This is a genomic window from Porphyromonas somerae (assembly GCF_022845615.1).
GTDB lineage: Bacteria > Bacteroidota > Bacteroidia > Bacteroidales > Porphyromonadaceae > Porphyromonas_A > Porphyromonas_A somerae.
Window position 1 is genome coordinate 806,534 of record NZ_AP025559.1, and the last position, 57,671, is coordinate 864,204.

The following is a 57,671-nucleotide window of genomic DNA, read 5'->3' on the forward strand; positions in this document are numbered from 1 at the left end:
TGCATTAGCTCGTTGGCACCTCGCCTCGTACTCCCGATATATTTTGGGCAATGCGGGTACGCTTTTTCGGAGGTCATGCCTATGGGTTACCATCTCATCTGCTAGGTCTCTAGGCGAAAGCCCACTATTTTTAGCATTAGAGATCTCCGCCTGAATGTAGCTGGGCTTGTACATCTTTTCATCTAGTTGGAGCTCTTTCACGATCATCTTCACCAAAGACTTAGAGTCGGTGGTATCATAGATTGTATACGAATGATTGTACCCTAAGCGATCGGCATAGCTCCTCAAAAAACGAGCAAATACCGAGTGAAACGTCCCCATAGTGATCAATCCCGCTATCGGGCCTCCCACCAGTGTACCGATACGCTCTCGCATCTCCCGAGCTGCTTTATTGGTAAAGGTAAGTGCTAATATCTGGAACGGAGCCACCCCTTCGGTAAGGAGGTAGGCGATCTTTGTGGTGAGCACCCTCGTTTTGCCTGACCCAGCACCTGCCAGTATCAAGCTATCAGAGCCGCTATGGACTACCGCCTCCTTTTGCTCAGGATTGAGCTCCTTAAGTAGTTCTTCTCTATTCATTTTGCTTTAATTCATCCCTTAAGAAAGGAGTGGTATACCCCTTATCTTGTGCGATCATCTCTTCTGGAGTTCCTTCAAAAACAATGCGACCTCCCTTTTCGCCTCCCTCAGGACCTATCTCAATGATATGATCCGCCACTTTGATGACATCTAGATTGTGCTCAATGATCACTACCGTATTGCCTTTGTCTACCAATTTCTGAAGAATATTCATCAGTACCCGGATATCCTCAAAATGAAGTCCTGTAGTGGGTTCATCGAGGAAGTAAACCGTCTTCCCCGTATCCCGCTTCATCAATTCTGTGGCGAGCTTTACCCGCTGTGCCTCCCCACCAGATAGCGTATTGCTCGACTGTCCTAGCTTGATATAGCCCAGCCCCACATCTTGCAGAGCCTTTATCTTCCGTAGGATATTTGGCTGGGTGTCGAAAAACTCTACCGCCATATTCACTGTCATATCCAGTACATCGGCGATTGATTTTCCTTTGTACCTCACCTCCAACGTCTCCCGATTATAGCGACGCCCTTTACACGTCTCGCACGGCACATAGACATCGGGTAGGAAGTTCATCTCAATCTTTTTATAACCATTGCCTTTGCAGGTCTCACATCGTCCACCCTTCACATTAAACGAGAAACGCCCTGGCTTATAGGCACGAATCTTGCTCTCCGGCATCTCCACAAAGAGATTGCGGATATCTGTAAACACCCCCGTATAGGTCGCAGGATTGCTTCGTGGCATCTTTCCAATGGGTGATTGATCTACCTGCACCACCTTATCCACCTCTTCAATCCCCTCAATTGTTTTATAGGGTAGGGGTTCCTCCAAAGAGCGATAAAAGTGCTTGGAGAGGGCTGGGTAAAGGGTGTCATTGATGTAGGTTGACTTCCCGCTCCCCGATACCCCCGTCACCAGTACTAGCTTTCCTAATGGAATCTCTAGCGTATCCCCTTTGAGATTATTCCCAGTGGCGCCAATCAATCGGAGCGAACTTCCTTTCCCCTTTCTCCGACTAGTGGGTACCTCAATAGCTTTGGTGCCATTAAGATACTGTGCTGTTAACGTATCCGCCGAGAGCATCTCCTTTGGCGTGCCACTATAGATTACCTTTCCACCCTTGCGTCCAGCTCCAGGACCCATATCTACGATGTAGTCCGCTGCCAGCATCATATCCTTATCGTGCTCTACCACGATCAGCGAATTGCCTTGATCCCGAAGTCGTTTTAGTGATTCTATCAGCCTTGTATTATCTCTCTGGTGCAGACCGATGCTCGGCTCATCTAGAATATAAAGCACATTCACCAGCTTACTTCCTAGCTGTGTAGCCAGCCTAATTCTCTGCATCTCTCCGCCCGAAAGCGAACCAGTAGTGCGATTAAGCGTGAGATAGTCCAACCCCATCTCCAGTAAAAACTCCAGACGGTTCACAATCTCCTTGATAATCTCCTTCGCCACCACCTTCTTCCGCTTCTCAATCTTGTCGGAGACCCCCGTGATCCACTCTAGCAGCTTAGGAAGCGACCAATTACAAACCTCAGAAATATCGTGCCCATCAATCTTAAAAGAGAGTGCTACCTTATTAAGTCGCTTACCTCCGCAAGATGGACAACACTTGTAAGTACTAAACTGATTGGCCCACTTACGTATTTTGCTCGATTCCTCCTCGTCTGCTAAAGCCCTGAGATAGGCAATCAGCCCATCATACGAAAAGAGACGCTCCACCTTACCTGTTGCCTCCACTTTGTGCTTGAGAGGATAGTCTACACCATTCATAATATCATCCATCAGCTCCTCTGGAAACTCCTTAATCGGGTCATTGATGGTGAAACCGTGGTGCTCAGTGATCGCCTCTAGTTGCTTAAATATCATATTGGGCTTAAAGTTGCCCAATGGAGCCAGTCCTCCCTGACGAATGGTTCGAGAGGGGTCGGGGATGATCTTGCTCATATCAGGAGCCGGAACCTCCCCAATGCCCTTACACTTGGGGCAAGCTCCCTGGGGTGAGTTAAAGGAAAAGGTATGTGGTGCTGGCTCTTCAAAGCTTTCGCCCGTCTCGGCATCCATCAATTGCTTACTGTAAAATAGGGGCTCCTCTGTAGATTGATACTTCTGAACCATCACGACGCCTTTTCCAAGATGAAGTGCCACTCGAAGTGCCTCCTTTAACCGAGAAAGCGACTCTTCATTCTCTTGTAGAGCCAACTTATCAATAAGCACCTCTACCCTATGGTTTTGGTATCGTGCTAATGCCAGTCCAGGTTTCAGCTCCAGCATCTCTCCATCGGCACGAACATAGAGATAGCCCTTTCGTCGCATACTCTCTAGAAGCTCCCGGTAGTGCCCTTTTCGATCCCGCACTATCGGGGCAAATATTTGGATGCGTTGGTTGTTGAAGTCCCTACATACCATAGCGAAGATTTGCTCCTCATTGTGGCTGACCATCGCCTTGCCCCCTTTGCTATAAGCGGTAGCGGTGCGTGCATAGAGCAGTCGCAAAAAGTCATAGATTTCTGTCGTGGTGCCTATGGTACTCCTTGGGTTCTTGACAGTGGTCTTTTGCTCGATGGAGATAACAGGCGAGAGCCCAATGATTTGGTCTACGTCTGGACGTTCGAGATTACCGAGGAAGCCTCTTGCGTATGCCGAAAAGGTCTCAATATAACGTCTATTCCCCTCCGCATATATGGTGTCAAAAGCAAGCGACGACTTTCCACTACCACTCAAGCCTGTGACTACGGCAAGTGAATGGCGAGGAATCTCTACATCTATATCTTTGAGATTGTGTTCGCGAGCCCCCAGCACCACCAATTGTTGCTCTTGTGACTGGCTATTTATATTATTATTCTTGTCCATTTTTACTACCCTATATGACTTGCAAACTTAACCATTTTATTTGAGGTGTTCATCTAAAATAATAGATGGGGTCAGCAGATTCTCCTTGCGGGTTAGCCCCCTTGTCAAGAACAAGACAATTACATGGGTAGATCGCCATCTCTATGTGCCTCCATAAAACCTCCATGCTGGTAGGGAAAAGTTGAGATGCAACTAAGCAATCGGCGAGTTGCAACTAAGCATTTGCCGAGTTGCATCTCGCCGATTGCTTAGTTGCATCTCGGTTGACGCTAATATATAGTGTTGAATTTCAATTGATTGTAAAAGGAGTCTCAAAGACCCTTTTTTAGCCTGATTCTTCATCTTATTTTGCAGCTTGAAATTCTGAAAAGTAGGGTGCCTCGTGTGGGGGTAAAGTATATGATTACAATGCCACAGTTGCTGAAATGCGAAGAGGCATATTACCTTCCTTGAGACTGTTGCACGAAGGCGATCTGCGGCATTGCTATCGGAATTCGGGTTCGGTCACGTACGTGAGTACGCTCCCTTCACCCTCATCCTCAGCGCCTTTTTGAGTACCTTGGCAGCCTAGCGGCTGCCTTGCATCTCATCCTTCGTGCAAAGTCTCGGCACATTTGAAGCAAATGTGCGAGAATGGCACTTCGTGCAACATTCTCTTCCTTCATTTTGACCCGATCATAAAAATAGAGGAGCAAAGGGAGTTCATTATCTCCCTTTGCTCCTCTAAATATGCTTGTTAAGTCTTACTCTTGCTCTAGGCGAAGAGTCTCAGTTGTCTGGTCACAAACCTCGCTAGGTCCAAAATATTGGATCGGTCCTGGATAAACAAAGCAGGTCTCGTGAGCCCACTTATCACGATACTGTTCAAAGGTCTTGAAAGGCTTGCCCTCAAGTTCTACCAGTGCCTTGCGAATAACAGGTTTCATAGAACCGTGGCGGCGCTCCATATTCATCATCATAGTGATAGGAATACCACCAGCTTTCCACTCTGCTGCAGGGCGAGTAGTATTGCGGATAGAGCTCATATAGCCCGTCTTGCCTGCTGCAATCAATTGAGCTGCATTGTAGCCAAGGCTATAGCAGTAGTCGGCATCAAAGTTGGATGGAGCAGCACAACGACCTTCGTACCCGAAGAAGTGACGCTGGATGCTAAATTTACCTACATACTTACCCTCTGCCTTCCACTCTTTGAGCTTCTCCTTAACCATTTCGGCAAGGAGCTTCTCAGTCTCGATCAGCGATACCTGCACATTGCCGTGAGGGTCACGGTCTAGAGTGAGCTGGCGTGCCACATCCTCTGGCAGTGACTTGAAGACCTTGCTATTCTCTGCAGAAAGACGGTCTATCACAAACTCTCTCTGAGCCTCCTTATTTAGCTTGGCAAATGCATCGCCCTCATGGGCTAATAGATCATTGAGCTCGGCAATGAGGGCATTCATTGCTGGGATAAACTCGATCAAACCCTCAGGAATCAATACGGTACCGAAGTTAAGGCCTTCTTTCGCTCTATCAGCCACGATCTGAGCAATGTATGTGACGATATCATCAAGACTTTGTTCCTTTGCCAGTACCTCCTCAGAGACGATGCAGATATTAGGCTGGGTTTGAAGAGCACACTCCAAAGCAATATGCGAAGCGGAGCGACCCATCAACTTGATGAAGTGCCAATACTTACGTGCAGAGTTGCAGTCTCTCTGGATATTGCCAATCAATTCAGAGTAGACCTTAGTGGCGGTATCAAAACCAAAGGAGCTCTCAATCTGCTCATTCTTAAGGTCGCCATCAATAGTCTTTGGGCAACCCAATACCTGAACACCAGCATTGATCTTCTTGTAGTACTCTGCCAAAACGCATGCATTGGTGTTGGAGTCGTCACCACCGATAATGACGAGTGCCTGGATATCTAGCTTACGAAGGATGATTAGACCCTTATCAAACTGCTCCTCAGTCTCAAGCTTGGTACGACCAGAGCCGATGATATCAAAACCACCAGTATTGCGGTACTCATCCATAATTTCGCTGGTGATCTCCATATACTTATGGTCGATAAGTCCGGCAGGACCCATTAAGAATCCATAGAGCCGGCTATCCTTATTTATCTTCTTGATGCCGTCAAAGATACCTGCAATCACATTGTGTCCGCCAGGAGCTTGACCCCCTGATAGGATCACGCCGACGTTGATTGGCTTGGTATGCAATGGTGCATCTCCCTTTTCAAATGCAATCGTAGGAAGTCCGTAGGTGTTTGGGAAGAGTTGCTTAATCTCTTCTTGGTCATCTACTGAGTGGGTAGGATTACCCTCTACTACCTTTACATTGCCCTTTAGTGCATTGGGAAGTTTAGGCTCATATTTTGAGCGAGCCTTTTGAAGTGGACTAATTGTTCTCATCTTTCTTATCTAAATTATATAGTTGAATAACCTATCTATCTCTATGAAAGTCGAAGCGCTTTGGCTCTCTATCTCTGCTTCGACTGCCTGGGCGTTTTTGGTCATTGGTACGGACAAATATCAGCATCAATGCTAGATTAACCACCAAAATCAAGGTGCAACCCCCAAAGAGTAGCCCCTTGGCGCCTGGTAGTAGTACAAAGAAGAGTATACTACCTATCAGACACAATACAATCAGCACAAGAAGTGTCCGCTTAAAACCTTTCCAAAATCCAGCAGATGGTGCCATAACCTTACTTATAAACTATTTTAATTATCGGCTTACTTTACAAAGATACTCATTTATCGCCAATAAACCGCTATTTAATAGGTAATTTAGGGCCTTTATAAAGAGACGTTTTTGTGGTGGTTGCTACTTTTTTGTATCTTTGAAGAAGAGGTATGGGAGTGATGAAATATACTATAATATAGGAGTGCGAGAAGAAGATGGAACGGATTTTGGTAACAGGTGGTGAGGAGCTATTGGCTCGACACTTTGAGAGGATGTATCGTGGGGTTTATGATGTACGACTACTTTGTCGGCGTCCTTCAAGAGCTGGTGAGTTTTATTGGAATCCTCTACGTGACGAGCTAGACCCGGCCGCTTTAGAGGGGGTGAATCATATAGTACATACGGCTGGTATAGCTGGCGTGGGAAGTCGCCTAGACCTTAGAGGTAGGGATCGCTTGTGGCGTGAGCGTGTGGGAGGTGCCGCTTTGATCGGGCGTCATCTATTGGCTAGTGGTGCTCAGCTTGAGAGCTTCGTAAACGTTTCTTCTACAGCTATATATGGAAGTGGACTAGACCCATACATTCACACTGAAGCATCACCTGTCGGGAGTGGTTTCCTTGCCGGTCTCTATGTAGGTGGTGAGGAGGAAGCGTATCTACTTGAGGCCGAAGCATTGGCTAAGAGGTGGGTATCGCTTAGAATGGGGGAGGTGCTTTGTGGTTATGGCGGAGTTCTACCATATATGGCCGTTGGTGGTAATTATGGACTTGCCCTACTGTGTGGCATAGGTCAACAGCTAGTGCCTTGGGTGCATGTGAGTGATGCCATGAGGTCTATTTGGCTAGCTATTGAAAACCGTGAGATGCGTGGGGTGTACAATGTCGTTGCTCCAGAATGGGTTAGTTATCGGGAGATAGCTACACTATCGGCTCAGATGAAGAGTGGACGCTCACTCCCTCTACCTATCCCTCGTGGTGTGTGGCGTGCTGCTGTCGGGGCTTGGGGCGGTCCACTGATGCATAGCCAGAGGGTCGCTTCTGAGCGGATTGAGGAGCTGGGTTTTGACTACTTATATCCAGATATTTCTAGAGCATTGCAACATATTTATGGGGAATAATGAAGGATTGGGAAAGCTTTACCTAATCCCCATAGAGCTGGGTAATGTGGAGGTAGAGCAGTATCAACCACAGCGGATATTGGAACTCCTTGGGCGACTTCGCTATTATGTGGTGGAAAATGCTCGGACCGCTCGGAGATATTTGTCCCGGTCGGTGCCAGGGCTGGATATTTCCTCTTTGACAATCTATGAGCTAGATAAGCATCAAGGGTATTCCTATCCTCGGGAGGAGGTTATGGAACTACTTCGTCAAGGTGAAGATGTGGGAGTGATGAGTGAGGCAGGTTGCCCTGGGGTAGCCGACCCTGGTCACCGTGTCGTGATTGATTGCCACCGTGCTGGTATGCGAGTGGTTCCCTTGGTAGGGCCTTCGTCTATCTTACTTTCTCTAATGGCTTCTGGATTTAATGGTCAATATTTTACCTTTTATGGTTATCTCCCACATGACCGTGCCTCACGGCGTCAGCAGCTACTAGAGTGCCAACGTCGTGTGCTGGATAAGGGAGAAACACAGATATTTATTGAAGCACCTTATCGTAATGACCAATTGATAAGAGAGCTGTGTGACCTTCTCTCCCCAGCGCTGTACCTTTCTGTAGCAGTGGACTTGACTACAAGTGAGGAGGAAATCACCACTCTGCCTCTTTCTCTTTGGTCAAAGCATCTAAAGGGAGGTCTTTCGTACCACAAGCGCCCTGCAATCTTTTTGCTTGGTAGAGGAGACGACTAGTCAACTCATCTTATTAGCAGCTTTTATTTATGGGATTATATTGTAAGAAGAGATGATGATTAAGGTGTATGATGATTCTGCAACACCAGAGAGGGTGCTTGCAACGCTATCTGAGGCTTTGGGGCGTGGAGAGCTTTTGATTCTTCCTACCGACACTCGATACAGCTTGTGTGGTGACGCACTCAATCAGGTGTGTGTGAAGGAATTAGCCAGAATAAAGGGAGTTGAAGTAGAGCGTACTACCTTTTCACTCCTCTTGAGCAACCTCTCACAGGTTAGTGAATATGCTCGTATGGATGACTCAGCTTTTCGACTCATGCGTCGCAATTGTCCAGGTCCCTTTACCTTTGTTTTACCAGCGGGTCACAACCTTCCACGGCTATATCGTGGGCGTAAGGAGGTAGGGATTCGTATACCTAGACATTGTTTTGTGAGAGAGCTTGTCGACTATTTTGGTCATCCCTTAACTGGTTTTTCACTGCCTTTAGATCGAGATAGTACTGATGATGAAGCTTATGGCTATGACCCAAGTCTGATGGAAGAGCAGTGGGGAAATGAGGTGGCTTATGTAGTAGATGGAGGAATAGGGCAACTTGTAGATAGCACTGTAGTCTCTTGCCTTCAAGAACCATTTGAAGTGATAAGAGAGGGAGTAGAAGTGCTTAAATAATATAGAATATGACTTAATTAAGGCATAAAATAGATTAAAACGGCGCCCTTCCTAAAAATATTCATCTAAATACTTGCATAAGTAAGAAATATCTCTTATCTTTGCACCGTGTTTTTCATAGTATTAGATTTTAGGTTAATATTAAGATTGAAGGTTGTCGTGAGACAGCCTTTTTCTTTTTTATAGTAGTGGTATGATAAGTGAGGGGATTTTTAATGACTATGGAAGCTATCTAAGAAGTGTTTTTCCTGATTTTAAGGTGCAGAAGCTCTCGGTGAATGTAGGCTTGACTTGCCCCAATCGTGATGGCTCTAAGGGGAGGGGCGGGTGTACCTACTGCATCAATAGTTCTTTTAGTCCTAGCTATGTAGGTAAAGGTGGAGTAGCTGAGCAGTTGGAGGCTGGAAAACGTTTTTTCGGACGTAAGTACCCCAATATGAAATACCTAGCTTACTTCCAATCATATACCAATACCTATTCTTCTTTGGACCACCTTGTGGCTCTATATGAGGAGGCCTTGGCTACCCCTAATGTGGTAGGTCTTGTAGTGGCAACGCGACCCGACTGCGTTGATGAGGAGGTGTTAGATTATCTTGCTGAAGTAAATCAGCGGACGTTTGTGGCAATTGAATATGGGGTGGAGAGTACACTCGATAAGACGCTTGAAAGCGTTCATCGTGGTCATACATTTGCGGAGGCTGAAAAGGCGATTCATGATACTGCTACACGGGGTATTACAGTAGGGGCACACCTTATTATAGGATTACCTGGTGAGGCTTATTCCGACTTTGAGTTGCACATTGATCGCCTCGCATCTCTCCCCATCACTACGCTTAAGATGCACCAATTACAGATCCTCAAGGGAACGATTATGGCTCATCAATATAGGAGCAATCCTGAGACATTCAGCCTTTTCACACCCGAGGAGTATGTAGATGTGATTTGTAGACTTCTACGGAGGTTGCCAAGAAGGATATATCTTGATCGCTTCGTTTCCCAATCCCCTCCTGAGCTATTGATGGCTCCTAAGTGGGGGTGGAAAAACTACCAATTTGTACACCTTATAGAACGAAGAATGCGTGAAAATGGGTGGCAACAAGGCGACCTTTTCCTTTAGTGGTTGGAGGCGAGCATCTCATCGGCGAGGACGAGGCTGGTCATCGCCTCGATAATGGGGAGGACGCGGGGGAATACGGAGGCGTCGTGGCGCCCTTTAATCGTGATTTCTGTCGGTACGCCCGAGGCAGTGACGGTCTGCTGTGGTAGTGCGATGGAGGGGATCGGTTTGAAGGCGGCTCGGAAATAGATCTTGCTTCCTGTGGAGATACCGCCCAAGACGCCACCAGAGTGGTTGGAGGTCATCTTGATCACTCCCTTCTCCGAGGTGAAGGCGTCATTGGCTTGTGACCCTTTCATTGATGCTAACTCAAATCCATCTCCCATCTCAAAACCTTTGCAGGCATTGATGCCGAGCATTGCCTCTGCTAGTCGGGCATCGAGTTTGCTGTAGAGTGGGCTACCCCAACCGGCGGGTACCCCCTCCACCACGACGGTAGCGACGCCCCCAAGGGTATCGCCTTCCTGCCTCACCTTTGTGAGGAGTTGGTGCATCTCTTGATCTACTTGAGGGTCTGGACAGCCCACCTCTCCTAGTTCCTTCCACTGGTATTGGTAGTGGCTTGGGAGTTTTATTTCGCCTATCTGCGAGGTGAAGGCTCTGAGCCTTATTCCCTGCTCTCGGAGCAATTGGTAGGCGATTGCCCCTGCCACCACGCGTACCACCGACTCTCTGGCACTTGCCCTTCCGCCCCCTCTATGGTCGCGGATACCGTATTTCATCTGATAGGTAAAGTCGGCATGAGAAGGGCGATAGACCTCTTTGAGGGCATCGTAGTCGCCACTTCTTTTCTGCTGGTTTGGCAGAAGAAATGCGAGGGGTGTGCCGGTTGTTTTTCCCTCCATTAGGCCTGAGATAAACTCTGGCTGATCGGCTTCGGTGCGTGGGGTACTGACCCCTGCCAATCCTTTACGACGTTGTAGTGCCTCTTGAATCAACGTGAGATCTAGCTCCACTCCGGCGGGACAACCATCGATCACTCCACCTACATAAGGACCATGCGACTCGCCAAATGTGGTGAGCCTAAAATATCTACCAAATGTATTCATCACCCATAAAATGCATAAGCCAATAAAATTGCTGTCATCGCTCCCACTGCATCGGCAATGAGCGAGACGCCAAGTGTGTAGCGGGTTTTGGTGATGGCTACACTACCATAGTAGAGTGCCAGCACGTAGAAAGTGGTATCGGTGGTGCCCTGAACAACACAGACTAGGCGACCGACAAAGGAATCGGCTCCAAAGGTGGACATGGCATCAATCATCAATCCTCTCGCCCCACTTCCGCTGAGAGGTTTCATCAGAATCGTTGGCAGTGCATCTACCCACGTGGTATCTACTCCTATGGCTCCAAATAGCGAGGCGACTCCTATGGTGAGCCAATCCATGGCTCCACTGGCTCTAAATAGTGCTACTGCTACTAGGATGGCGACGATGTAGGGAATGATGGTCACCGCCGTCTGGAATCCCCCTTTTGCCCCCTCTATAAAATCTTCGTACACATTTCGCTTGGCAAGGAGGCCACTGCCTATAAATAATGCCACGGCACCCAGCAATACCACATGGCTGATGGCGGTAGAGTAGGTGGTGAGGAGCTCTTTATCGGCCCCTTTCACTATAAACGAAAGGGACACGACCAACGCCACAAATAGACCTGCTGGAAGTAGAAAGGGCCACTTGAGGAGGTTGATCCTCTGCTTCCACGATACCAGCAATACCGCCGTAAGGGTGCTTGCACCCGTTGCTATGAGAATGGGTAGAAAGATATCGGCCGGTGACGCACTCCCCAGTTGATGGCGGAACATGATGATGGTGATGGGGATGAGGGTGAGCCCACTCGCATTGATGGTGAGGAACATGATCATCGCATCTGAAGCGGTATCCTTTTTGGGGTTGAGGGACTGAAGCTCTTTCATTGTCTGCAGACCCAATGGGGTAGCTGCATTGTCGAGCCCCAGGAGGTTGGCACTGAAGTTCATCAGCATCGTGCCTAGCACGGGTGCCCCTTTCGGTAGGGTAGGGAAGATGACTTGAAAGAAAGGGGCGGTCCATCTTGCGAAGCGAGCGATGAGGCCGCTCTTCTCTGCCACACGAAGTAGCCCTTGCCAGAGTGTAAGGATCCCTGCTAACCCTAATGATATATTAAAAGCGGTGGTGGCAGTATCAAAGAGTGCCTGCACCATCTCACTAAATAGGGTGGCATCACCTGAGGTGATTACCCGTACTACCCCTACGAGTATCCCTACCAGGAAGAATGCCACCCATATATAGTTGAGGAGCATAAGCCGCTACACCATCTTCACGAGGAAAAAGTTCTTCTTGCCCCTCTGTATCAGCATATACTTGTCGTTCAGAAGGTCGGCAGAGGTGGGTTGGTACTGGAAGTCCGTCACCTTCTCTCCATTGAGGCTTACCCCGCCACTTTGAATCAGTTTGCGTAGCTCGCTATTGCTATTGAAAAACTTGCACTCGCCCACTAAGAGGTCCATGAGGCCTATAGAGGCTGATAGCTTATCCTTGGAAACCTCTGCCATTGGCACGCCTTCAAACACGCTGAGGAAGGTCTCTTCGTTGAGCTTATGGAGTGTCTCTACACTGGAGCGACCAAATAGGATTTCTGAGGCCTGCACAGCTAGGTCGTACTCCTCACGAGAGTGTACCATCACTGTGATCTCCTCTGCTAGCTTTGACTGTAGGATTCGCTTGTGAGGAGCCTCACGATGCTCTGCCTCTAGTGCCTCAATCTCTTCACGGCTGAGACTGGTAAAGATGCGGATGAAGCGGCCAGCATCTTCGTCGGAGACATTCATCCAGAACTGGTAGAACTTGTAAGGCGAAGTATATCGTGGATCGAGCCACACATTGCCACTCTCAGTCTTGCCAAACTTGGTGCCATCGGCCTTTGTGATAAGTGGGCAGGTGACGGCGTAGGCTTGACCTCCTAGGCGACGCCTGATCAATTCTACTCCTGTGGTGATATTGCCCCACTGGTCGGAACCACCCAACTGTACACGGCACCCTAGGTGCTCGTAGAGATATTGGTAGTCGTAGGCTTGAAGCAACTGGTATGAAAACTCGGTGAAGGAAAGGCCTGAACCACCTTCGCCTGCTACCCGCTTCTTCACGGAGTCTTTTGCCATCATATAATTGACGGTGATGTGCTTGCCGACGTCGCGGATGAAGCTGAGGAAGGAGTAGTCTTTCATCCAATCGTAGTTGTTCACCAATACTGCCGCATTGGGGGCATCGCTTTCAAAGTCCAAAAACTTGGAGAGCTGTTTCTTAATGCACTCCTGATTGTGGCGAAGGGTCTCCTCGTCCAAAAGCTGGCGCTCGGCCGACTTGAGGGAGGGGTCGCCAATCATACCGGTAGCTCCACCCACTAGGGCAATGGGTCGGTGACCGGCCTGCTGAAAGTGGCGTAGCATCATCACTCCTACCAAGTGACCAATGTGAAGCGAATCTGCGGTGGGGTCGATGCCTACATAACCCGAGGCCGGCCCCTTCAGAAGCTCTTCTTCGGTCCCTGGCATCATGTTGTGAATCATCCCTCTCCACTCTAATTCCTTAATAAAGTTCATCGCTAATACCTTTATATAATGTATGGAAAAATCAATCGGTTACAAAGCTACCAAATTAATGGCAGATAAGTGAGTGACAACGTGAAGTAAAATGAAAAAAGAGGTGCTTTTGGGGTGTCTTATCGGACAAGTCGGACAAGTCGGAGCACCCTCCTGGATGCTCTCTTCTATGAGAATGGCACTTCGTGCAATTTTCTTCATTTGTAATAAACTGATATTCAATACTATATAAAAGCAAAAACTGAGTTGCAACTAAGCGATCGGCGAGTTGCAACTAAGCAAATGCCGAGATGCAACAAAGCAATTGCTTAGTTGCAACTAAACTTTTGACCACTTGAGACTGTGGCTTTTTTAGGCTCCTTTTTGGTGGGGGGGGGCTTATCGGACAAGTTGGACAAGTCGGACGGATCGGACGAGTCGGACTGTGGTTTCCTGAAAAAGGTTGTTAGGCCCTGGCTCCGCTCGACAGGGGGTTCTGTAGAGAGTGATATTTTTGGTAGCTTTGCAGTAAGGGAGGGAGTGAGGAATATTGACTATTTAGAGAATAAGTTTTGGGTGTTGGCATGAAGGTAGCACTAATTACAGGAATTACGGGTCAGGATGGTTCGTATCTTGCTGAGTTTTTACTCGGAAAGGGGTATGAGGTGCATGGTGTGATGCGTCGGAGTAGTTCGTTCAATACAGGTCGTATTGAGCATCTTTACCTAGATGAATGGATCAGGGATATGCACGAGGGGCGGTCACTGCACCTTCACTATGGTGATATGACCGACTCTAGTTCGCTTCTACGTATTTTGCAGGAGGTGAAGCCAGATGAAGTGTACAACTTAGCGGCACAGAGCCATGTGAAGGTCTCCTTTGAGGTGCCTGAGTACACCGCTGAGACGGTGGCTCTTGGGACGCTGAGACTTTTGGAAGCGGTTAGGATTCTTGGGATGGGAGAGAAAGTGCGGATTTACCAAGCCAGCACCTCGGAGCTTTTTGGAAAAGTGGTGGAAAGCCCGCAGAATGAGCAGACCCCCTTTCGACCTTCTTCCCCCTATGCGGTGGCGAAGCAGTATGCCTATTGGATTTGCCATAACTATCGAGAGAGCTATGGAATGTACGTGGCGAATGGGATCCTCTTTAATCACGAGAGTGAGCGGAGGGGAGAGACCTTTGTGACGCGTAAGATCACCTTGGCGGCGGCGAGGATTGCCGCTGGGGTACAGGATAAGCTCTATTTGGGCAACCTTAGTGCCCTTCGAGACTGGGGCTATGCCAAGGATTATGTGGAGTGTATGTGGCTGATGCTACAGCAGGAGTCTCCTCGGGACTTTGTGATTGCAACTGGAGAGCAGCACTCAGTGCGGGAGTTTGCAACGCTTGCCTTTGCCTTTGCCGGTATTGAGCTTGAGTGGAAGGGGAGTGGCTTGGAGGAGAAGGGTATTGATCGTAAGAGTGGTCGAGTATTGGTGGAGGTAGACCCTCGTTTCTTTAGGCCATCGGAGGTGGAGACGCTTTTGGGTGACCCTTCAAAAGCACGTAAGGAGCTGGGCTGGAATCCGAGGGCAACCTCTTTTGAGGAGTTGGTGCAGAAGATGGAGGAGCATGATATGGCTCTGGTACAGAGTAGTGGTGGTGCGGTGTGCTCACCTGGGGTGTGAAGGGTGATGAATAAGGATAGTAAGATATATGTGGCTGGGCATCGGGGGTTGGTGGGCTCGGCAATTTGGAACAATCTAAAAGCACGTGGGTACCATAACCTTGTGGGACGGACGCATCGGGAATTGGACCTTTTGGATCCCGTGGCTACTCGTCGGTTTATGGAGCAAGAGCAACCGGAAGGGGTTATCCTAGCGGCTGCTAAGGTGGGCGGTATTGTGGCTAATCAGCGGTATCGGGCCGACTTCATCTATGAGAATCTGCAGATTCAGCAGAATGTGATTGGGGAGAGTTGGCGGTGTGGGGTGCAGCGGTTGCTCTTTTTGGGCAGTAGCTGTATCTATCCTCGTGATGCGACTCAGCCTATTCGGGAGGAGGCCTTGCTGACAGGGCCTTTGGAGTACACCAACGAACCGTATGCTTTGGCTAAGATTGCGGGGCTTAGACTTTGTGAGAGCCTCAATCTACAGTATGGCACCAATTATATTGCGGTGATGCCGACCAATCTTTATGGTCCGAATGATAACTTTGACTTGGTGAATAGCCATGTGCTTCCTGCGATGATTCGGAAGATTCACTTGGCAAAGCTCTTGGGTATTGGTGACTTGGGCGGCGTGAAGAGGGACTTGGTACGACGCCCTGTGGAGGGGGTTGTGGAGCCTGAGGAGTTGGCGAAGATGGGGATTTACCCTAATGAGGTAAGACTCTGGGGAAGTGGGAAGCCACTGAGGGAGTTCCTCTGGAGTGAGGATATGGCGGATGCATCGGTGCACCTATTTCTGAATACTGACGTTGCCGACCTCTACCCTAAGGGAACGGAAGAAGTACGTAATTGCCATATCAATATCGGGACAGGCAAGGAGATTAGTATCAAGGAGCTGGCTCAATTGATTGCTCGGGTGGAGGGGTTTGATGGGGTGATCTCGTGGGATAGCACGAAACCAGATGGCACTCCACGGAAGCTCTGTGATGTATCGCGACTGCATGCCCTTGGATGGAGGCATCGCGTGGAGCAAGAGGAGGGAGTGGAGCGATTGTATCAATGGTATTTGGAGAATTAGAGAGTGATTAAGAATATATTATTTGACTTTGGAGGGGTATTTGTACGACTGAATAGAGAGGAGTCGGTAAGGCGTTTTGAGACTTTAGGAGTACATGATGCAGATGGTCTACTAGATCCCTACCAGCAACAAGGTCTTTTCTTGAAGCTGGAGGAGGGACAATATGATAAGGCGGAATTTACTGAAGCATTGAACGGAGCTTATTCTCTTGCCCTCAGTGAAGAGCAGGTGGGATGGGCTTTGATGGGTTTCCTTGCCGAAGTGCAACAGTATAAGTTTCGCTACATACGCGAAGAGCTACCGAAGGAGTTGCGGTTGCTAGGCATCAGTAATATCAATCCTTTTATCTGGGAGTATGCTCGGTCGGGTGAGATGATTGATGGTGGCTACTCGGTGGATGACTTTTTTGAGAAGGTTTATCCCTCCTATGAGTATGGGGTGTGTAAGCCAGATAGAAGGTTTTTTGACCTGATTGTGAAGGAGTCGGATATCCGCCCTGAGGAGACACTTTTTATTGATGATGGTCCTGCTAATACGGAGGTGGCGAGGAAGCTGGGCTTTGTCACCTTCTGCCCTGAGAATGGTGAGGATTGGCGACCTGTTTTGGATAAAATGCTGGGGTGATGGAGGAGCTGTTCTCTAGTTATCGAACTCTTAAAAGCCATTCGGAGGCTATTTACACGGAGCAGAGGAGTAAGTTTATTGCCTTTGCAATACCAGTGGAGTCGGAAGAGGCGGCTATGGAAGAGATTCAGGAGTTGCGGAAGCGATATTATGATGCTCGGCATGTCTGCTGGGCGTACCGCATCGGGAAGGGGGAGCCTATAGAGCGACAAAATGATGATGGTGAGCCGAGTAGTACCGCAGGGAAGCCGATATTGGGTCAGATGCTTAGCTATCAGCTTACCGACCTATTGATTGTAGTAGTGCGGTATTTTGGCGGAGTGAAACTGGGTACTGGTGGATTGATTGTGGCCTATCGCACTGCAGCGGAGGAGGCGATCAAGAATAGTGAAATTGTGGAGGTGACCCTTTATAGTCACTATCGGCTTACTTTCCCTTTTGACCTTATCAATCCTGTGATGATGGTCTTGAGGCAATATGAGGCGGAAACGGTGCTGAGTGATGCGGATACGGAGGGGCATATATGGGAAATAAAGGTGCCTAATAGTAGGGCGAGGGAATTTGAAGAGGGCGCGAGTGCCATTTATCAGCTACAAATAAAGGAGGTAGCGAACTAATGGGGGTGCACCTTTGTTGTATGTGTGGGGAGGGGTGGTGATGATTGTAATGTAAAACTATAGAATAACATTGATTAACTAACTTATGAAGACAGACATCGAAATCGCAAGAGAAGCGAAACTGAAGAAGATTGACCTAATTGCTGAGGAAGCCGGTATCCCAGAGGATCGACTATCCCCCTATGGAAAGTATATGGCTAAGGTGGATAGCACTCTCCTTGAGGAAAAGCACAATGAGGGTAACCTGATTCTTGTAACAGCTATTACTCCAACCAAAGCGGGTATAGGTAAGACTACAGTATCTATTGGACTAGCACTTGGACTTAACAAGATAGGAAAGAAGGCTTTTGTAGCATTGAGAGAGCCTTCACTCGGACCAGTATTTGGTATGAAGGGTGGTGCTGCTGGAGGTGGATATGCACAGGTATTACCTATGGATCAGATCAATCTCCACTTTACTGGTGACTTCCATGCTATTACTTCGGCGAATAATACGCTTGCCGCACTTGTGGATAACTATGCTTATCAGAATAGAAATAAGCCTGAGGGCCTCAGCAGCATCGTTTGGAAGCGTGTGCTTGATGTGAACGATCGTAATCTACGTAATGTGATTACTGGTCTTGGTGGGGTAGGTAATGGTGTGCCTCGTGAAACTGGATTTGATATTACTCCAGCTTCGGAGATTATGGCAATCCTTTGTCTGGCTACAGATATCAAGGACCTCCGCAGAAGACTTGATAATATCCTTGTGGGTTATCTAAAGGATGGTTCGCCATTTAGAGTAAAGGACCTTGGTTGCGGTGGTGCACTTACTATCCTTCTGCAGGATGCTATTAACCCTAACTTGGTGCAAACAACGGAGAATACTCCTGCCTTTATCCATGGTGGTCCATTTGCTAATATTGCACACGGCTGTAACTCGGTAATGGCTACTAAGATGGCCTTGAAGTATGGCGAATATGCTATCACGGAGGCTGGCTTCGGTGCCGACCTAGGTGGTGAGAAGTTCTTTGATATTAAGTGTCGTCACGCTAAGCTACAACCAAAGGCAAGTGTGCTGGTAGCTACTGCTCAGGCATTGAAGCTACATGGTGGTGCCGATGAGAAGAACCTTAAGGCTGAAGACCTTGAGTCGCTGAAGAAGGGCTTTGGCAATATGGATCGCCATGTGGAGAACCTCCGTAAGTTTGGGCAGAGTGTAGTGGTTTGTATCAACCGCTTCCCCACTGATACGGATAACGAGATTGCCCTGATTAGAGAGCACTGTGAGCAGAACAACCTACCATTTGCAGTGAATACTGCGTTTGGCGAAGGTGGTGAGGGTGCCGTAGAGCTTGCAAAGGTGGTGGTAGATACCATTGACAATAACCCTTCTAAGCCTCTACAATTCTTGTACGACAATGAGATGTCTATCAAGGAGAAGGTAGATGCGATCACCAAGAATATCTACAGAGCATCGCACGTCAATTATGAGACGAAGGCGATGAAGGCGATTAAGAAGCTCGAGGAGCAGGGATTTGATAAGTTCCCAGTATGTATTGCCAAGACTCAGTACTCATTTACCGATGATGCTAAGCGCTTCGGTGCTCCTGATAACTTTGAGCTTAACGTACAGGACGTGGTGGTGAATACTGGTGCTGAGCTGGTAGTGGTGATTATGGGTAGCATCATGCGTATGCCTGGTCTGCCTAAGGAGCCAGCTGCTATGAAGATGGATTTGGTGGATGGTGTGATCCACGGCCTTAGCTAATGCCTTGTACTGACCAAGAAATGAGGTCGGCAGTAGAGCAACTCCTCGAAGAGTTTCGCTCTTCTGCCGACCTATCTTATAAGTCTTTCAATACCAAGCTAAAGGTTTCTTGCTATCCAGATAGCATACTGGGAATACGGATGCCAGTGGTACGACGAATAGCCCATAAACTTTCCAAGTATCTAACTTCCGATGGTGCTATTACACTTCTATACCCTCTTGCAGAAAGATGGTATGAGTACAAACTGTTATTAGGACTGGTATTAAAGGAGGTGACGCAAGAGGATGAAGTCGGAAAAACTATCCCAGTGCTTTATTCGCTATGCGACGGATGGGCTGTATCAGACCTATACCAAGAGGTGCTTGGACATTTTGCCAAATTATGGAGCCTTGAAGAGGTGCTTTTGTCCACTAAGAAGTTTGCAACTAGTCCAAATGAGTTCGCTCGTAGGCTCTCCATCGTTGCTTACTTTCCACTGCTGCGACAAGAGCTGGTCAGTGTCGAGCAAGTGCTACAGCATATTGCCCTACTAGAAAATGATTCTGCTTACTATGTGGAGATGGCTAATGCGTGGTTGCTTGCCGAAATCAAGCTGACCCACCCAGAGGTCTCGCCTGTGATTTCTAACCCTTCACTCAAAAAGCGATATCTCCAGAAGCTACGTGAGTCGCTTCGCCACCACTAATAAACTCTAAAAAGAATGCAGTACCGATCTTGTAACAGTCTTTCATAGTGGATGGCGACTTATTTCGTGCTCATTTGGGTGGGTGGATATTAAAGGAGGGGAGTAGAGCTGTGGAATTAGCTCTACTCCCCTATTATATGAAGTGTTTTAGTTAAATCTCTTCAAAGCGTGCGGTGAAGAACCGAAGCTGATGAGGCTCGTAGGTGAATCGTAGCCCCTTGATCGTCTTGGCGTGGCGATAAAGCTTGATCACCGACTCTGCTACCACCTGCATATGTGCATAGGTGTAAACTCGTCTTGGAATGGTGAGCCGTACTGTCTCGAGCTTTGGCCTATGGTTTTCCCCGGTCTTAGGATCTCTACCTGCGCTTACAATTCCCCTCTCCATAGAGCGTACGCCGCCCTCTACATATAGATTTGCAGCGAGTGCCTGTGCTGGGAATTGGTCTTGTGTTAGGTGCGGACAGAAACGACGTGCATCAATAAATACAGCATGCCCTCCAGTGGGTTCTACGATAGGTACTCCTCCCTCCCGGAGTAGGTCACCAAGATAACGTACTTGGCGAATGCGGTGCTCAATGTACTCAAATTGAAGTGATTCCTTGAGCCCTATTGCCATAGCTTCCATATCCCTACCAGCCATACCTCCGTAGCTTGGCATTCCCTCGAATACTACCACTAGTTCCTTGGCTTTTTGGAATAGCTCCTCATCATTCATACAGAGGAATCCACCGATATTCACGATACAATCCTTCTTGCCACTCATGGTGCAGCCATCGGCATAGCCAAACATCTCACGCACAATCTCCTTGATGGTCTTATCGGCATAGCCCTCCTCTTGCTCTTTGATAAAGTAGGCATTCTCTACGCAACGCGTTGCATCGAAAAAGACCTTTACCCCATACTTATTGCAGATATTCCGCACCTCTCGCATATTCTTCATTGAGACTGGCTGTCCACCAGCGAGGTTTACCGTTACTGCAAGGCAAACATAGGCGATGTTTTCCGCTCCCTTTTCCTTGATGATCTGCTCTAACTTCTCCAGATTGATATCCCCCTTGAAAGGAATAGAGCAAGAGGCGTCGTGTGCCTCATCACGGATAATATCCAAGAAGATAGCCCCATTGGCTTCTTGATGGTAGCGAGTAGTGGTAAAGTACATATTACCCAGTACATATTGTCCTGGCTTAATGGCAATACGACTTAAGATGTTCTCTGCACCACGACCTTGGTGCGTAGGCACTAAGTGCTTAAAACCAAAAATGTCTTGAACGGTCTCCTCAAGGTGATGGAAATTGCGACTTCCTGCATAGGCTTCGTCACCAATCATCAGTCCACTCCACTGCTTGTCGCTCATCGCATTGGTTCCAGAGTCGGTCAGCAGGTCAATATAGACATCTTCCGAATTGAGTAGAAAGGTGTTGTAACCTGCTTCCTTGATAAGTCTTTTACGCTCCTCGAGCGAATTCATCTTCACAGTTTCTACAGCCTTAATTCTAAAAGGCTCGGCTGGATACTTGTTTAGGTCTAGCATATTTGTTTTAGGTTTAAGAGTTAATAAAATAACTATCTCCAGTCTGCCTCAAATATACTATTATTCTTCTAACCACCCAACTATTTAGACTGTAAAAACTACTCCTTTTCCGTTGCCTCAGTAGGGGTTTCTATTGTAGGCTCCTGCTCTTTTGACTTATTTTCCGCATCAAGCAATTGATCTGCCCTCGACTTCCACGGTCTTTTACCAAGGATTTGTTCCACATCTTCGGTGAAAATCACCTCTCTACTAAATAGCAAGTCAGCAATCTTTTGGTGCCCGTCTCTATGCTCCATAAGTATCTGCTTAGCACGCTCATACTGAGTATTGATGATCTGTAGCACCTCCTCATCAATCATCTTAGCCGTTGCTTCACTATAAGGCTTTGTAAATCCATATTCATTTTGGTTATCCTCATAGTTGATATTTGGAAGCTTCTCACTCATACCGAAGTAGGTGACCATAGCTTGTGCCATCCTTGTTACCTTCATCAGGTCATTGGCAGCCCCAGTAGAGATCTTCCCGTAAGTGACAAATTCAGCTGCTCTACCTCCTAGTGTAGCACACATCTCATCCAGTAGTTGCTCCGTAGTTGTGATCTGTCGCTCTTCAGGAAGATACCACGCTGCACCAAGTGAGCGTCCACGTGGCACAATCGTGACTTTGATCAATGGATTGGCATGCTCTAGAAGCCAACTAACTGTAGCGTGACCCGACTCGTGGATTGCGATAGCTCGCTTCTCCTCCTCTGTGGTGATTTTGGTTTTCTTCTCCAGACCGCCCACGATTCGATCAATAGCACTCATAAAGTCCGACCCTTGGATCACCGACTTATTGGCCCTTGCGGCGTGTAGGGCTGCTTCATTACAAACATTGGCAATGTCGGCACCCGAAAAACCTGGCGTCTGACGAGAAAGTAGGTCAATATCCACCGTATCATCCATCTTAAGCGGACGCATATGCACTTGGAAAATCTCCTTCCGCTCATGCACATCTGGTAGCTCCACACTAATCTGGCGGTCAAAACGACCTGCTCTAAGGAGTGCTTTATCTAGAATATCTACACGGTTGGTCGCAGCGAGGATAATCACCCCGCTATTAGTGCCAAAACCATCCATTTCAGTAAGCAGTTGGTTGAGCGTATTCTCACGCTCATCATTGCCACTAAAGCCTGCGTTCTTGCTTCTTGCTCTACCGATGGCATCAATCTCATCAATAAAGATGATGCTTGGCGACTTCTCCTTGGCTGTTTTGAATAGGTCCCTAACTCTTGAGGCACCCACACCCACAAACATCTCCACGAAGTCTGAGCCCGAGAGCGAGAAGAATGGCACCCCCGCTTCTCCTGCTACTGCCTTAGCAAGGAGTGTTTTACCAGTTCCTGGAGGTCCTACAAGCAGAGCTCCCTTAGGTATCTTACCTCCCAATTCAGTGTACTTCTGAGGCTCCTTAAGGAAGTGAACAATCTCCTCCACCTCCTGCTTTGCGCCACTTAGACCTGCCACATCTTTGAAAGTGACCTTCACTCTATTCTCGGCATCAAATAGCTGTGCTTTAGACTTGCCTACATTAAATATGCCACCTCCAGAGCCACCTGAGCCTCCACCCATGTTGCCCATCATGCGTCGGCTCATCCAGACCCAAAAGAATATAATAATCAATAAGGGCAAGAAGCTAATAATGATATTGAGCAAATTAGCGGTGTTATTGACATAAGAGACCTTGGCCGAGATAGGCTTCTTCCCCGCCATGATCTCCTGATAGAGGTCATTGAAAGCACCGGCTCCAGGAATCTCCGACGTCACCTCAATCTTAGAGAGTAGGGAAGGACGCTTCTGATCCTTTTCCTTACTAGCAATTTGGTACTTCTTTGCTTTTGACTCAGCCTCCTTTTTGACTACAGCATGCACAGTACCTTTAGAGCTATATACCGTCACCTCCTCAAAGAGGTCATCCTGGAGCATCGCTTGAAAACGGCTCCACTCCACCTCTTCTCCACTAGAACCATTTGAGAAAAGCAAAATCCCCAAAATTGAGAGTAGCATCAGGGTATAAACCCATCCCAGTCCAAATCCCTTTTTCTTCTTTTTTCGATTTGGAGAGTTTTTTGGATTATTTTGTTGTAGTGCCATGACCTTGTTATTTCTTTTTTTACTTACTCCTCATCGGGGATGATCGTCTGCTTTGCATCTGCCCACATCTGCTCCAGCCCGTAGTAGTTTCTAAGCTCAGGCACCATGATATGAACCACTACATCTACGTAGTCCATAGCTATCCACTCACCTGATCCTGTATGGGTGTGTATTGGTTTTTCGCCCGTCAGCTGGAGCACCTTATCCCATACCGCCCCTTCGAGGGCACCTACCTGCGTTGCCGTATTGCCCTCTGCCACTATCATATAGTCACAAAAAGCCTCCTCCACACTCCTCATATCTATGAGAGTGATGTGCTTACCTTTCTTCTCCTTGATTCCCTCCACGATAGCTTCTGTAAGAGCTATTGTTGTCTTATTTGATGTTTTCAATGGGTGATTACGTTCTGTCACTGATACTTAAATTTTACATTCCACAAATGTACCAAAAAATAACCGTCGCAGTGCCAATTGCCACTTCTTTTTACTTTATTAGTAGTAGAGATAGGATTACCCCTCTGGAGACTGTTGCACGAAGGCGATCTGCTACGTTGCTTTCGGGATTCGGGCTCGGTCACGTACGTGAGTACGCTCCCAGCACCCTCACCCTCAGCGCCTATTTAGGTACCTTGGCACCCTATCGGTTGCCTAGCATCTCATCCTTCGTGCAAAGTCTCTGCACATTTAAATCAAATGTGCGAGAATGGCACTTCGTGCAACATTCTCCTCTGCCCTCCTCTGGAGTAGCAAGATATTCTCAACCCCTATGGTTATGGGGAACATATCCACGCTCGTAGATGGAAACATATCAAAGATTGGCTCTCGTTTGTAGGAATATATCGACTGTAATTATTTCATTTTCAAGCCTTTATCGATAGCTTCCTGAATAATCTTATGACAACAAACTCCCAACGGATTGTTTTCTTTACAATTAGAATTTTTCATTGCCCCAGTGATGGCATTTACTTCTTTTACGGATTTCGCGCCATGCTTTACAACTGCTTCAATTACCTGATTTTCTGTGACTTCGCTACAATAACAAGCATACTTAGGATCTGCATCTTTCTTAAACCAGATAGGAACTCTAACTTGGTCTTTCAAGAATTTTATTTCATTATCTAAGTTATAGTAAACAACGTCGCAGTCCTCGTTCATGCAAATCTTATATTGATCTCCGTTAACAGCATTACGATAATTATCTACCACTAGATGTTCAACAGTTACTTTACTAACGGAAATCCCTTCATTATTACATACAGGACAATTGTCTTTAATTTGATCCGGCTTTTCTGTTTTGCATCCACAACAACATTCATTATTAATCTTCATATTCTTAGCCTCCATATTTTCATTATAATTTCTTTTTTAAACTAGGTAAAACCAATTTCATATACTTGTCATTTATTAATAGCGTCAAACTCTATATCTAAATGATGTTCTGTATTTTGGACAACAGAGCTACCGTCTCCACGTGACTGGTATGAGGAAACATATCTACAGGCTGTGCTACCACTACCTTATATGCCTCCTTCATCATCTCCACATCCCTTGCTTGTGTGGCCGGATTACAGCTTACATATACAATCCTTTGCGGTGCTGCCCTAAGGATTGTCTGCACCACATCGGGGTGCATACCAGCCCGAGGCGGGTCGGTAATCAGTACGTCAGGCTTACCGTGCTCAGCAATAAAGCTATCTGTGAGCACCTCCTTCATATCTCCAGCATAGAAGTCCAGGTTTTCCAGTCCATTTACACTTCTATTAATACAAGCATCCTCAATCGCCTCTTCCACATATTCAATACCTATCACGCGCTTAGCATTTCGGCAGATAAATGAAGCGATGGTACCGGTGCCAGTGTAGAGGTCGTAGACAAGTTCATCTCCTTGGAGATTGGCTAGTTTTCGTACCTCTTGGTACAGCCTAAGTGCCTGTTTGCTATTGGTTTGATAAAAGCTTTTTGGCCCAATCTTGTAGCGAAGACCCTCCATCTCCTCCCATATATGATCCTCACCTGCGTAGCAGAAAACCTCTTGATCTCCCCAAGCGTCATTCAATTTATTGTTGATCACATAGATCAGTGAGGTGATCTCAGGAAAAGCCTTGGCAAGAGCATCGAGGAGGGCTTCCCGTTTTTGCTTATCTTCATAAGCAAAGACTACCACTACCATTACTTCGCCCGTGCTACTAGTTCGGATCATCAACGTCCGCATATACCCTTCATGCTTTCGAAGGTCGTAATAGTCGTAGCCGGAATGCTGAGTGGTGAACGCCTTGATAAACAACCTAATTTTATTGCTGAGCTCCCCCTGCAAATGGCACTGCTCAATATCCAGCACCTTGTCAAACATTCGAGGTACATGAAAGCCCAGCCCCGCAAGATCTAAAGCCTCCTCTTTAGGTGTTTCTGAGAGCTCCTCTCGAGAAAGCCAGCGACGATTGGAGAAGGTAAACTCCAGCTTATTGCGATAGTCATAAGTCTCTTCGCTCCCTATGATTTCACGCATTTCATCAATCTCAAGATGTCCCACACGCTCCAGTTGGTCGATTACCTGCTGTTGTTTCCCCTCTAGCTGTGCTCTATAGCTCAGGTGCTGCCATTTGCAGCCACCGCATAGACCATAGTGGGTACACCGTGGCTCCACTCTATTAGGAGAGGACTCCAATAGCCTAGCAATCCGCCCCTCTGCATAGGACTTCCGACGTCTGCCGAGTGTAATATCTGCTATGTCACCAGGCGCAGAGTAAGGGACGAAGAGCACACGACCATCCTCCAGATGTCCCACACAGCGACCCTCTGCCGCCATTCGCTCTATCCTTATCCCCTCCACTATTTCTGGAGCTTTGCTTTTTCTTGCCATATTATATATATACTTTTGGGGTGACCGTCTCAGATACCTCAAGAGGAGGGAGGTGGTCTGCTATTAGAGCCACCCCCCTTCTTCCTTAAAGTATTAAGTGAATGTTATCTAACAAAGACTATTATACACCGATTGAACTCTCATTCTGCTCAAAGTCCATAAAGCAGAGCCCGACGAGTGCAGTCCCATATCGCTTTTCGATAGTGATTCCCTCGGTCACGAAGTTCAATTCACCTAGGTAATATTGGCTATAAGTCTTCTCATGTAGGTCTATGATCACCCTGGTAAGCCTAGCCTCTAGCTCCTCAATACGGTATCGACCATTCACCTCGCATACCAGTCCGCCAATCTTCTCATCGAAGTTTTCATCGGCATACATCCATGCGTAAACGATTCCAGCTGATACAAACTCATCCTGCGTCCCGTGCGAAACCGACATAATCGTCTTCATCTCCGAACCAAATGGGGGCAAATCAATCTCATCCATCGTTACTAGATGAGCTGTCTTGGGCAAGATCGAGGAGTAGACCATAATATTATAGTCATTGATTCCTGCATCATAAAGCGCCATGTGATAAGAACCAGCGTGTAGCTCTAGGTCCGACTCACCACTTCCCTTCGTTACAAAAAACGCACTTGGCGTTAGATTGGATATCATCTTACTCATAAAATAGCTATATAATATATGTGTACTTAATCTATTGGATAAATTAAAAAACCTCACTTTCACTTACAAAGATACTGAAAATAGCTCGGATCACATAAGGTTCCAACTTCTGAAGCAAAGTTGACGCACAAGAAAGGCTGATTAATGACTGCTACACATTAGCCTAATTACCTTCTGTATACATTGATTGTAGCCCTCAGTAATTCAATAGGTTAGGAGAGTGAAAGTTTAGTTGCAACTAAGCAATCGCCGAGTTGCAACTAAGCAATTGACGAGATGCAACTAAGCGATTGCTTTGTTCCTAGCTAAAAGATTGGTGAGTTGTAATCAACCATTTTACGTGGTGACTAAGGCGGGTTGACTTCGCACAATTGCTCCTCGATTTACTTCTTTTGGCTTAAAAAGTGGTTTCGGTGGCAAAAAGCGCTCTTAATTATATGTTAAATATGAGTGTTTGTAAGCCCCCTAAGGTTAAACTATGTTATATTTTCGTGAAAATGATAATGTAAAGGGCGATTTTTAAGGGCAAATTGAAGTGTATCATACGAGCAATCAAGAAGTTTGCACGGTGCAAACCTAAGGTGAATACCTTTCAAAGGTGAACTACTTACGTATGAAAACCGCTGTTTTCTTGCTTCAAAGCTGTTTTGTTAAATATGTAATCTATGGATTAAATATGATATTCATTTATATTAAAATCGGTTGCTTTTAGGTGGATTGATTAATCCAATTCGTCTGATTATTAATTTTGCGATTTGTATTTTTCAACCCTTAACAGACCTTAATATACAAAAGTCATTGATCCACATGGGTTTTATTGATCCACTTGTAACCCATTGATATTCATACTGCTTAGCTATTATTGGATTAATTGGATTAATACTCTATAATAGACCCCTAAAATAGGTATATATTAGGTACTAAATATAGGTATTTATTATACTCTATAGGGAATATTGATCCATTAAACCACCCGCGAAATTTGCTTTGCCTTGTCTTTTTATTTTTCTCCAACTGATTTTTTGCCCGCAATTTATTCGGCTTTTTCCAGAGGTTGTTTTGCACTCCAGTACGTGGCAAAATGTTTGGGCTCAGGTCGCAAATTTTGGGTACATTTGCGGAAGGTTATAGGGAGAGGAGAATTGTAACTTTTGAGAAGTTTTTTGACATGATGAATAATCGTTTCTGCATATTTTTTCTGGCAATGTTTGGACTTTCTTCGGTAGTCCATGGTCAGGAGCTAGGCGGCATAAGTGGCTATAAGTCCCCGGTGGAGTTGGCTCGAGAGGCAACAGCTACGGGAAGTGATGTGGGTGTCTTGGGCGCTCTTGGTGGTGCTTGGGATAGCCCTTGGTCGCTTGGCGCAGAGGATGTGGAGAGTCGTTACCTGCTTGCATTGTCTCGTGGTACGCTGCAGTGTGGTGATAGCGAGTTAGAGCTATTGCACTTTGTGGAGCAGCATCCGCACTCCAGCTACACCGATCGGGCGATGGCAGCTCTGGGTGGGCTCTACTACGCCTCGGAGGCGTATGGCAGTGCCGTTTACTGGCTCCGAAAGGTTAATCGGGCACTTCTTCCCGAGGATCTCTGTGCGGAGGTGGAGTATCGTCTTGGATACGCCTTGATGCGAGAAGGGCAAGATCGTGAGGCTTTGGCACTTTTTGAGCCTCTTACCTACTACCAGAAACGAAAGTCAGATGCCCTTTTTTACGCCGGTTATCTCTCGATGAAGGGGGGTGCCCTGAGCAAGGGAAGTCGCTATCTTGGTGAGTTGGTAAATCACCCACAATATGGCAGCTATGCCTTGGCGTATCTGGGTGAGGCCCGCCTTTCCGAAGGGCGTTATGGCGAGGCACTTCAGTTGGCTGAGCGTGGACTATCTAGTGGTCGCGATGCCGACCGATCTGTGCAAGCGTCGCTCTCTCGTACTGCTGGACTTGCTACTAGCTTGCTAGGGCAGAGTGAGGCATCGGTGCGCTATTTGAAGCAATATTTGGCCGCTGGCGGTGATGCTGGTGGTGTAGAGCTCCTTACGCTCGGTAAGGAGCTATTGGCTCTAGGCCGTTATGGAGAGGCGGAGCCCTACTTGCTACAGGTTGGGGAAGAAGGTACGAACTTTATGAGCCAATTGGCACTCTATTACGCTGGTCTCTGTAGGCTTTCTGAGCGCAAACTAGGGGGAGCAATAGATCTATTCGACAGAGCTTCAGCGATGGGGGTATATGCACCTATCACCGAAGTCTCGGCCTACAATGCAGCACTCGCTAGCTATGCTGGGACACCAGGGCGATTGGGCGATGGGAGCCGTCGCTTGGCTCGCTTCTTGGAAAGATACCCTCAGAGTAGTTACCGAGGAGAGGTGCTGAGTTACCTAGAGGAAGCTTATCTTCATGAGCCCAATAGTGGGGCGGTACTGAAGGCGCTTGAGGAGTTTTCACCACTACCCACCGAATTGGTGCGAGTGCGAGATCGTGTGAAGCTTCGCCGTGCTGGCACCTCCCTTGCTAGTGGCGATGTGAGTGTAGCCACTCAGCAATACGACGAATTGATCAAGAGCGGACGTGATGCTGAGAGCGTGGCAGAGGCCTATCTCTGGAAAGGCGAAGCAGCCTACCGTTCCAAGGATTATCGCGAGGCCATTCGCAGTACTGAGCAATACCTCAAGGTTCGCCCTAGTAGTTTGCCTCTGAATCCCAATGCCTACTACACACTTGGCTATGCCTGCTACAACTTGGGTCGCTATGGCGATGCTGAGGGGTGGCTAAAGCGCTTTGAGAGTGAGTTGACTGAGCCTACTCCCGACCAGAAAAGTGCGGTTAATTGTAGACTTGGCGATATTGCTATGCAACGCCGAGCTTATGAGGAGGCGGTGAGGTACTACCAAAAGGCAGAGCAGGCAGGAGGTCGTGAAGCAGATCATGCACTTTTCAATCGGGCGATGATCCTTGGATTGCAGAAAAAGTATCAAGAGAAAGCAACCCTTCTAGCACTTCTTCCACAGAGATATCCAGCATCTTCCTTGATTGATCAGGCACTCTACGAGCAGGGAAGGTCCAGACAATCGGTGGGTGATGTGTCGGGGGCTGAGCAGCTCTTCACTCGCTTTTTGAGAGAGCGTGCCCATAGCCCATTTGCACCAAAAGTAGCTCTACAATTGGCTCTTACCTACTATGGGGAGAGCCGTTTGGACGATGCGGTAAAGGCTTATGAGCGTGTAGTACGAAATTATCCGCAGAGTGGCGAGGCAAAGAGTGCCCTTCAGGACTTAAAAAGCATCAGTATCCAGCTCAATAGGGTGGATAGTTATAGCCGACTAGTGCAAGAGACTGGGGTGTCGGAGCAGCTCTCTTTGACGGAGCTCGATTCCCTCGCTTACCTTGCTGCCGAAGGTGTGGTGGCTCGTGGTGCCAATGCAGAGGGCATTGAGGCGCTAGAGTCTTACATAAAGAGCTATCCACGAGGGGCTTTTGTGGATAAAGCCACTTACAGCCAGGCACTTCTGAAGTATCAAGCCCGTCAGTATAGCGATGTGGTAACGTTGCTGAGCGGTCGTGTGAAGACGTTCCAAGGCAAGTTGGCAGAGGATAGCTATCGCCTTTTGGCCTCTAGCTACGATAAACTCAATGAGCCGGGTAGGGCAGCAGAAGCCTATCTGTCGTTGGCACTTAGCGTGAGCGACAAAGCTGGTCGGAGTACGTGGGTCATCTCTTCTGCCGAGCGTGCCGAAACGAGTGGTAGTATCGACTTCGCAGTGAGCTTAGCAAATCAGGTGGCTAATGGCACTCTATCGGTAAGCGATGAAGCAGCGGCAAAGGTTTACCTCTCTGCAGCAAAATTGACGGCTCTCGACAATCAAAAGTCGCAAGCCCTCCGCTATGCAAAGCTGGTAATGAAGCATAAGGATTTTGGTGGCCATGCCATCGCTCGTACCATTTTGGCACTAGATCTCTACGATCAAGGTAATTATCAAGCTGCTAAGGAAGAGATGGAGCGAGTGACCAATAGAGGCACTACGGATGCTTACTGGCTAGCTAGGGCCTTTATCCTCCTATCGGACTGCTACGATAAGCTGGGCGATAAGGAGAGTGCAAAACTCTATCTTGAGAGTGTGAAGGGGAGCTATTCCAATCGCAATGATGGAATACTTAAGATGATTGATACCCGCTTGGGAAGATTAAAATAGAATCAATAGATGATGATGAAATATATCCGTCCGTGGCTCCTAACTGGAGCTCTACTACTTGCTGGAGGTGAGGCACTCGCCAACCCTTTTGCTGCTGATACGCTGAAGAGAGAGATGGTATTACAGAGAGAGTACCAACCTGTGGGGCAGGAGGCTGAGAAGGTCTTTTTTAATCCTCTGGAGGGAAGTGTCCCTAAGAAGCTGAAACCGATTCGCTTTGCCCGCAATACCTATGCGATTGCTATGAATGTGACGCCCAAGCTATTTGAGCCCTTGGATAATCCTCTGGCTCCTGAAGCGGTGAAGCAAAAGTTCCACGCGCGACTATTTGGAGGTTATCCAGGCATCGGTGGTGCCGAGTTGGCCTTCCTCACCAAGACAAGTGAGGCTGGTACGCTGATGCTATCGGCAGATCATCTATCTAGGTATGTGAGAGGGGAGTATTCATCTATCGGTATAAAAAAGATTGATGAGACACACGACACCCGCATAGGGATCAACTACAATCACGCACTTGAAGAGCGTACTGTAGGGGGTGGAGTGGAGCTATTTCATCATGCCAATACGTTTTATGGACTATTTTCTCCACGTAAGGAGCCCTTTGCATCGCTATTAGATGCTACCTATCCGATGTATCAGATGGGTGGGGCGGAAATTAATTTCTCTCTTAGCCCTTCGCCTATTGCCTTGGCTAGCCGGTGGCAGTATGCTGTTCGTGGAAAGGTGAGCTATACGGGCAAGGATAATGCCTCGATGCTCTATGAGCAAAATAGGCTAGTGCTCCCACTAGGTGAAGAGAGGACAAAGCCTGAGAAGGTGTCGGAGCTAGGACTGGATTTAGTGGCAAACCTTGACTATAAATTTGCCGGAAGCGACTGGGGCTTTGGTGTGGATGGTAGATATCAATTAATTGCTATCTCAGCGCTACATACGCTCTTGGACGTTCATTCACCGATGCAACAGATCTCATTGGCGCCTCATGTGGGGTACAGTGCTCCTAACCTACACCTATCGGCGGGTGCCAAGGTGCAATTTGTCAATCGTGGTAGCCGCAAGCTATTGGTGGTGCCCGATGTGGAGTTCCGCTATAGAGCACACGAGCTATTTTCGCTCTATCTTCTTGCCGATGGTGGGGCTAGATTCCATGGGCTTAGAGAACTCTACAAGGAGAATAGGTGGCTCTCTGCAGAGGCTGTGTACAATGGCTTTGACATAGCTCAGTACAGAGCATTGGTGGGGGTTCAGTTGGGGAATATCAATGGCTTCTCACTTGATGTTAATGGAGGATATACGCACTTTAGTGACTTCTCTGATTGGGACTACTCACTCTATAATACCACATTTATGGCGTCAAATAGTAGCCAGCAAGAGGGGCTGTTTACCCCATTATTTACCAAGGTCAATCGTGGTGGTGTAGGGCAAGTATTCGTTAAGGCAGAGGCACGCTATCTCTCACCGATTGGTTTGGATCTTGGAGCCAAGGTGAAGGTGAATAGGTATCAGAGCACACTAGAGGAGAAGCCAACGGTAGGCTTTGGGTTGCCTACGATGGAACTAGGAATCGATGCCAACTACCTGCTGATGGATAAGCTGACGCTACATGTAGACTTCCAAGCCTTGACTGGTATTAAGTACCTTGTGCCTCAGATCGATGATGTAGAGGGGGTGGTTACGAAAAGTAAGGTGGAGGATCATTACAATTGTCTGAATCTCGGAGCTAGAGTTACTTATGACGCACACCGCAATGTAGGGGTTTCTATCATTGGTCAGAATCTTTTGCATCAAAAGCAAAGCCGATGGTTGGGCTATGAGCGTCAGGGAATTACTGGGATGCTTGCTTTAACGCTTAAATTTTAATCGTAGAGTATGAAAAATAGATTGACTTCGTTTGGAATTGTTGCTCTGACTCCTTTGCTGCTACTCTTATGTGGGTGTGGCACTCAGAAGCGTGTGGTGGAGAGTGAGCTCCCTTTTGCCAAAATATACACCGCTGCTTGGATGCAACGGTCGGCAGAGTATGAAGCACTCTGCTATCAAGCTTTTAATGGAGCTAGACTCTATCTGGATCAGGCACTTGCTATGTCGCAAGAGGGGGATAAGCCATTGGCGATCATTACGGATATTGATGAGACCATCTTGGACAACTCTCCCAATGCGGTTCACCAGGGGCTAAAAGGGGAGCTTTTTGATCCTGCAGAGTGGACTGAGTGGTGTGCAATGGCTGTGGCTGACACAGTGCCAGGTGCTCCTGCTTTCCTTAAGTATGCAGCGGGTGAAGGGGTAGAGATATTTTATATCACTAACCGCAACTTTAATGAGCGAGAGGGGACTCTGCTCAACCTACAGAAGTACGATTTCCCTTTTGCAGATAATGATCACTTGCTACTTAAAGGCGATACTAGCAATAAAGATTTGCGTAGGGAGCAGGTGCTTAGGGACTTTGATGTGGTGATCTATATGGGCGACCAACTGACCGACTTCCCTGGTTACAACGCTTTGAATGAGAAGCAGAGAAGTAAGGTGGCTTGTGACGATATGAGCAATTTTGGAACTATCTATATTGTGCTTCCTAACCCCAATTACGGTGAATGGGAGACGGCATTATTTGAGGGGCGAAGACTTGCCCCAAAAGCTCAAGTTGAAGTGATCAAGAAACGCGCAAAAGGATATTAAACTGAGGACCATAAAACGTAAAGGTATGGAAAAAATGCGTCCCATAATGATAGCTGGTACGGGGAGTGATGTGGGGAAGAGTATGATTGTGGCAGCTCTGTGCCGTCTGCTACGGGAAGATGGATTTCGGCCTGCCCCATTTAAGGCTCAGAATATGGCACCCTACTACTATACTGCACCGAATGGAGATCGCATCAGTGTGGCACAGGCGTTGCAAGCTGTGGCGGCCGGTGTGGAGCCAGAGGCTTTGCTCAATCCTGTGTTGATGATGCCTTCGAGTGTAACAAATGCCCATATCTACTGCTTAGGCAAAGAGGTAGGGGAGCAACATGCAAGAGACTACTTTCGCCAAAGTGAAGGGAGAAGGGAGCTTCAAAGTCATGCTTGGGAAGCTTTTGATAAGCTGAAAACTCGGTACAATCCTATTGTGCTCGAAGGGGCGGGAAGTGTGAGTGAGCTCAATCTACTTGATACCGACTTTGTGAATATGCCGATGGCGGAGCATGCCGATGCGGCAGTAATTTTAGTGGCAGATATTGAGCGTGGTGGTGTCTTTGCTTCGGTGTATGGCTCTGTGATGCTTCAGCGTCCGGAGCATCGTAAGCTGATTAAGGGGGTCCTGATCAATAAGTTTCGGGGCGACCTCTCTATTTTTGCGCCAGCAACGAAGATGATTGAGGAGCTTTGTGGCGTGCCTGTTCTTGGAGTGATCCCTTATATGGAGGGAGTAGAGCTCCCTAGCGAGGATACCTTGAGCGATAAAAGTGCGCATAAGAGCGACTACACTGATAAGGACATTGAGAAGTTGGAAGATACTTTTGACCAACTTGCGAGCCATCTGAGAAGTCATATTGATGTGGAGCTTCTATACAAGATACTGAGATATGAAGCTTAATGACCACGGAGATGACCGATATAGATATCCAGGGGTAGAGATTGTTGCTGACTTTAGCTCTAATGTGCCACACCTTCCTGATGATGAGGGGTTGTGGTGCTATCTTACTTCAAGAAAGGAGGTCCTTCATCGTTATCCTGAGCCACGTGTCTACTCTTTGGAGTATAAAATTGCTGGCTCGTTTAGAGTGCCTGGGGAGTCTGTGTTGGTGACGAGTGGAGCTACCGAAGCGATTTATATGATTGCCCACCTTTTTGCAGGGCGACGCTCTTATATTCCACAGCCTACCTTTTCGGAATATCGCCATAGTGCACAGCTCTATGGTCATACAATCATAGAGATTGGAACTAACGAGGTAATGTCGGGAAAGATGGAGTTTGCCCCTAATAGTGTGGTGTGGCTTTGTAATCCTAATAACCCTACCGGTCTTACGTATGATCACGAGCAGTTACTGAATTTGATGAGAAGTAACCCCTCGGTCACTTTTGTGGTTGACCAGTCTTACCTAGCGTTTACTCCAAAACGGGTGCTCTTACCGATGGAGGTGGTGGACCTACCCAATTGTTTCTTAATTCACTCCCTTACTAAGTCGTATGCAATACCGGGGCTAAGGCTAGGTTATATTATTGCTACTCCTGCCTTATTGGAGCAGCTAGTGGCATTGAAACTGCCGTGGAGTGTCAATGCTATGGCGGTAGAGACGGGGCATTATCTGCTGGGATGTAGGCACTCCTTTCATTTGGAAACTCTTCTTGAGGAGCGGAGGTGGTTGGTGGAGCAACTTCTTCGGTTAGGTGGCGTGGAGGTTTATCCTACAGATACGCATTATTTCCTTGCTAAACTGAAGCGTTTGACCGCTACGGAAGTGAAGGATTGGTTGGTATTTCACCATGGAATATTGATTCGTGATGCCTCTAATTTTCCCACGCTCTCTCCCTATCATATTCGTTTGGCAACACAGAGTAGAGAGCAAAATGAGAAGCTGATAACGGCTCTCAATGATTTGAATAATATGCTATGCTGACCTATTACTCACTACAAGCTCTGTTTTTGGCACGGATGATCATGCTATGGCTAGGGTGGCTACTGGATCGCCTATTAGGTGACCCAGAGCGGTTGCCTCACCTGATTGTGGGTTTTGGTAAGGTGATTTCGTGGGCAGAGGGAAAGTATAATCACGGCGAGCACCGGTGTAGGAATGGGGCGATGGTGGCACTATCGCTGATTCTTGCGGTGGCACTGCTCTCTTTTCTCTTGATTTATTTCTTGCCATCGTGGCTTTCTGTGGTGGTGGGGGCTATTTTGGTCTACTATTGCCTAGCTGGGACCACGTTAATAGAGGAGGTAGAGGAGGTGTTTCGACAGCTTGCCATCTCACTTCCTGCTGGTAGAGAGCAACTCTCTCGCATCGTAGGAAGGGATACTGATTCGCTCACTGAGGAAGAGTGCAAAGTGGCAGCATTAGAGACTTTATCCGAAAACCTTTCGGATGGAGTGGTCGCTCCACTCTTTTGGTTTTTGATCTTTGGAGTGCCTGGAATTGTGGCCTATAAGATGATCAATACTTTGGACTCGATGATTGGGTACAAGAATGAGCGATATGGGGAGTTTGGATACGTGGCCGCTAAGATTGATGATGTGGCCAATTGGATTCCTGCAAGGATTACTGCTTTGCTTATGCTTGTGGCGAATAGGCGGTGGGATCTGCGTACCAAGGTATTTGAGGAGGGGCGCAAGCATACAAGTCCGAATTCGGGATATCCCGAGGCGGCTCTTGCGTTGATGCTGGGGTGTCAATTTGGTGGAACGCACGCCTATGGAGGGCAAATGGTGGAGAAGCCTACGATAGGCTCTTCAACACACCCACTGACGGATAGAGATTTGAAATTTGCACTCCAAACGAATCGTAAAGTGGAGGTGTTACTGTTATTAATAATCTCTGCTCCATTTTTGATTTTTGCTTTGTTTTGATGGCTAAGTATTATCTACTTAGAATCCAAGACGGTTAGGGAAAAAATGATTAAGTTTGTAACTAGTAATTTAACTAACAAAAATTCATAGCCTATATGAGGATTATTAGAAGAATCTATTTTGTTGCTCTTGCACTTATCGGAATGGCTGGAGCAGCAATTGCAAATGATGAACCACTATGGATGAGATATCCATCCATATCGCCAAATGGCAAAGAAATCGCTTTTGCGTACAAGGGGGATATTTACAAGGTGTCTACCACTGGAGGTGTGGCCACTAGATTAACTACACACGAAGCTTATGATACCACTCCTATGTGGAGCCCTGATGGTTCGAAAATTGCTTTCGTAAGTGATAGATACTATGGGAGTAGGGATATTTATGTGATGAATGCCAATGGAGGTGCAGCTAAAAGGGTGACAACTCACTCTACGTCGGAGTCGATCCTAGCATTTTCGCCTGATGGTAAGTATATCTATTATACGGCTCATATTCAGGATCCCGCAAGTAGTGCACTTTTCCCTACAGCTCGCCTAAATGAGGTGTACAAGGTGCCGGTGGAGGGCGGTCGCTCTATTATGGTGATGGCTACCCCTGTAAGTATGGGTGCTATTAGTGCCGATGGGCGCCAGTTGATTTATGAGGATATCAAAGGGTTTGAAAATGTATGGCGTAAGCACCACACCTCTTCGGTGACAAGGGATATCGTTCTATACGACTTCAAGAGCAAGCAATATAAGCCTCTTGCAACTTGGATGGGTGAGGATCGTAACCCTGTATTTGCTCCTAAGGGGGATAGCTTTTATTTCTTGAGTGAACGTGAAGGGACCTTTAATGTGTTTAAGCAGCCTTTGAATAGCAGTAATGACAATAGTGCAGTAGCTTTGACCCATTTCAAGAATCATCCAGTGCGTTTCCTCTCTGTAGGTGGAGATGGAACGCTTTGCTTCGGTTATGACGGCCGCATTTATACAATGAAGGAGGGTAGTCAACCTCAAAAGGTGGCTATCCAGATAATGAGCGACGTGGACGAGGAGGAGATCACAAAAACCACCTTTATGCGTGGTATTACTTCGGCTTCGGTTTCGCCTGATGGCAAAATGCTTGCTTACGTTATTCGTGGTGAGGTATTTGTAACGAGTGCCGACTACTCAACTACTAAGCGGATTACTGATACTCCAGAAATGGAGAGAAGTGTCTCTTTCGGTAGCGACAATAGAAGTGTAGTTTATGAGTCGCAACGAGGGGGTAAAAGTGATCTTTATATCGCTAAGATGGCTCGTAAAGAGGATCCTAATTTTGCCAATGCTACTCTTGTAAATGAGGAGCTTTTGATCCCTGGTGAAAAGTCTGAAAAGATGCATCCTACTTTTTCGCCTGATGGTAAATATGTGGCTTATGTTAAGGATCGCAAGACGTTGGCGGTCTATGATGTGGAGAAGAAGAGCTCGAGAGTGGTATATGATGGTAGATATACGGCCGATAAAACTGGTGGAATCAACTATACTTGGTCGCCAGATGGTCGTTGGATAGCTATGGAGCTCTCTGATAATCATCACGAGCCTTTCTGTGATATTATTCTATTGAATGTGGCTACAGGTGAATTGACAAATATCACGCAGAGTGGGTATTTTGATATGAACCCTCGATTTGTGATGGGTGGAAATGCGATTATCTATGCTTCGGAACAATATGGTATGCGTAACCACGCTAGTTGGGGTTCGATGAATGATGTGATGATCGTATTCCTGAACCGTGCTGCTTATGATAAGTACAAACTCAATGAGGAGGATTATGAGCTTCTACTTGACGAGGAGAAGAAGGCCGAAAAGGATGCAGATAAGGATGAGACTAAGGACAAGGAGAGTAAGAGTGATGAAATCCTAGTGGAGCTTGAGAATATCCAAGATCGTATCGTGAGACTAACCCCTACTTCTAGCGACTTAGGTGACGCCTATATCACTAAAGATGGCAAAAAACTCTACTATATGGCTGCTTTTGAGGGTGGATATGACCTATGGGTAAAGGATCTGCGAAAAGGTGATACCAAACTTCTGAAGAAGCTTGATGGCTCTTATGTCTCTTTTGAGCCTGATGCAAAGGAGGAGAATCTCTTCTTTATCAGCACTGGAGGGGTACAAAAGATGTCTTTGAGTAGCGAGAAGTTGGAGTTTGTCTCTATCAGAGCAGAGATGAATCTCAACGCTAAGGCGGAAAGAGAATTTATGTTTGACTTCGTTAAGAAAGAGGAGGCAGAGCGATTCTACGTTAAGAATATGCACGGTGTAGATTGGGAGTTTATGACGGATGAATACCGTAAGTTCTTGCCACACATCAATAATAACTATGACTTCTCTGAGATGCTATCAGAGCTACTGGGTGAGCTAAATGTTTCACACACTGGTAGTGGTTATGGTAAATTTAGCTCTGCCGAAAGGGTAGCTGAGACTGGGCTATTCTTTGATCTTACTCAAGCTACTGATGAGGGGCTACTCATTGAGGAAGTAGTAGCTGGTGGTCCATTTGATACGCACAAGAGTGAGGTGCGTGCAGGAGACTATCTAGCTAAGATTGATGGTGTGGAGATTGGTGCCAATGTAGACTTCTTCCCTCTTCTTGCTGGTAAGAGTGGTAAGAATGTACTCTTTACTTTCTACTCTCCAAAGAGTGGAAAGACCTATGAGGAGGTGGTAAAGCCTATCTCTAGTGGACGCCTTAATGGCCTTCTATATGAGCGTTGGATCAAGCAACGTGCTGAGGAGGTGAAGCGTCTGTCGGGTGGTAAGCTGGGTTATGTGCATATCGCCTCGATGGACGATGATAGCTTTAGACGAGTTTACTCCGATGCTATGGGTAAGTATTACCAGACTGATGGCCTTGTAGTAGATATCCGCTACAATGGTGGTGGAAGACTACACGAGGATTTGGAGGTATTCCTTTCGGGCACTAAATACCTAACTCAAGAGATTCAAGGTGAGTACTATTGCGATATGCCAAGTAAGAGGTGGACTAAGCCTTCGGTTATGGTGATGTGTGAGGCTGACTACTCAAATGCTCACGGATCGCCATGGGTATATAAGCATATGGGAATAGGTAAACTTGTGGGAATGCCTGTGCCTGGAACGATGACCAGTGTGAATTGGGTAACGCTATTGGATCCATCACTCTACTTTGGAATTCCAGCTGTGGGCTACAAGACTTCCGAAGGCTATTATCTAGAGAACTTTGAATTGCAGCCTGATGTAAAGGTGAACCTAGACTTCAAGAAGGTCCTAGATGGAAAAGATACTCAGATTGAAGCTGCTGTAAAGGAACTACTCAAGTAACTAAACTAATTAATGAGATATAAAAGGTGTTACCTTGATGAGTTGATAGGTAACACCTTTTATATCATTATTCTGAAGCGAACAAAATGGCGGTAGGTCTTGTTATTCAATTGATGATGTGGACAGATTGTCCTTGGCACGCATCTTGTACTGTATCATAGGTATATTGAGTATCTGTGAATAAATAGGTAAATTTGCACACTTTTTTGAATATATAGGAGTACGTATGAGACAATTAAAGATTGAGAAGTCGATCACGAGTAGGGACGACGCAGTGATGAATCGCTATATGAAGGAGGTTGCTAAGGAGGAGATGATTACCCCTGAGCAGGAGGCTGAATTAGCGATGCAAATACAGCGGAATGACGAAAATTCGGAAGCTGCTGTGGATAAACTGGTGCGTGCCAATCTCCGATTTGTGATTAGTGTGGCAAAGCAATATCAGGATTTGGGCCTACCTCTTATTGACCTTATCAATGAGGGTAATCTAGGTATGATACGTGCAGCTCAAGGTTTTGATGGCTCACGTGGTTTTAAGTTCATTACCTATGCAGTTTGGTGGATACGACAGAGTATTCTAAAGGCTTTGGGAGACCAAGGGCGTATTGTTCGCCTTCCACAGAATCAAGTAGGAAATGTGACGAAGCTCAAAGCTGCAAGAGATAGATTTGAGCAACTTCATCAGAGACTTCCCTCGCCAGAAGAATTGGCAGATGAGCTCGATATGGAGGTGGATAAGGTGATTGATATTATCCAAATCGATAAGGGTGAAGTTTCTGTTGATAAAACTTTTGATGACGGCGAATCTAATACACTTTTAGATGTCTTGCAAGATGAAGATGCTAGAGATGTTGATGGCGGGCTTATTGATGAGAGTTTAGTCAATGAGATTCGCTCGGCTATGCAGTGTCTTTCCGAGAGGGAGCAATATGTTTTGATCCATACATACGGCTTAGGTGGTGAGCAGGAAATGAGTCTCGATGAGATCGGATCTGCAGTAGGATTGAGCCGTGAAAGAGTAAGGCAGATACGTGAAAAGGCAATACGCCAATTACGTAAGAATGCTGATGAAACGCAACTGAGAAGCTATCTTGGATAGTAGAAGCTTTGCATTTGTCGTGATTAATGGGTCTCGAGATTGGTACACCAAATTCGAGACCTCATTAATAGAAGTGAAGATAAATATAAGTGATTTGACCTAGTAGGTCTAGCTATCAATAATGAAGGAAATGGGAGTTGAATTACCAGAAAATCATGAAGAAGGAATTGAGATGGTTGCTCTCTCTCTTCGTGGGATAGGAAGTGCTACACAATCCCCTGATGTGATGGTGGCACTCTTATCTCCTATTGATTCGGATAAATATAAATTGCCAAATGGTAATGAAATGATTTATCCTGTTGCCATTCCTTCTGAATTGAGTCCTATTTTTTTCTCTAAGATAAATAGCCTCTATTCTAGTAATGTAGATCTCCCTAATCTGACTTATTACTTTGAGCTAATTTCTGATACCAAGTTGACGGCACTCCATATATACGAGGGGAGATATTCCATAAAGTCCGAACTTTATTATGTGGGTGAGAATGGCACACGTGGTAGCTTTAAGACTTCTATGCCTAATGGTTTGATGACTGCGCTGGAGCAGCGGTTGGATATCTTAATAGACTATAAGCTTCTCAGTAAAGCGGCTAGTTATTTTGATGTGAAACAAAAGGACTCTCTTTTACCTTCAGATGTTTCTCCATTGCAGTCCTACTACAATGAGCTTAAGTCGCAAATTTCTAATGGTGTAAAACCTGACGACCCTCTTGTGTTGCATCTTATTAAGATGCTTGCTTCTATGAGTGATGAGCTTATTCAGAATCTACTTGAGGTGGCAGTAGACTCTGAAAACTATGAATGGATTTCTGTACTTAAAAACAGCTAAATCGTGATTGATAGAGATTGGAAAGAGGTATTTAAACGTGAGGAATGTTTGGAGACATCGTCCCTCACCCGCGTTCATTTTCGTAATGTCCAAGGGTATATGGTCAATGGGCAAATGGTAGGAATAGACTTGGTGTTTTGTCCTAATAATAACGAAGATGATCGCCGATTGAGTATCTCTATTCCACCTTCATTGGTGGGCTCCTACAAACTATTGCTACAAGCAAGGATGCTTAAACTCGACCTTCGAATAGATGCGTTGGATGAGTACCAATCTGCTACAGGAATATTCTTACATAAAGTGATCATTCGAGCTGGTGAAGGAGGGGAGAGAGAAGGGTGGTTTTATACCCTTTCTGATATGGGCGAAGTTAGTTACTGCAGAGTACCTATATACCTAGCGGTGATGCATGCAGTATTACATCAATTGCCTGTAATGGCAGAGGATGCTCTCTTGGAAAAAGACTCACCTGTGGTATCTCTAGATGATATCCAAAAACAACTTAGCCATAGTGCTCCTATTCAACTAAGTAAGTCGGCCGTCTTACAGCTAATGATTGATCAAGAGGAGGCTAATCATGAGTTTTTATCGAGACTAACAGATGAGGAATTGAAGTCCTCCCTTTCAATACAAGAGTTAAAGGAGATCAAGGAGAAAGTGGTGGAGATGGAGAAGTATGAGTGGGCAAAGAGATTTGCTGAAATAATTGAGCAAAAAGAAGGCGATGAAAAGTAATATTGGTGATCTACCCTATTTTTATGCTCCAGATATCAGTAGCTCTTTAACGTTACCACAAGATGAAGCAAAGCATGCCTTTAGGGTTCTACGTCTTGAGGTGGGGGAAAATGTATTGATTACTGATGGTCTGGGGAACTTATATAGTGCCAAAATATCCAATAATTCACTTAAAGGCCAGAATATAACCGACCTGGTGCTTGTCGAGACTACACCTCCAATGTGTCCAAAGCTAGAGGTAGCTATTGCACCCACAAAAAATATAGATCGAATAGAGTTGGCCCTTGAAAAGCTCACAGAGATAGGAATAACTCGCTTTTCGCTAGTGGTTACGGAGCATACCATTCGAAGACGCGTCAATATGGAGCGTCTGGAGCGAATAATGGTTGCAGCAATGAAGCAGTCCGAAAAGATCAGAACGGTAGAGCTCAACCTTTTCCCTACACTAAAGGATTACCTTTCGCAACTTACCTATGAGGGTCGTTATATAGGTTATTGTGCAGATACATTTGAGAAAAGAAAGCTGAAAGAGACCTTTATCTCAGGTGTGGATAGTAGTTTCCTTATTGGTCCAGAAGGAGATTTTACAAGTGAGGAGGTTGCATTAACTCTCAGTCATGGCTTTATGACTGTATCTCTAGGAAGTGAAAGACTACGAACCGAAACTGCAGGGATCTATGTGGGGATCCTTCATCATATTTTAAATTAATCAATATCTTATGTCCTATAATATTGAAAAGATAAGAGCTGACTTTCCAGCTTTAGATATAAAGGTACACGACAAATATCCATTGATATATCTAGATAATGCGGCAACGACACAAAAGCCAAAGCAGATGCTAGATGCAGAGTATCTTGCCTATACCACTCGTAATGCCAATATACATAGGGGCGTGCATACGCTCAGCCAGCAAGCAACAATGGCTCATGAGAATGCTCGAGAAGTGATAGCAAGGTTTATCAATGCTAGGGAGGCAGCAGAAGTTTTATTTACAAGGGGGACTACTGAAGGCATCAACATGGTTGCGAGTATTTTTTGTTCGTCTCAAATGCAGGCAGGAGATGAAGTGATACTTAGTGCTATGGAGCATCATTCAAATATAGTCCCTTGGCAACTTCAAGCTGAGGCGCGAGGAATAAAGATTAAGGTCGTTCCTTGTTTTGATAATGGTGAATTAGATATGGAGACTATGAAGTCAATGTTTACCGACCGTACTAAGTTGGTCTCCATTTGCTACGCTTCAAATGTATTAGGGACGGTTAATCCTGTAAAAGAGATTATTGCTCATGCACACTCCAATGGTGTGCCAGTGCTTTTAGACGCAGCACAAGCTATTGCCCATCGTAAGGTAGACGTTACTGACTTAGACGTTGACTTCTTGGCTTTTAGTGGCCATAAAATATATGGTCCTACTGGAATAGGTGTGCTTTACGGAAAGCGAGAATGGCTTGAAAAGCTTCCTCCTTACCATGGTGGAGGTGAGATGATACAGCACGTGAGTTGGGAAAAGACTACCTATAATGAGTTGCCTTATAAGTATGAAGCTGGTACCCCAGACTTTATCAATAGTGTGGCACTTGCCGAAAGTATCAATTATGTATCAAATATTGGATTAGATAAAATCCAAGCCTATGAATCTATGTTGCTTTCGCATGCAACGGAGCAGATGCTCCATATTGATGGGTTGAAGATTTATGGTACTTCTGCCGACAAAGAGGCTGTAATCAGTTTCTTAGTGGAGGGAGTACATCCGTACGATTTGGGAGTTTTGCTTGATCAACAAGGTGTTGCTATTCGGACTGGTCATCATTGTGCCCAGCCATTGATGCAACGTTTTGGTATTGAAGGAACTGCTCGGGTTAGTTTCGGACTTTACAATACCAAGCAAGAAGTAGATAGTTTTATTAAAGCTGTGAAAAAGTCACTAATCATATTAGGGTAATATGGACGAGAGTCAGAATCAAAAGAAATATCGTCTTGGATACGCACTCGGAGGGGGTGGGGCTAAGGGATTTGCTCACCTTGGCGCTTTCAAAGTATTTGAGAAGTATGGAATTAAGCCAGATATTATAGCTGGAACTAGTGCAGGTGCATTGGCAGGAGTCTTGTATGCCGATGGTTTTGCACCTGAGGAGATAGCAGATCTTTTTAGAGGACATAAGCTAATGGACTTTGCCGAACTAAGTCTATTTTCAGGAGGCATACTAAAGCCAAGTGGGGTAGCAAGAATGCTAAAAAAGAACCTCCGTGCTAAGAGCTTTGAGCAATTACAAATCCCATTTGTCGCCGTTGCTACGAATTGGGAGACAGCAGAGATAACAGCCTTTAGAGATGGTGATGACTTGGTTTCGGCGGTCGTGGCTTCTTGTACAGTACCTATCGTCTTTCAGCCACTTAAAATAAAGGGGGTTGAATATGTAGATGGTGGAGTGCTGAAAAACTTCCCAGTCTCTGTAATCAGAGAAGAGACGGAGTGTGTCGTGGGCATTAACTTGTACCAACTAAGTCCTTTTGAATCCCCATCAAGTATTAAGAGCTCGGCGATGAGATATTTTGAAATTATCTCAAAAGCCAATATGAAAGAGGATATTGAGTTGGCAGACATTTTGATTGACATGAAAGGTCTTAAAGACTACAAGATGTTTGAATTAAAGGCAATTGACGATATCGTTAATCAAGGACAAGAGACAGCATCGGCTATTATAAGTGATTCAAGTGTATATCAACAGTTATTGCAGAAGTCTTCAACCGAATCTGTTTGTAAATAAATAGAGCGATTGGTTTGTCTATTCAACTGAAAATGATTACCTTTGCAGTCGGATTTTATTTTCACAAAATAATAGATTAATAATTTATGATGAACAACTACGAGACCGTTTTCATTTTAACTCCCGATTTGTCTGCAGACCAGACAAAGGAAGCGGTAGATAAGTTCGTTGGCTTGATTACCGATAATGGTGGTGAGCTAGTGAATCGTGAGGAGTGGGGTATGCGTAAGCTTGCTTATCCTATCCAAGCAAAGTCTACTGGGTTTTATGTATTCTTAGAGTTTAAGAGCGAGCCCTCTTTTATTGAGACGCTAGAGGTAAACTATCGTCGTGATGATAGGGTGATTCGTTTCCTTACATTCAAGCAGGAGAAGTATGCACTAGAGTATGCTGAGAAGCGTCGTCGCAACCGCAAAGAGCCTGTAAAGAGTGAAGAGGCAAGCAGTACAGTATCGGAAGAAAACAATTAAAGTAGACGAAAGTAAAGATTATGGCGAAAAAAGGTAAAGGTAAGTCAGAGGTGCGTTATCTTACACCACTCTCTATAGAGCGAAATCGTAAGAAGTATTGTCGCTTTAAAAAGGCTGGGATTAAGTTCGTAGACTATAAGGATCCTGAGTTCCTTAAGAAATTCCTCAATGAGCAGGGTAAGATATATCCACGTCGTTTGACCGGTAACTCTCTTAAAATGCAGCGTCGTGTAGCACAAGCTGTTAAGCGTGCTCGTCACTTGGCACTTCTGCCATACGTGACAGATATGATGGCATAGGGTTACTAATAAATAGCAAAGAATAATAATAACTTAAGGAGACAGAATATGAAGATTATTTTGAAAGAAGATATGCCAAATCTAGGCTTTAAGGGCGAGATCGTTGATGTAAAGGCTGGATATGGTAGAAACTTTCTAATCCCACAAGGAAAGGCAGTAATCGCATCAGAGTCTGCGATCAAGATCCTACAAGAGAATCAAAGACAGCAGGCTCGCAAACTTGAAGCTGAACTTGCTAATGCTCAAAAGATAGCTGATAAGATTGAAGGAACCTCTCTAACTATTGAGGTTAAGACAAGTAATGTGGGCCGTATTTATGGTTCAGTATCTGCTTCAATGGTTGCAGATGAACTAGAAAAGCTTGGCTTTACTGAGATCAATCGTAAGATGCTCCAAGTTCCTGGTATTAAGGAGGTGGGTGAGTATATTGCTAGGGTTCGTTTGCACAAGGACGTAACTGTAGAGGTGCCACTGACTATTGTGTCAGATACCCCTATTGTTAAGGCAGAGCCTAAGACTGAAAAGGCTGAGACTTCTGAGGAGGTAGAGGAAACCACTAAGGAAGAGAGTGCTGAGGTAGAGCAGGCGACTACTGAGGAATAATACGAGACTCGATTCTCGGAACTAATAAAGCTACTACATAGTGAACCACGAGGTTTTCTATGTGGTAGCTTTTCTGTTATGGTATAGAATAGGTATCTTTGCCGAAGTACATTTTCAAGCAAATCTTTGAGGGTGTAGCTTTATGCCACATCCTCCTTTTATGCCGAAATTAATTATCAGGTATTTATGAAAGAGCTTTTCCGGACACTCAAGAGATTTATACCACCCTATAAGTGGTATATAGTCGGTAATATATTCTTTAATATCTTAACGCCTATATTGAACCTCCTCGCGTTCTCTCTAATTATGCCCATTTTGAATATCCTATTCAAAATCGATAAGACGATTTATCAATTCATTTCTTGGGATACCATACAGTTGTGGAGAGAGGGAGGATTATCTCGTTTGGGTACAGTTGTCAAGAATAATTTCTTCTACTATATTACCCAGCTTATTACGGAGTACGGTGCTTCGAATACCTTAATTATACTGGGCGTTTATCTTTCTGTGATTACGTTTCTTAAGGTGGCATCGGCTTATATGGGTTTTTACTGCATGATCCCTGTTCAAACCGGTGTGGTAAGAGATATCCGAAATAGTATCAATGATAAGATTATGGAGCTTCCTTTGGGCTTTTTTAGTGATGAGCGAAAGGGAGACATCATTGCTAGAGTGACGGGTGATGTAAATAATATAGAGTCTTCTATCATCAGTTCACTAGAGTCCCTGATCAAAAATCCTCTGATGATATTGATCTCACTTGCAGCCATGGTGGCCATTAGTCCTGAATTAACCTTATTTGTTCTTATTGTACTTCCAATTGCGGGTTATGTGATGGGACAAGTGGGTAAGAAGCTCAAGATGACCTCTCTTTTAGCTCAGGAGCAATGGGGTATGCTGATTAGTATGATCGAGGAAACGCTGAGTGGATTGCGTATTATCAAAGCTTTTCACGCCGAAGAGATGATTCGAAAGCGTTTTTCTAGCTACAATGACACCTTCAGAAACACCTCAATGCGAGTGTCTAAAAGGCAGCAGATGGCGCATCCTATGAGTGAATTCCTAGGTACAGTTACGATTTCTATTGTACTTTGGTATGGTGGATCATTGATATTAGACCAAGCAGGTGGGTTAGATGCTAGTACATTCATTTACTACTTAGTCATTTTCTACAGCATCATCAATCCAGCCAAAGACTTTTCAAGGAGTAGCTATGCTATCAGAAGGGGCTTTGCTAGCCTAGAGCGAGTAGATATGATTCTACTAGCACAGAATGATATTACTGACCCCAAGGAGCCTGTAGATATCGCTTTTCATCATTCTATTTCCTTTAAGGATGTTTCTTTCAAATATGAAGATACTTGGGTGTTGAAGGATATCAATCTTAGCATTAAAAAGGGACAAACAGTGGCCATCGTAGGGGCTAGTGGATCAGGGAAGAGTACCTTAGTGGACTTGCTACCTCGCTTCTATGATGTGCAAAAGGGTGGGGTGTACATTGACGATACAGACATTCGTAATGTACGTATGCTTGACCTAAGAAGACTTATGGGCAATGTAAATCAAGAGGCTATTCTCTTCAATGATACGATTTACAATAATATCGCTTTTGGTACAAAGGCTACTCTTGATGAAGTGCAAAGAGCTGCAAGGATAGCCAATGCAGAGGAATTTATTGCAGAGCTTCCAGAAGGTTACGACACCAATATCGGAGACCGAGGCGGAAAGCTTAGTGGTGGTCAACGTCAAAGGCTTAGTATTGCCAGAGCTGTGCTAAAAGATCCTGAAATACTTATCCTAGATGAGGCCACCTCTGCACTAGATACAGCGTCTGAGAGACTAGTGCAAGAAGCTCTTGAACGCTTAATGAAGGGGCGTACTACCATTGTGATCGCTCACAGACTATCCACTATTACCAATGCAGATAAGATCGTGGTGCTAGAGGATGGCTCTATCGTGGAAGAAGGGACACATCAAGAGTTGATGGATAAGAATGGTAGGTATGCATCTCTCGTTTCACTGCAATCATTTAAGTAGCACCTATCAATCGTTATTATTTTCAAATAAATAGAGGTAGTCTCCATAGCCTTCACTCTTCATGTTGGCTTTTGGGATAAACCTTATTGACGCACTATTGATGCAATATCTATAGCCACCCTGCTCCTTTGGTCCATCATCAAATACATGGCCGAGGTGGCTATCTGCTGAGCTACTTCTAACTTCTATTCGTTCATAGCCCAGCTTGAAGTCAGATTTCTTGTTGATACCTTGTGTGTGGATAGGTTTAGTAAAAGATGGCCAACCACACCCTGCATTGTACTTATCTTTTGAGCAGAAAAGGGGTTCGCCCGAGACAATATCCACATAGATCCCATCTTCATAAGTATCATTGTACTCGTTAGTAAATGGACGCTCTGTTGCCTCATTTTGAGTTACTAGATATTGGATGGGTGAGAGCCTCTGTTTTAGCTCATCTTTGCTTTCCGACAATCTTTTCCTCTCGGCGGATCGAATAGCATTGTCTGATGCTATTGATTCTTTCTGTACCACTGCATTCTTAGCAAGACCAAACATTTCTATCGGTACATGGCAATATCCACCTGGTCGATTGCTCAAGTAATCTTGGTGATAGGTTTCAGCCTTGAAGTAGTTCTTAAGAGGTTTTACTTCCACCATCAATACCTTAGAATACTTGCTCTGTAGTCTTGCAAAAGCATTCATAATAATGGGCCTATCAGCAGCATCAGTATAGTAAACCCCAGTGCGATACTGACTTCCTCTATCATTCCCTTGCCGGTTAAGAGTGGTTGGGTCGATGATTTGAAAGAAATGGTCTAGTAAAAACGATAACGACACCTTGCTACAATCATAAGATACCTTCACTGTTTCAGCCGCTTCAGTCTTGCCTGTACAGACCTCCTCATATGATGGGTTTTCTACAATAGTATTGGCATATCCCACTTCTGTTTCCACCACACCTGGTAGCAACTTCATATAGTGTTCTACTCCCCAAAAACAGCCCCCCGCCAGATATATTACCAGTATCGTTTCGTTCATAATTCCTTGTTTATTTATTCTTGAAATAGACCACAATAAGCCCCAATGAACTTTTGTCATTAAAGTGGAACTTACGCGATGGCAATTTACTGATTTTTTTTGAGAAAATGTTTATCTGTACGGGGGGATATATTCTCTTCTCCGCACTTCGTGCAACGGTCTCTATTATTTATTATCTTTGCAATAGATTATTGTAGAAAAGGTATCTGCGTTAGTTAATGATAGGAAAAATAGACTTCAGAAAGGAATCAATTAATTCTATTCATTTTATTACTCCAGAGCCACAAGATTATACTTATTTCAAGGTAATATGGAAAGGTCGGGTCAATCTCTTTGGCAGTTTATCGCTTCATTTTTTGATATGCGTCATGAAAAGGAAAATGAGACGGTGATTATTGATGCCCTCAAGTCAGATGTGGAGTTCAAAGGCACTAAAATGTTCATCCTTATCTGTGCGATTCTGATTGCCTCTTTAGGGCTGAATATGAATTCCACTGCAGTGATCATCGGTGCCATGCTTATCTCCCCTTTGATGGGCCCGATTATCGGTTTTGGATTAGGATTAGGGATTACAGACTTTAACCTCGTTGGACGAAGCGTCAAGAATCTTGGGATGGCAGTGGCCATCAGTGTTATCACTTCTACTATTTACTTCTTGATCAGCCCTATCAGCGTTGCATCGAGTGAGATTTTGGCACGAACACAGCCTACTGCTTACGATGTCCTTATTGCACTGTTTGGCGGTACTGCAGGTATTATAGCTGGCACTAGTAAGTCAAAAGGTCAGGTTATTCCAGGTGTTGCGATTGCTACTGCACTGATGCCTCCACTATGTAGCGCTGGTTACGGGTTGGCTACGTGGCAACTGAATTATTTCTTCGGGGCTTTTTATCTTTTCATTATCAATACTGTATTTATTGGTCTCTCTACATTCATTGTGATCAGACTTCTTAAGTATCGCAGAGTTACCTACGTGGATAAGGTAAGAGGAAAGCGACTAAATAATCTTGTGATAGTAATCGTGGTATGTACCATAGTTCCAAGTGTGATTTTGGCATACCGATTTGTGCAGGATACGTTCCAAGAGATTCAGCAGGACAAATTTATTAAGGAGGAGATGATCTTCGATAATTCATTCGTGCTCTCGTACAATAATACTAAGACCGACTCTGTAGATTACTTCAATGTCAATATCATAGGGGAGGAGATTTCACCCGACGAAATTCAGCGACTTCAAGACCTACTTCCATCTTATGGTCTGAAAAATACCATACTATCGATCAAACAAGGTTCAGATAAATCCAATATTGAAAACCTTAGGCTTTCGATATTGAAGGATATGCAAAGTGACTCCGATAAGAGCTTCTCAAGATATCTGCAACTAAAAAATGACTCTCTCAATATGGCACTCCGCAATCAACAAGCCTTTTATTTTCAAGCCGAAGCCGTTACTCACGAGATTCAGCAGCTTTTTGATGAAATTACGTATAGCCAATTTGGGGAATTATACTCTTTCCATACCGATTCCATTATGAAGGATTCCTCAATGGTTAGTACACAAGTAGTAGATACCATTCCTTATATCAAGCTATTTACGGATAAGAGAATCAGTGATGAGCGTGAGAAATTAATCCGTAGTTGGCTATCACTTAGGTTTGATAAGCCTATTATTACTATTGAGCGAGAAAAACAGTAGTGTGATGGAGGCTTTAGCTGTAAATATAATAGGAGGAAAACAAAAATCTTGTTTTCCTCCTATTATTCTATAAAGTCCTTGAGATGTTATTTTCGGAATGGGAGCTTGATAACCTCTGCAGGTACTGCTTTCTTACGGATGTGTATGAAGATTTCAGTTCCTGGCTCTTTATAGGCCACCTGTACATATCCTAGGCCAATTCCCTTGCCTAGTACAGGCGATTGCGTTCCAGAAGTAACTCGGCCGATTACCTCGCCAGCTGCATTCTGGATCTCATATCCATGGCGAGGAACACCTTTCTCCTTCAGCTCAAACCCAATGAGACGATTCTTGATTCCCTCTTCCTTTGTCTTAAGGAGTAGGTCGCGGCTTGGCATTTTCTCCTTGCCCTCAACGAACTTAGTGACCCATCCTAGACCTGCCTCTAGTGGATTGGTGGTGTCGTCGATGTCGTTGCCATATAGGCAGAAGCCCATTTCTAATCGTAGTGTATCGCGTGCTCCAAGTCCGGTGGGCTTGATGCCAAACTCTTTACCTGCTTCAAAAAGAGTATCCCATACTTTGTGGGCATCCTTTATATCTTTGAAGTAAAGCTCAAAGCCTCCTGCACCAGTGTAGCCAGTATTGGAGATGATACAATCTATCCCCGCAAACTTTCCATAGGCATAGTGGTAGTAAGCAATGGTATTCAGGTCAATATCCACACACTTCTGAATGGTTTGCTTTGCCTTAGGTCCTTGTACGGCCAAGATGCTTACTCTCTCAGATTCATTTTCGATGGTTACGCCCTCAATCTGGTGCTTTTTCATCCAGTTGAAGTCCTTTTCGATATTAGCAGCATTCACAGCACACATATACCTACCACCATCTAGAAGATACATGATAAAGTCATCTACAATACCACCATTACCATTTGGCATATAAGTGTATTGTGCCTTGCCAGGCTCCAACTTTGTAGCGTCATTACTACTGATGGTTTGGATAAATTCAAGTGCCTTTGGTCCACTTATTACGATCGCACCCATGTGAGAGACATCAAAGACGCCTACATTTTCAATCACATTGAGATGCTCAGGGTTGATCCCTTCGTACTGAATAGGCATATTGTAGCCTGCAAATTCACTCATCTTGGCACCCAACTCAATGTGGATGTCTGTAAAGGGTGTTTTCTTTAGTTCCATAATGTTGTTTTATAAAGTATTAGTAAATCTCTATTTTGTCACTTTAGTAGTAGCGATCTTCACGATCACCTCCATTGCCTTGACTAGGGAAGGTACTGGTAGGTATTCGTAACGACCATGGAAGTTGTGCCCACCAGCAAAAATATTGGGGCATGGCAATCCCATAAAGGAGAGTTTCGAACCATCTGTACCACCACGGATAGGCTCAATTATAGGCTCTACGCCAGAAGCCTTCATCGCTTCTGCTGCGTGGTTTACGATATACATCTTATCGGCAATAACCTCCTTCATATTAAAGTATTGGTCGGTAACCTCTGCAATGCAGGAGCCCTCTCCATATAGTTCGTTGATGCGCTTTGCCACCTCCTTGATACAACTTTTCTTGAGCTCAAACTGCTCTCGGTCATGATCTCGAAGGATGTAGTGCAATTCAGCCTCCTCCACCGTACCACTCATGCCTACTAGGTGATAGAACCCATCATAGCCATCGGTGTTGCTAGGCAGTGCTTGTGGCAGGTAGCTATTGTACTCCATAGCTAGTAGCTGAGCATTTATCATTTTGTCTTTAGCACTTCCTGGGTGCACATTTAGCCCCTTGAAAGTTACTTTCGCACCAGCTGCATTGAAGTTTTCATACTGTAGCTCGCCGATTTCACCGCCATCAATGGTGTAAGCAAAGTCGGCACCAAACTTCTTTACATCAAATTTATCAGCTCCTCTACCGATCTCCTCATCGGGGGTAAAGCCCACCTTTATGGTTCCGTGAGGAACCTCAGGGTGGTCGATCAAGTACTGAATCGCCTCTAAGATGGAAGCAACACCCGCCTTATCATCTGCTGCAAGAAGGGTGTGCCCATCAGTTACGATGATCTCCTGACCCTTGTACTTCTCAAGTTCAGGGAACGTTTTCAGGGAAATCCGAATATCTTCATTTGGGTCTAAGACAATATCGCCCCCCTCATACTGTACAAAGTGTGGCTTGATATCCTTTCCACTCATATCTGGAGCGCTATCCATGTGTGCAATAAATCCAATCGTTGGCTGATCCCAATCGCAATTAGCTGGAAGAGTTGCCATTAGATAGCAGTTATCATCTAGAGAAATGTCCTTTAGCCCCATTTCTTCTAGGTCTTTTTGGAGCTCATGGGCTAGATCCCATTGAATCTTTGTACTAGGTGTAGTGGTTGATTCAGGATCCGATTTAGTATCAATAGCGATGTATCTTAAAAATCTATCTACTACTGGGTGTCTCATAACTATTTTTGAATTTTAGTGATTATTTCGTTCGCAATGTTTTCTGCCTCCTCCTCTGTTTTGGCCTCGGCATAGATGCGCACTATAGGTTCCGTATTGCTTTTCCGAAGGTGAACCCACTTGTCGGGGAAGTCTAGCTTCACTCCATCAATGGTAGTCACCTCTGCCTTCTCCCTGTATTCGTCCTCTATCTCTTTGAGAATTTTATCTACCTGTAGGGTGGGGGTTAGCTCAGCTTTTTTCTTGATCATAAAGTACTTTGGAAGGGTACTTAAGATCTCCGTAGGCTTTGCCCCTCTTTTCGCCAACATCGTGAGGAAAAGTGCAATCCCCACAAGGGCATCTCTACCGTAATGCGACTTTGGGTAGATTACTCCACCATTGCCTTCCCCACCAATAAGCGCATCTACCTCTTTCATTTTCGTAGTGACATTAACTTCGCCAACTGCAGCAGCATAGTATTTGCCTCCATGCTTCACAGTTACATCTCGGAGTGCACGTGTGGAGCTAAGATTGGAGACCGTATTGTGCCCTGGGTAGAGCGATAATAGGTAGTCCGATACACTCACCAGTGTATACTCTTCGCCAAAGGGTGTACCATCCTCATTGTATATAGCTAGTCGATCCACATCTGGGTCAACGGAGAAGCCTACGCATGCCTTCTTCTCTACCACCAACTTGGAGAGATCTTGTAGATTGTGTGGCAGAGGCTCAGGATTATGGGCAAAATCACCAGTTGGTTCACCGTGTACTATATGGTATTCTTTTACGCCCAGCGCCTCAAGTAGCTTTGGAATCACGATTCCACCAACCGAATTAATGGTGTCGACAGCTACCGTAAACCCTGCCTTTCTTATTGCTTCTACATCCACTTCAGGAAGGGAAAGAACCTCTTGAATATGCCGATCGGTATAGCACTCCTCAGAAACCTTTCCAATTTCCCCAACACTCGCAAATTGAAGGTTATTCGACTTCGCTAGCGAAAGCACCTTGGCACCTTCCTCAGCATTCAAAAACTCACCTTGATGGTTGAGTAGCTTCAGAGCATTCCACTCCTTGGGGTTGTGACTCGCTGTAATGATGATACCACCATCGGCTTGCTCGTATGTAACCGCTAGTTCGGTGGTAGGTGTGGTGGCCAAACCGATGTCCACCACATCAAATCCCATACCCATTAATGTGCCAATAACCACGTGCCTCACCTGATTGCCCGAGATGCGAGCATCACGCCCTACCACTATCTTACCACTTTTGAGCGGACTATTGTGGCGGATAAACTGCGCGTAGGCAGCAGTAAACTGTGCTATATTAATCGGGTTGAGACCATTCTCTTGGTCTCCTCCTATCGTACCTCTGATGCCAGATATTGATGTAATTAGACTCATAATTGATCACTGTTTTCTATTGAACTTCAGCTGGTCGTAGTAAAGTGCGATACCAATATCATTATCGTTTTTGAAAAACGAACTACTTTGGAACGTAAAGGCTGGCCCCTCTCTAAATGAGGCAATCATCTGAATGGTAGATCCGATGGGCACATACTTAAGTGCCAACATCATAGCATTACAGGCAAAAGGCTGCATGCTCTCCTCACCTCTCGTGGAGTTGGGTGCTGGCTGGATGCCACCACGAAAATACTCCATATTAATATCAGCTTGATAAATAAAGGTGACGCCGGGCTCACTACTTTGTGTAGAGCCAATATTGTTAAAGAAGGTAGGCCCGCTTTTCATTCGGTCGCCTATCGCCTGATACGAAAATCTAGCCAATATGGGGGTTACCCCACTAATCGCCATCTCCTCGGCCTTCCCAGCCTCGATCACGTTTATCCATACTCCTATTCCTTCGCCCACCTCATTCTTTAGCTCCACAAACTCGTTGGGTGCCATCTTGAGGTCACTAGGAAGCTCCTTAATCACCTTAAACCCCTTTTTATCCATAAAAGCTTGGATCTCCTTATGCTCCCTTTTTATCATATCGGTATAGGAGATGCGCTTGTTTCTACACCCTGTAGTAGATAGAATGGCGAGGAGCAGTAGGGAAATATATAAGACTTTCTTTTTCATACGCCGATGGATTAAAAGTTAGCATTGTTGGGAGTGCGTGGGAAGGGGATCACATCACGAATATTACCCATTCCCGTCACAAATAGCAGTAGTCGCTCAAAACCAAGCCCAAATCCAGAGTGGGGCACACTACCAAACCGCCTAGTATCTAGGTACCAATCCATCTCGGAGAGTGGGATACCTACCTCCTTACAGCGACTGATGAGCTTCTCAAGGCTCTCCTCCCTTTGCGAACCTCCAATAATCTCACCAATCTTTGGGAAAAGCACATCCATAGCACGGACCGTTTTGCCATCCTCATTCTGCTTCATATAGAAGGCCTTAATCTCGGTAGGGTAGTCAGTCAGAATCACAGGGCATTGGAAGTGATTCTCTACTAGATACCGCTCATGCTCCGACGCGAGGTCCACACCCCAGTAGACTGGGTACTCAAACTGATGCCCATCAGCTACCGCTTTCTCCAGTATCTTGATCCCCTCAGTGTAAGAGAGGCGTATGAAGTCTTTTTTAACTACCGACTCCAGTCGTTCAATAAGCCCCTTATCAATCCGCTCATTCAGGAAGGTTAGGTCATCCTTGCAATTATCCAGAGCCCATTGCACCAGGTACTTGATAAATTCTTCGGCGAGGTCCATATTCTCCTTTATCTCATAAAAGGCCACCTCTGGCTCAATCATCCAAAACTCCGCAAGGTGCCTAGGCGTATTGGAGTTTTCCGCTCTAAAGGTAGGGCCAAAGGTATAGATGGCACCCAGAGCAGTGGCAGCTAGCTCTCCCTCCAGCTGACCTGATACCGTCAGATTGGTGCGCCTTCCAAAGAAGTCTTGGCTATAATCAACGCCTCCCTCTTTGGTACGGGGAGGGTTATTCAAGTCCAGAGTTGTTACCTCAAACATAGCACCAGCCCCCTCTGCGTCCGATGCGGTGATCAGAGGAGTATGGAAATAAAAGAAACCCCTATCGTGGAAAAACTTGTGGATGGCATAGGCCATATTGTGCCGGATCCTAAATACCGCTCCAAAGGTATTGGTGCGAGGGCGTAGGTGAGCAATCTCACGAAGGAACTCCATGCTATGCCCCTTCTTTTGGAGTGGGTAGCTATTAGGGTCTGCTTTACCGTATATCTCAATAGCCGAAGCCTGTATCTCCACACTCTGCCCACGGCCTTGAGATTCTGTGAGTTTCCCGATAATACTTACCGCCGCTCCTGTGGTGATATCCTTTAGCATTTCGGCATCAAATAGGCTGTGATCCACCACCACCTGCATATTATGAATACAGCTACCATCATTGATCGCCACAAAGCTAAGCTCCTTAGAGCCTCTTTTGGTCCTTACCCATCCCTTTATATTTACATCATTCCCCAATTTTGGGGCAATGAGTATATCTACAATCTTACTGCGTTCCATCATTTCTACAAATTAATTTTATTCAAATGCTCCACTCTTAAGGTTATTCACCTCATCTTGAGTTAGGTAGCGCCACTTGCCCCTACCTAGATTTTTCTTGGTGAGTCCAGCGAAGTAGACCCTATCTAGCTTCTTTACGTGATACCCAAGGTGCTCAAACAAGCGGCGAACGATCCGATTACGTCCAGAGTGAATCTCTATGCCCACCTGCGATAAATCGTCTTCAGTGACATAGCTAATGGCATCAGCATGCATCTCGCCATCCTCTAGCTCTAC

Annotated in this window: 48 protein-coding genes (2 of these 48 running past the window's edge); 28 read left to right on the forward strand and 20 right to left on the reverse strand. The window is 45.7% G+C overall.

Annotated elements, in window-relative coordinates:
• The 4 genes from MWL85_RS03365 to MWL85_RS03380 form a co-directional block, all read right to left on the reverse strand.
• Positions 1-579, reverse strand: partial view of an ATP-dependent helicase gene (locus tag MWL85_RS03365; protein WP_244401418.1) — the start only. Its footprint begins 1,728 nt before the window's first position; only the first 579 of its 2,307 coding nucleotides appear in the window; the start codon lies at positions 577-579; its stop codon lies off the left edge, out of view.
• Complete coding sequence (uvrA, locus tag MWL85_RS03370) at positions 572-3,433, reverse strand: excinuclease ABC subunit UvrA (protein ID WP_244401419.1); 2,862 nt, start codon at positions 3,431-3,433, stop codon at positions 572-574. The genes MWL85_RS03365 and uvrA overlap by 8 nt, the downstream gene beginning before the upstream one ends.
• A 743-nt stretch (positions 3,434-4,176) precedes the next feature.
• A complete protein-coding gene (locus tag MWL85_RS03375; RefSeq protein ID WP_018028382.1) occupies positions 4,177-5,823 on the reverse strand; it encodes a diphosphate--fructose-6-phosphate 1-phosphotransferase in 1,647 nt (548 codons plus the stop codon).
• Positions 5,824-5,854: 31 nt separating this feature from the next.
• Complete coding sequence (locus MWL85_RS03380) at positions 5,855-6,112, reverse strand: hypothetical protein (RefSeq protein WP_018028383.1); 258 nt, start codon at positions 6,110-6,112, stop codon at positions 5,855-5,857.
• Positions 6,113-6,309: 197 nt separating this feature from the next.
• Here MWL85_RS03380 and MWL85_RS03385 point away from each other — a divergent pair, with 197 nt between their 5' ends.
• The 4 genes from MWL85_RS03385 (at position 6,310) to MWL85_RS03400 (ending at position 9,729) form a co-directional block, all read left to right on the forward strand.
• Positions 6,310-7,212: a DUF1731 domain-containing protein gene (locus tag MWL85_RS03385; protein ID WP_021903097.1), complete on the forward strand. Its 903-nt coding sequence runs from the start codon at positions 6,310-6,312 to the stop codon at positions 7,210-7,212.
• Positions 7,202-7,942, forward strand: coding sequence for an SAM-dependent methyltransferase (locus tag MWL85_RS03390; protein WP_244401420.1), 741 nt, complete (start codon positions 7,202-7,204; stop codon positions 7,940-7,942). The genes MWL85_RS03385 and MWL85_RS03390 overlap by 11 nt, the downstream gene beginning before the upstream one ends.
• 52 nt (positions 7,943-7,994) lie before the next feature.
• Positions 7,995-8,612: an L-threonylcarbamoyladenylate synthase gene (locus MWL85_RS03395; protein WP_244401421.1), complete on the forward strand. Its 618-nt coding sequence runs from the start codon at positions 7,995-7,997 to the stop codon at positions 8,610-8,612.
• A 193-nt stretch (positions 8,613-8,805) separates the two neighbouring features.
• A complete protein-coding gene (locus tag MWL85_RS03400; protein WP_244401422.1) occupies positions 8,806-9,729 on the forward strand; it encodes a tRNA modification radical SAM protein MnmL/YtqA in 924 nt (307 codons plus the stop codon).
• Here the strand turns inward: MWL85_RS03400 and aroC are convergent.
• Genes aroC through tyrS form a run of 3 tightly spaced genes read right to left on the reverse strand, consistent with a single transcriptional unit; the run spans position 9,726 to position 13,309 of the window.
• The gene (aroC, locus tag MWL85_RS03405; protein ID WP_244401423.1) at positions 9,726-10,778 is read right to left on the reverse strand and encodes a chorismate synthase; all 1,053 of its coding nucleotides are present in this window, start codon (positions 10,776-10,778) and stop codon (positions 9,726-9,728) included. The two genes, MWL85_RS03400 and aroC, sit on opposite strands and share 4 nt — an antisense overlap.
• Complete coding sequence (locus tag MWL85_RS03410) at positions 10,778-12,010, reverse strand: nucleoside recognition domain-containing protein (RefSeq protein WP_244401424.1); 1,233 nt, start codon at positions 12,008-12,010, stop codon at positions 10,778-10,780. Before MWL85_RS03410 ends, aroC begins: the two co-directional genes overlap by 1 nt.
• A 6-nt stretch (positions 12,011-12,016) precedes the next feature.
• Complete coding sequence (gene tyrS / locus MWL85_RS03415; protein WP_244401425.1) at positions 12,017-13,309, reverse strand: tyrosine--tRNA ligase; 1,293 nt, start codon at positions 13,307-13,309, stop codon at positions 12,017-12,019.
• Between the two features lie 563 nt (positions 13,310-13,872).
• On the opposite strand from tyrS, the gene gmd reads away from it, so the two are divergent.
• From gmd to MWL85_RS03445, 6 genes are all read left to right on the forward strand, one after another.
• Positions 13,873-14,955, forward strand: coding sequence for a GDP-mannose 4,6-dehydratase (gene gmd / locus MWL85_RS03420; RefSeq protein WP_244401426.1), 1,083 nt, complete (start codon positions 13,873-13,875; stop codon positions 14,953-14,955).
• 6 nt (positions 14,956-14,961) lie between these two features.
• Entirely contained in the window at positions 14,962-16,014 is a 1,053-nt protein-coding gene (locus MWL85_RS03425; protein ID WP_244401427.1) for a GDP-L-fucose synthase family protein, read from the forward strand.
• Between the two features lie 3 nt (positions 16,015-16,017).
• Positions 16,018-16,638, forward strand: a complete 621-nt coding sequence (locus tag MWL85_RS03430) for an HAD family hydrolase (protein ID WP_244401428.1) — start codon at positions 16,018-16,020, stop codon at positions 16,636-16,638.
• Complete coding sequence (locus MWL85_RS03435) at positions 16,638-17,255, forward strand: IMPACT family protein (RefSeq protein WP_244401429.1); 618 nt, start codon at positions 16,638-16,640, stop codon at positions 17,253-17,255. The genes MWL85_RS03430 and MWL85_RS03435 overlap by 1 nt, the downstream gene beginning before the upstream one ends.
• A gap of 85 nt (positions 17,256-17,340) precedes the next feature.
• Positions 17,341-19,005, forward strand: a complete 1,665-nt coding sequence (locus MWL85_RS03440; RefSeq protein ID WP_070707603.1) for a formate--tetrahydrofolate ligase — start codon at positions 17,341-17,343, stop codon at positions 19,003-19,005.
• Positions 19,006-19,025: 20 nt separating this feature from the next.
• A complete protein-coding gene (locus MWL85_RS03445) occupies positions 19,026-19,691 on the forward strand; it encodes a DNA alkylation repair protein (protein WP_244401430.1) in 666 nt (221 codons plus the stop codon).
• 151 nt (positions 19,692-19,842) lie between these two features.
• On the opposite strand, the gene MWL85_RS03450 is transcribed toward MWL85_RS03445, so the two are convergent.
• From MWL85_RS03450 to MWL85_RS03475, 6 genes are all read right to left on the reverse strand, one after another.
• Positions 19,843-21,225: a tyrosine phenol-lyase gene (locus tag MWL85_RS03450; RefSeq protein ID WP_244401431.1), complete on the reverse strand. Its 1,383-nt coding sequence runs from the start codon at positions 21,223-21,225 to the stop codon at positions 19,843-19,845.
• 98 nt (positions 21,226-21,323) lie between these two features.
• Positions 21,324-23,357: an ATP-dependent zinc metalloprotease FtsH gene (gene ftsH, locus MWL85_RS03455; protein ID WP_244401432.1), complete on the reverse strand. Its 2,034-nt coding sequence runs from the start codon at positions 23,355-23,357 to the stop codon at positions 21,324-21,326.
• Positions 23,358-23,380: 23 nt separating this feature from the next.
• Complete coding sequence (gene rsfS / locus MWL85_RS03460) at positions 23,381-23,770, reverse strand: ribosome silencing factor (RefSeq protein ID WP_021903082.1); 390 nt, start codon at positions 23,768-23,770, stop codon at positions 23,381-23,383.
• A gap of 435 nt (positions 23,771-24,205) precedes the next feature.
• Positions 24,206-24,685 carry a Csac_0668 family 2Fe-2S cluster-binding (seleno)protein gene (locus MWL85_RS03465; RefSeq protein WP_244401433.1) on the reverse strand — a complete coding sequence of 160 codons (480 nt, stop codon included), beginning with the start codon at positions 24,683-24,685 and terminating at the stop codon, positions 24,206-24,208.
• A gap of 97 nt (positions 24,686-24,782) precedes the next feature.
• Positions 24,783-26,216, reverse strand: coding sequence for a 23S rRNA (uracil(1939)-C(5))-methyltransferase RlmD (gene rlmD / locus MWL85_RS03470; protein WP_244401434.1), 1,434 nt, complete (start codon positions 26,214-26,216; stop codon positions 24,783-24,785).
• A gap of 121 nt (positions 26,217-26,337) precedes the next feature.
• Entirely contained in the window at positions 26,338-26,883 is a 546-nt protein-coding gene (locus MWL85_RS03475) for a pyruvoyl-dependent arginine decarboxylase (protein ID WP_018028088.1), read from the reverse strand.
• Between the two features lie 1,168 nt (positions 26,884-28,051).
• On the opposite strand from MWL85_RS03475, the gene MWL85_RS03480 reads away from it, so the two are divergent.
• From MWL85_RS03480 to MWL85_RS03560, 17 genes are all read left to right on the forward strand, one after another.
• The gene (locus tag MWL85_RS03480; protein ID WP_244401435.1) at positions 28,052-31,066 is read left to right on the forward strand and encodes a tetratricopeptide repeat protein; all 3,015 of its coding nucleotides are present in this window, start codon (positions 28,052-28,054) and stop codon (positions 31,064-31,066) included.
• Between the two features lie 9 nt (positions 31,067-31,075).
• On the forward strand, positions 31,076-32,923 hold the full coding sequence (locus MWL85_RS03485; RefSeq protein WP_244401436.1) for a TonB-dependent receptor: 1,848 nt from the start codon (positions 31,076-31,078) through the stop codon (positions 32,921-32,923).
• Positions 32,924-32,932: 9 nt separating this feature from the next.
• A complete protein-coding gene (locus MWL85_RS03490) occupies positions 32,933-33,739 on the forward strand; it encodes a 5'-nucleotidase, lipoprotein e(P4) family (protein ID WP_244401437.1) in 807 nt (268 codons plus the stop codon).
• 25 nt (positions 33,740-33,764) lie between these two features.
• Positions 33,765-34,634, forward strand: coding sequence for a cobyric acid synthase (locus MWL85_RS03495; protein WP_244401438.1), 870 nt, complete (start codon positions 33,765-33,767; stop codon positions 34,632-34,634).
• Positions 34,624-35,658 (forward strand): threonine-phosphate decarboxylase, encoded by a 1,035-nt coding sequence (locus tag MWL85_RS03500; protein WP_244401439.1) that lies wholly within the window; start codon positions 34,624-34,626, stop codon positions 35,656-35,658. The genes MWL85_RS03495 and MWL85_RS03500 overlap by 11 nt, the downstream gene beginning before the upstream one ends.
• Positions 35,652-36,605: an adenosylcobinamide-phosphate synthase CbiB gene (gene cbiB, locus MWL85_RS03505; protein ID WP_244401440.1), complete on the forward strand. Its 954-nt coding sequence runs from the start codon at positions 35,652-35,654 to the stop codon at positions 36,603-36,605. Before MWL85_RS03500 ends, cbiB begins: the two co-directional genes overlap by 7 nt.
• A 95-nt stretch (positions 36,606-36,700) precedes the next feature.
• A complete protein-coding gene (locus MWL85_RS03510) occupies positions 36,701-39,931 on the forward strand; it encodes a S41 family peptidase (RefSeq protein ID WP_244401441.1) in 3,231 nt (1,076 codons plus the stop codon).
• Positions 39,932-40,157: 226 nt separating this feature from the next.
• Positions 40,158-41,030, forward strand: a complete 873-nt coding sequence (locus tag MWL85_RS03515; protein ID WP_018028080.1) for a sigma-70 family RNA polymerase sigma factor — start codon at positions 40,158-40,160, stop codon at positions 41,028-41,030.
• A 130-nt stretch (positions 41,031-41,160) separates the two neighbouring features.
• A complete protein-coding gene (locus tag MWL85_RS03520) occupies positions 41,161-41,856 on the forward strand; it encodes a hypothetical protein (protein WP_244401442.1) in 696 nt (231 codons plus the stop codon).
• A 99-nt stretch (positions 41,857-41,955) separates the two neighbouring features.
• The gene (locus MWL85_RS03525; RefSeq protein ID WP_070707498.1) at positions 41,956-42,591 is read left to right on the forward strand and encodes a hypothetical protein; all 636 of its coding nucleotides are present in this window, start codon (positions 41,956-41,958) and stop codon (positions 42,589-42,591) included.
• Positions 42,581-43,300: an RsmE family RNA methyltransferase gene (locus MWL85_RS03530; protein WP_244401443.1), complete on the forward strand. Its 720-nt coding sequence runs from the start codon at positions 42,581-42,583 to the stop codon at positions 43,298-43,300. Before MWL85_RS03525 ends, MWL85_RS03530 begins: the two co-directional genes overlap by 11 nt.
• 10 nt (positions 43,301-43,310) lie before the next feature.
• Complete coding sequence (locus MWL85_RS03535; RefSeq protein WP_244401444.1) at positions 43,311-44,534, forward strand: aminotransferase class V-fold PLP-dependent enzyme; 1,224 nt, start codon at positions 43,311-43,313, stop codon at positions 44,532-44,534.
• 1 nt (position 44,535) lies between these two features.
• Positions 44,536-45,360, forward strand: a complete 825-nt coding sequence (locus MWL85_RS03540) for a patatin-like phospholipase family protein (protein ID WP_070707504.1) — start codon at positions 44,536-44,538, stop codon at positions 45,358-45,360.
• 89 nt (positions 45,361-45,449) lie between these two features.
• The gene (rpsF, locus tag MWL85_RS03545) at positions 45,450-45,830 is read left to right on the forward strand and encodes a 30S ribosomal protein S6 (RefSeq protein ID WP_018028074.1); all 381 of its coding nucleotides are present in this window, start codon (positions 45,450-45,452) and stop codon (positions 45,828-45,830) included.
• A gap of 20 nt (positions 45,831-45,850) precedes the next feature.
• A complete protein-coding gene (rpsR, locus tag MWL85_RS03550; protein ID WP_018028073.1) occupies positions 45,851-46,129 on the forward strand; it encodes a 30S ribosomal protein S18 in 279 nt (92 codons plus the stop codon).
• 48 nt (positions 46,130-46,177) lie between these two features.
• Entirely contained in the window at positions 46,178-46,732 is a 555-nt protein-coding gene (gene rplI, locus MWL85_RS03555; protein WP_021903314.1) for a 50S ribosomal protein L9, read from the forward strand.
• 186 nt (positions 46,733-46,918) lie between these two features.
• A complete protein-coding gene (locus MWL85_RS03560) occupies positions 46,919-48,769 on the forward strand; it encodes an ABC transporter ATP-binding protein (RefSeq protein WP_244401445.1) in 1,851 nt (616 codons plus the stop codon).
• Positions 48,770-48,775: 6 nt separating this feature from the next.
• Here the strand turns inward: MWL85_RS03560 and msrB are convergent, their stop codons facing one another.
• Positions 48,776-49,789 carry a peptide-methionine (R)-S-oxide reductase MsrB gene (gene msrB / locus MWL85_RS03565; RefSeq protein ID WP_244401446.1) on the reverse strand — a complete coding sequence of 338 codons (1,014 nt, stop codon included), beginning with the start codon at positions 49,787-49,789 and terminating at the stop codon, positions 48,776-48,778.
• Between the two features lie 310 nt (positions 49,790-50,099).
• Here msrB and MWL85_RS03570 point away from each other — a divergent pair, with 310 nt between their 5' ends.
• The gene (locus MWL85_RS03570; protein ID WP_244401447.1) at positions 50,100-51,485 is read left to right on the forward strand and encodes a TIGR00341 family protein; all 1,386 of its coding nucleotides are present in this window, start codon (positions 50,100-50,102) and stop codon (positions 51,483-51,485) included.
• An 86-nt stretch (positions 51,486-51,571) separates the two neighbouring features.
• Here the strand turns inward: MWL85_RS03570 and gcvT are convergent, their stop codons facing one another.
• The 6 genes in view from gcvT to MWL85_RS03600 are tightly spaced (at most 30 nt apart) and all read right to left on the reverse strand, a layout consistent with a single transcriptional unit that may run on beyond the window.
• Positions 51,572-52,666 carry a glycine cleavage system aminomethyltransferase GcvT gene (gene gcvT, locus MWL85_RS03575; RefSeq protein WP_018028068.1) on the reverse strand — a complete coding sequence of 365 codons (1,095 nt, stop codon included), beginning with the start codon at positions 52,664-52,666 and terminating at the stop codon, positions 51,572-51,574.
• 30 nt (positions 52,667-52,696) lie between these two features.
• Complete coding sequence (pepT, locus tag MWL85_RS03580; RefSeq protein ID WP_244401448.1) at positions 52,697-53,920, reverse strand: peptidase T; 1,224 nt, start codon at positions 53,918-53,920, stop codon at positions 52,697-52,699.
• Between the two features lie 2 nt (positions 53,921-53,922).
• Entirely contained in the window at positions 53,923-55,305 is a 1,383-nt protein-coding gene (glmM, locus tag MWL85_RS03585) for a phosphoglucosamine mutase (RefSeq protein ID WP_244401449.1), read from the reverse strand.
• 6 nt (positions 55,306-55,311) lie between these two features.
• Positions 55,312-55,986, reverse strand: a complete 675-nt coding sequence (locus MWL85_RS03590) for a DUF4827 family protein (RefSeq protein ID WP_021903321.1) — start codon at positions 55,984-55,986, stop codon at positions 55,312-55,314.
• Positions 55,987-55,997: 11 nt separating this feature from the next.
• Positions 55,998-57,398: an asparagine--tRNA ligase gene (gene asnS / locus MWL85_RS03595; protein ID WP_244401450.1), complete on the reverse strand. Its 1,401-nt coding sequence runs from the start codon at positions 57,396-57,398 to the stop codon at positions 55,998-56,000.
• 15 nt (positions 57,399-57,413) lie between these two features.
• Positions 57,414-57,671, reverse strand: the 3' end of a protein-coding gene (locus MWL85_RS03600) for a pseudouridine synthase (protein ID WP_244401451.1). The gene runs 1,044 nt beyond the window's last position; only the last 258 of its 1,302 coding nucleotides appear in the window; its start codon lies off the right edge, out of view; the stop codon is at positions 57,414-57,416.

Excerpts from the sequence above, each read along its gene's own strand:
- cbiB (WP_244401440.1), top strand. The coding sequence starts at position 35,652 with ATGCTGACCTATTACTCACTACAAGCTCTGTTTTTGGCACGGATGATC.
- ftsH (WP_244401432.1), bottom strand. The coding sequence starts at position 23,357 with ATGGCACTACAACAAAATAATCCAAAAAACTCTCCAAATCGAAAAAAG.
- MWL85_RS03445 (WP_244401430.1), top strand. The coding sequence starts at position 19,026 with ATGAGGTCGGCAGTAGAGCAACTCCTCGAAGAGTTTCGCTCTTCTGCC.
- MWL85_RS03530 (WP_244401443.1), top strand. The coding sequence starts at position 42,581 with ATGAAAAGTAATATTGGTGATCTACCCTATTTTTATGCTCCAGATATC.
- MWL85_RS03440 (WP_070707603.1), top strand. The coding sequence starts at position 17,341 with ATGAAGACAGACATCGAAATCGCAAGAGAAGCGAAACTGAAGAAGATT.
- rpsR (WP_018028073.1), top strand. The coding sequence starts at position 45,851 with ATGGCGAAAAAAGGTAAAGGTAAGTCAGAGGTGCGTTATCTTACACCA.
- MWL85_RS03520 (WP_244401442.1), top strand. The coding sequence starts at position 41,161 with ATGGGAGTTGAATTACCAGAAAATCATGAAGAAGGAATTGAGATGGTT.
- uvrA (WP_244401419.1), bottom strand. The coding sequence starts at position 3,433 with ATGGACAAGAATAATAATATAAATAGCCAGTCACAAGAGCAACAATTG.
- rlmD (WP_244401434.1), bottom strand. The coding sequence starts at position 26,216 with ATGGCAAGAAAAAGCAAAGCTCCAGAAATAGTGGAGGGGATAAGGATA.
- MWL85_RS03490 (WP_244401437.1), top strand. The coding sequence starts at position 32,933 with ATGAAAAATAGATTGACTTCGTTTGGAATTGTTGCTCTGACTCCTTTG.
- rpsF (WP_018028074.1), top strand. The coding sequence starts at position 45,450 with ATGAACAACTACGAGACCGTTTTCATTTTAACTCCCGATTTGTCTGCA.
- MWL85_RS03390 (WP_244401420.1), top strand. The coding sequence starts at position 7,202 with ATGGGGAATAATGAAGGATTGGGAAAGCTTTACCTAATCCCCATAGAG.
- gmd (WP_244401426.1), top strand. The coding sequence starts at position 13,873 with ATGAAGGTAGCACTAATTACAGGAATTACGGGTCAGGATGGTTCGTAT.
- MWL85_RS03535 (WP_244401444.1), top strand. The coding sequence starts at position 43,311 with ATGTCCTATAATATTGAAAAGATAAGAGCTGACTTTCCAGCTTTAGAT.
- pepT (WP_244401448.1), bottom strand. The coding sequence starts at position 53,920 with ATGAGACACCCAGTAGTAGATAGATTTTTAAGATACATCGCTATTGAT.
- gcvT (WP_018028068.1), bottom strand. The coding sequence starts at position 52,666 with ATGGAACTAAAGAAAACACCCTTTACAGACATCCACATTGAGTTGGGT.
- MWL85_RS03500 (WP_244401439.1), top strand. The coding sequence starts at position 34,624 with ATGAAGCTTAATGACCACGGAGATGACCGATATAGATATCCAGGGGTA.
- MWL85_RS03380 (WP_018028383.1), bottom strand. The coding sequence starts at position 6,112 with ATGGCACCATCTGCTGGATTTTGGAAAGGTTTTAAGCGGACACTTCTT.
- MWL85_RS03375 (WP_018028382.1), bottom strand. The coding sequence starts at position 5,823 with ATGAGAACAATTAGTCCACTTCAAAAGGCTCGCTCAAAATATGAGCCT.
- MWL85_RS03590 (WP_021903321.1), bottom strand. The coding sequence starts at position 55,986 with ATGAAAAAGAAAGTCTTATATATTTCCCTACTGCTCCTCGCCATTCTA.
- MWL85_RS03540 (WP_070707504.1), top strand. The coding sequence starts at position 44,536 with ATGGACGAGAGTCAGAATCAAAAGAAATATCGTCTTGGATACGCACTC.
- MWL85_RS03480 (WP_244401435.1), top strand. The coding sequence starts at position 28,052 with ATGATGAATAATCGTTTCTGCATATTTTTTCTGGCAATGTTTGGACTT.
- tyrS (WP_244401425.1), bottom strand. The coding sequence starts at position 13,309 with ATGAACTTTATTAAGGAATTAGAGTGGAGAGGGATGATTCACAACATG.
- MWL85_RS03515 (WP_018028080.1), top strand. The coding sequence starts at position 40,158 with ATGAGACAATTAAAGATTGAGAAGTCGATCACGAGTAGGGACGACGCA.
- MWL85_RS03410 (WP_244401424.1), bottom strand. The coding sequence starts at position 12,010 with ATGCTCCTCAACTATATATGGGTGGCATTCTTCCTGGTAGGGATACTC.
- asnS (WP_244401450.1), bottom strand. The coding sequence starts at position 57,398 with ATGATGGAACGCAGTAAGATTGTAGATATACTCATTGCCCCAAAATTG.
- glmM (WP_244401449.1), bottom strand. The coding sequence starts at position 55,305 with ATGAGTCTAATTACATCAATATCTGGCATCAGAGGTACGATAGGAGGA.
- MWL85_RS03395 (WP_244401421.1), top strand. The coding sequence starts at position 7,995 with ATGATGATTAAGGTGTATGATGATTCTGCAACACCAGAGAGGGTGCTT.
- aroC (WP_244401423.1), bottom strand. The coding sequence starts at position 10,778 with ATGAATACATTTGGTAGATATTTTAGGCTCACCACATTTGGCGAGTCG.
- MWL85_RS03475 (WP_018028088.1), bottom strand. The coding sequence starts at position 26,883 with ATGAGTAAGATGATATCCAATCTAACGCCAAGTGCGTTTTTTGTAACG.
- MWL85_RS03385 (WP_021903097.1), top strand. The coding sequence starts at position 6,310 with ATGGAACGGATTTTGGTAACAGGTGGTGAGGAGCTATTGGCTCGACAC.
- MWL85_RS03560 (WP_244401445.1), top strand. The coding sequence starts at position 46,919 with ATGAAAGAGCTTTTCCGGACACTCAAGAGATTTATACCACCCTATAAG.
- MWL85_RS03525 (WP_070707498.1), top strand. The coding sequence starts at position 41,956 with ATGGTCAATGGGCAAATGGTAGGAATAGACTTGGTGTTTTGTCCTAAT.
- MWL85_RS03435 (WP_244401429.1), top strand. The coding sequence starts at position 16,638 with ATGGAGGAGCTGTTCTCTAGTTATCGAACTCTTAAAAGCCATTCGGAG.
- MWL85_RS03485 (WP_244401436.1), top strand. The coding sequence starts at position 31,076 with ATGATGATGAAATATATCCGTCCGTGGCTCCTAACTGGAGCTCTACTA.
- msrB (WP_244401446.1), bottom strand. The coding sequence starts at position 49,789 with ATGAACGAAACGATACTGGTAATATATCTGGCGGGGGGCTGTTTTTGG.
- MWL85_RS03400 (WP_244401422.1), top strand. The coding sequence starts at position 8,806 with ATGATAAGTGAGGGGATTTTTAATGACTATGGAAGCTATCTAAGAAGT.
- MWL85_RS03450 (WP_244401431.1), bottom strand. The coding sequence starts at position 21,225 with ATGCTAGACCTAAACAAGTATCCAGCCGAGCCTTTTAGAATTAAGGCT.
- MWL85_RS03495 (WP_244401438.1), top strand. The coding sequence starts at position 33,765 with ATGGAAAAAATGCGTCCCATAATGATAGCTGGTACGGGGAGTGATGTG.
- MWL85_RS03570 (WP_244401447.1), top strand. The coding sequence starts at position 50,100 with ATGGAAAGGTCGGGTCAATCTCTTTGGCAGTTTATCGCTTCATTTTTT.
- rplI (WP_021903314.1), top strand. The coding sequence starts at position 46,178 with ATGAAGATTATTTTGAAAGAAGATATGCCAAATCTAGGCTTTAAGGGC.
- MWL85_RS03465 (WP_244401433.1), bottom strand. The coding sequence starts at position 24,685 with ATGAAGATTAATAATGAATGTTGTTGTGGATGCAAAACAGAAAAGCCG.
- MWL85_RS03425 (WP_244401427.1), top strand. The coding sequence starts at position 14,962 with ATGAATAAGGATAGTAAGATATATGTGGCTGGGCATCGGGGGTTGGTG.
- MWL85_RS03510 (WP_244401441.1), top strand. The coding sequence starts at position 36,701 with ATGAGGATTATTAGAAGAATCTATTTTGTTGCTCTTGCACTTATCGGA.